The organism is Methanomicrobium antiquum (genome assembly GCF_029633915.1).
Lineage (GTDB): Archaea > Halobacteriota > Methanomicrobia > Methanomicrobiales > Methanomicrobiaceae > Methanomicrobium > Methanomicrobium antiquum.
This window is the reverse complement of the sequence record NZ_CP091092.1, coordinates 978,416-1,036,086: the sequence shown is the minus strand read 5'-3', so window position 1 is coordinate 1,036,086 and position 57,671 is coordinate 978,416. Positions and strand designations below refer to the sequence as shown.

At 35.8% G+C, this 57,671-nt stretch carries 58 protein-coding genes and 1 tRNA gene (1 of these 59 cut by a window edge); 22 read left to right on the top strand and 37 right to left on the bottom strand.

What is annotated here, in order from left to right; genetic code table 11:
• Both L1994_RS05165 and L1994_RS05160 read left to right on the top strand, forming a co-directional pair.
• Positions 1-203, top strand: partial view of a hydantoinase/oxoprolinase family protein gene (locus tag L1994_RS05165; RefSeq protein ID WP_278100616.1) — the 3' end only. 1,258 nt of this gene lie to the left of the window's left edge; only the last 203 of its 1,461 coding nucleotides appear in the window; its start codon lies beyond the left edge, outside the window; it ends in the stop codon at positions 201-203.
• Complete coding sequence (locus tag L1994_RS05160) at positions 200-1,276, top strand: histone deacetylase family protein (RefSeq protein ID WP_278100615.1); 1,077 nt, start codon at positions 200-202, stop codon at positions 1,274-1,276. Before L1994_RS05165 ends, L1994_RS05160 begins: the two co-directional genes overlap by 4 nt.
• A gap of 328 nt (positions 1,277-1,604) precedes the next feature.
• Here the strand turns inward: L1994_RS05160 and L1994_RS05155 are convergent, their stop codons facing one another.
• Positions 1,605-2,048 carry a hypothetical protein gene (locus L1994_RS05155; RefSeq protein ID WP_278100614.1) on the bottom strand — a complete coding sequence of 148 codons (444 nt, stop codon included), beginning with the start codon at positions 2,046-2,048 and terminating at the stop codon, positions 1,605-1,607.
• Positions 2,049-2,202: 154 nt separating this feature from the next.
• Here L1994_RS05155 and L1994_RS05150 point away from each other — a divergent pair, with 154 nt between their 5' ends.
• Positions 2,203-2,946, top strand: coding sequence for a hypothetical protein (locus L1994_RS05150; protein ID WP_278100613.1), 744 nt, complete (start codon positions 2,203-2,205; stop codon positions 2,944-2,946).
• 382 nt (positions 2,947-3,328) lie between these two features.
• On the opposite strand, the gene L1994_RS05145 is transcribed toward L1994_RS05150, so the two are convergent.
• The 10 genes from L1994_RS05145 to L1994_RS05100 all read right to left on the bottom strand — a co-directional run bounded on the left by L1994_RS05145 (position 3,329) and on the right by L1994_RS05100 (position 12,368).
• Positions 3,329-3,949 (bottom strand): hypothetical protein, encoded by a 621-nt coding sequence (locus L1994_RS05145; RefSeq protein ID WP_278100612.1) that lies wholly within the window; start codon positions 3,947-3,949, stop codon positions 3,329-3,331.
• Positions 3,950-4,096: 147 nt separating this feature from the next.
• Complete coding sequence (locus L1994_RS05140; protein WP_278100611.1) at positions 4,097-4,312, bottom strand: hypothetical protein; 216 nt, start codon at positions 4,310-4,312, stop codon at positions 4,097-4,099.
• A 57-nt stretch (positions 4,313-4,369) separates the two neighbouring features.
• Complete coding sequence (locus L1994_RS05135) at positions 4,370-4,624, bottom strand: DUF7123 family protein (protein ID WP_278100610.1); 255 nt, start codon at positions 4,622-4,624, stop codon at positions 4,370-4,372.
• Positions 4,625-4,808: 184 nt separating this feature from the next.
• Positions 4,809-6,647, bottom strand: a complete 1,839-nt coding sequence (locus tag L1994_RS05130; RefSeq protein ID WP_278100609.1) for a DHH family phosphoesterase — start codon at positions 6,645-6,647, stop codon at positions 4,809-4,811.
• Between the two features lie 43 nt (positions 6,648-6,690).
• Positions 6,691-7,881: a potassium channel family protein gene (locus tag L1994_RS05125; protein ID WP_278100608.1), complete on the bottom strand. Its 1,191-nt coding sequence runs from the start codon at positions 7,879-7,881 to the stop codon at positions 6,691-6,693.
• Positions 7,882-7,937: 56 nt separating this feature from the next.
• A complete protein-coding gene (locus tag L1994_RS05120) occupies positions 7,938-9,140 on the bottom strand; it encodes a magnesium transporter (RefSeq protein ID WP_278100607.1) in 1,203 nt (400 codons plus the stop codon).
• Between the two features lie 19 nt (positions 9,141-9,159).
• Positions 9,160-10,098, bottom strand: a complete 939-nt coding sequence (gene rnz, locus L1994_RS05115) for a ribonuclease Z (protein WP_278100606.1) — start codon at positions 10,096-10,098, stop codon at positions 9,160-9,162.
• On the bottom strand, positions 10,095-10,868 hold the full coding sequence (locus L1994_RS05110; RefSeq protein ID WP_278100605.1) for a sugar phosphate isomerase/epimerase family protein: 774 nt from the start codon (positions 10,866-10,868) through the stop codon (positions 10,095-10,097). Before L1994_RS05110 ends, rnz begins: the two co-directional genes overlap by 4 nt.
• The gene (locus L1994_RS05105; protein WP_278100604.1) at positions 10,865-11,413 is read right to left on the bottom strand and encodes an AAA family ATPase; all 549 of its coding nucleotides are present in this window, start codon (positions 11,411-11,413) and stop codon (positions 10,865-10,867) included. The genes L1994_RS05110 and L1994_RS05105 overlap by 4 nt, the downstream gene beginning before the upstream one ends.
• 193 nt (positions 11,414-11,606) lie before the next feature.
• Entirely contained in the window at positions 11,607-12,368 is a 762-nt protein-coding gene (locus L1994_RS05100) for an anaerobic ribonucleoside-triphosphate reductase activating protein (protein ID WP_278100603.1), read from the bottom strand.
• 239 nt (positions 12,369-12,607) lie between these two features.
• Between L1994_RS05100 and L1994_RS05095 the strand changes: the two genes are divergently transcribed.
• From L1994_RS05095 to L1994_RS05085, 3 genes are all read left to right on the top strand, one after another.
• Entirely contained in the window at positions 12,608-13,261 is a 654-nt protein-coding gene (locus L1994_RS05095) for a type I 3-dehydroquinate dehydratase (protein WP_278100602.1), read from the top strand.
• 341 nt (positions 13,262-13,602) lie between these two features.
• Positions 13,603-15,324, top strand: a complete 1,722-nt coding sequence (locus L1994_RS05090) for a sensor histidine kinase (protein WP_278100601.1) — start codon at positions 13,603-13,605, stop codon at positions 15,322-15,324.
• Between the two features lie 97 nt (positions 15,325-15,421).
• Positions 15,422-16,315, top strand: coding sequence for a class 1 fructose-bisphosphatase (locus L1994_RS05085; protein WP_278100600.1), 894 nt, complete (start codon positions 15,422-15,424; stop codon positions 16,313-16,315).
• Between the two features lie 6 nt (positions 16,316-16,321).
• Here L1994_RS05085 and L1994_RS05080 read toward each other — a convergent pair whose 3' ends face one another.
• Entirely contained in the window at positions 16,322-17,143 is an 822-nt protein-coding gene (locus L1994_RS05080; protein ID WP_278100599.1) for a pyrroline-5-carboxylate reductase family protein, read from the bottom strand.
• Positions 17,144-17,263: 120 nt separating this feature from the next.
• The gene (locus tag L1994_RS05075; RefSeq protein ID WP_278100598.1) at positions 17,264-18,082 is read right to left on the bottom strand and encodes a sulfite exporter TauE/SafE family protein; all 819 of its coding nucleotides are present in this window, start codon (positions 18,080-18,082) and stop codon (positions 17,264-17,266) included.
• 110 nt (positions 18,083-18,192) lie between these two features.
• Here L1994_RS05075 and L1994_RS05070 point away from each other — a divergent pair, with 110 nt between their 5' ends.
• The 3 genes from L1994_RS05070 (at position 18,193) to L1994_RS05060 (ending at position 20,345) form a co-directional block, all read left to right on the top strand.
• Positions 18,193-18,591, top strand: coding sequence for a DUF6508 domain-containing protein (locus L1994_RS05070; protein WP_278100597.1), 399 nt, complete (start codon positions 18,193-18,195; stop codon positions 18,589-18,591).
• A gap of 71 nt (positions 18,592-18,662) precedes the next feature.
• Entirely contained in the window at positions 18,663-20,030 is a 1,368-nt protein-coding gene (locus L1994_RS05065; protein WP_278100596.1) for a deoxyribodipyrimidine photo-lyase, read from the top strand.
• 36 nt (positions 20,031-20,066) lie between these two features.
• A complete protein-coding gene (locus L1994_RS05060) occupies positions 20,067-20,345 on the top strand; it encodes a hypothetical protein (RefSeq protein WP_278100595.1) in 279 nt (92 codons plus the stop codon).
• Between the two features lie 44 nt (positions 20,346-20,389).
• On the opposite strand, the gene L1994_RS05055 is transcribed toward L1994_RS05060, so the two are convergent.
• The 15 genes from L1994_RS05055 to L1994_RS04985 form a co-directional block, all read right to left on the bottom strand.
• Entirely contained in the window at positions 20,390-20,779 is a 390-nt protein-coding gene (locus L1994_RS05055) for a 4Fe-4S binding protein (RefSeq protein ID WP_278100594.1), read from the bottom strand.
• Positions 20,779-21,858, bottom strand: coding sequence for a hydrogenase large subunit (locus L1994_RS05050; RefSeq protein ID WP_278100593.1), 1,080 nt, complete (start codon positions 21,856-21,858; stop codon positions 20,779-20,781). Before L1994_RS05050 ends, L1994_RS05055 begins: the two co-directional genes overlap by 1 nt.
• Positions 21,858-22,310, bottom strand: a complete 453-nt coding sequence (locus L1994_RS05045; RefSeq protein WP_278100592.1) for an NADH-quinone oxidoreductase subunit C — start codon at positions 22,308-22,310, stop codon at positions 21,858-21,860. The genes L1994_RS05050 and L1994_RS05045 overlap by 1 nt, the downstream gene beginning before the upstream one ends.
• Positions 22,300-22,767, bottom strand: a complete 468-nt coding sequence (locus tag L1994_RS05040) for an NADH-quinone oxidoreductase subunit B family protein (protein WP_278100591.1) — start codon at positions 22,765-22,767, stop codon at positions 22,300-22,302. Before L1994_RS05040 ends, L1994_RS05045 begins: the two co-directional genes overlap by 11 nt.
• Positions 22,768-22,779: 12 nt before the next feature.
• Positions 22,780-23,652, bottom strand: a complete 873-nt coding sequence (locus L1994_RS05035) for a complex I subunit 1 family protein (protein WP_278100590.1) — start codon at positions 23,650-23,652, stop codon at positions 22,780-22,782.
• Position 23,653: 1 nt separating this feature from the next.
• The gene (locus tag L1994_RS05030) at positions 23,654-25,582 is read right to left on the bottom strand and encodes an NADH-quinone oxidoreductase subunit 5 family protein (protein WP_278100589.1); all 1,929 of its coding nucleotides are present in this window, start codon (positions 25,580-25,582) and stop codon (positions 23,654-23,656) included.
• Positions 25,583-26,108: 526 nt separating this feature from the next.
• Positions 26,109-26,558 carry a NusA-like transcription termination signal-binding factor gene (locus L1994_RS05025; RefSeq protein ID WP_278100588.1) on the bottom strand — a complete coding sequence of 150 codons (450 nt, stop codon included), beginning with the start codon at positions 26,556-26,558 and terminating at the stop codon, positions 26,109-26,111.
• A gap of 4 nt (positions 26,559-26,562) precedes the next feature.
• On the bottom strand, positions 26,563-26,850 hold the full coding sequence (locus L1994_RS05020; RefSeq protein ID WP_278100587.1) for a 50S ribosomal protein L30e: 288 nt from the start codon (positions 26,848-26,850) through the stop codon (positions 26,563-26,565).
• A gap of 45 nt (positions 26,851-26,895) precedes the next feature.
• Positions 26,896-28,062 carry a DNA-directed RNA polymerase subunit A'' gene (gene rpoA2 / locus L1994_RS05015; RefSeq protein WP_278100586.1) on the bottom strand — a complete coding sequence of 389 codons (1,167 nt, stop codon included), beginning with the start codon at positions 28,060-28,062 and terminating at the stop codon, positions 26,896-26,898.
• Positions 28,059-30,710, bottom strand: a complete 2,652-nt coding sequence (locus L1994_RS05010) for a DNA-directed RNA polymerase subunit A' (RefSeq protein WP_278100585.1) — start codon at positions 30,708-30,710, stop codon at positions 28,059-28,061. Before L1994_RS05010 ends, rpoA2 begins: the two co-directional genes overlap by 4 nt.
• A gap of 15 nt (positions 30,711-30,725) precedes the next feature.
• Positions 30,726-32,552 (bottom strand): DNA-directed RNA polymerase subunit B, encoded by a 1,827-nt coding sequence (gene rpoB, locus L1994_RS05005; RefSeq protein WP_278100584.1) that lies wholly within the window; start codon positions 32,550-32,552, stop codon positions 30,726-30,728.
• Positions 32,549-34,108 (bottom strand): DNA-directed RNA polymerase subunit B'', encoded by a 1,560-nt coding sequence (locus L1994_RS05000; RefSeq protein WP_278100583.1) that lies wholly within the window; start codon positions 34,106-34,108, stop codon positions 32,549-32,551. The genes rpoB and L1994_RS05000 overlap by 4 nt, the downstream gene beginning before the upstream one ends.
• Positions 34,109-34,136: 28 nt before the next feature.
• Positions 34,137-34,388 (bottom strand): DNA-directed RNA polymerase subunit H, encoded by a 252-nt coding sequence (locus tag L1994_RS04995; RefSeq protein WP_278100582.1) that lies wholly within the window; start codon positions 34,386-34,388, stop codon positions 34,137-34,139.
• Between the two features lie 96 nt (positions 34,389-34,484).
• Positions 34,485-34,558, bottom strand: a tRNA-Lys gene (locus tag L1994_RS04990).
• 526 nt (positions 34,559-35,084) lie between these two features.
• On the bottom strand, positions 35,085-35,882 hold the full coding sequence (locus L1994_RS04985; protein WP_278100581.1) for a CheR family methyltransferase: 798 nt from the start codon (positions 35,880-35,882) through the stop codon (positions 35,085-35,087).
• 222 nt (positions 35,883-36,104) lie between these two features.
• Between L1994_RS04985 and L1994_RS04980 the strand changes: the two genes are divergently transcribed.
• The 5 genes from L1994_RS04980 (at position 36,105) to fhcD (ending at position 39,420) form a co-directional block, all read left to right on the top strand.
• A complete protein-coding gene (locus tag L1994_RS04980; RefSeq protein WP_278100580.1) occupies positions 36,105-36,440 on the top strand; it encodes a hypothetical protein in 336 nt (111 codons plus the stop codon).
• Positions 36,441-36,522: 82 nt separating this feature from the next.
• The gene (locus L1994_RS04975; protein WP_278100579.1) at positions 36,523-37,476 is read left to right on the top strand and encodes an ROK family protein; all 954 of its coding nucleotides are present in this window, start codon (positions 36,523-36,525) and stop codon (positions 37,474-37,476) included.
• Positions 37,469-37,825, top strand: coding sequence for a hypothetical protein (locus L1994_RS04970; protein ID WP_278100578.1), 357 nt, complete (start codon positions 37,469-37,471; stop codon positions 37,823-37,825). Before L1994_RS04975 ends, L1994_RS04970 begins: the two co-directional genes overlap by 8 nt.
• A gap of 82 nt (positions 37,826-37,907) precedes the next feature.
• Entirely contained in the window at positions 37,908-38,474 is a 567-nt protein-coding gene (locus tag L1994_RS04965) for a 5-formyltetrahydrofolate cyclo-ligase (RefSeq protein ID WP_278100577.1), read from the top strand.
• Between the two features lie 46 nt (positions 38,475-38,520).
• The gene (gene fhcD / locus L1994_RS04960) at positions 38,521-39,420 is read left to right on the top strand and encodes a formylmethanofuran--tetrahydromethanopterin N-formyltransferase (protein WP_278100576.1); all 900 of its coding nucleotides are present in this window, start codon (positions 38,521-38,523) and stop codon (positions 39,418-39,420) included.
• A gap of 256 nt (positions 39,421-39,676) precedes the next feature.
• Here fhcD and cobA read toward each other — a convergent pair whose 3' ends face one another.
• The 6 genes from cobA to L1994_RS04930 are packed head-to-tail and all read right to left on the bottom strand — an operon-like array spanning position 39,677 to position 45,418.
• Entirely contained in the window at positions 39,677-40,405 is a 729-nt protein-coding gene (gene cobA, locus L1994_RS04955) for a uroporphyrinogen-III C-methyltransferase (RefSeq protein ID WP_278100575.1), read from the bottom strand.
• 11 nt (positions 40,406-40,416) lie between these two features.
• Positions 40,417-41,319 (bottom strand): hydroxymethylbilane synthase, encoded by a 903-nt coding sequence (gene hemC, locus L1994_RS04950; RefSeq protein ID WP_278100574.1) that lies wholly within the window; start codon positions 41,317-41,319, stop codon positions 40,417-40,419.
• Positions 41,310-42,560, bottom strand: a complete 1,251-nt coding sequence (gene hemL, locus L1994_RS04945) for a glutamate-1-semialdehyde 2,1-aminomutase (protein WP_278100573.1) — start codon at positions 42,558-42,560, stop codon at positions 41,310-41,312. Before hemL ends, hemC begins: the two co-directional genes overlap by 10 nt.
• On the bottom strand, positions 42,547-43,545 hold the full coding sequence (hemB, locus tag L1994_RS04940; RefSeq protein ID WP_278100572.1) for a porphobilinogen synthase: 999 nt from the start codon (positions 43,543-43,545) through the stop codon (positions 42,547-42,549). Before hemB ends, hemL begins: the two co-directional genes overlap by 14 nt.
• The gene (gene hemA, locus L1994_RS04935; RefSeq protein ID WP_278100571.1) at positions 43,515-44,798 is read right to left on the bottom strand and encodes a glutamyl-tRNA reductase; all 1,284 of its coding nucleotides are present in this window, start codon (positions 44,796-44,798) and stop codon (positions 43,515-43,517) included. Before hemA ends, hemB begins: the two co-directional genes overlap by 31 nt.
• Positions 44,795-45,418: a precorrin-2 dehydrogenase/sirohydrochlorin ferrochelatase family protein gene (locus L1994_RS04930; RefSeq protein WP_278100570.1), complete on the bottom strand. Its 624-nt coding sequence runs from the start codon at positions 45,416-45,418 to the stop codon at positions 44,795-44,797. The genes hemA and L1994_RS04930 overlap by 4 nt, the downstream gene beginning before the upstream one ends.
• Positions 45,419-45,851: 433 nt before the next feature.
• On the opposite strand from L1994_RS04930, the gene L1994_RS04925 reads away from it, so the two are divergent.
• The 4 genes from L1994_RS04925 to L1994_RS04910 all read left to right on the top strand — a co-directional run bounded on the left by L1994_RS04925 (position 45,852) and on the right by L1994_RS04910 (position 50,616).
• Positions 45,852-47,639, top strand: coding sequence for an SLC13 family permease (locus L1994_RS04925; protein ID WP_278100569.1), 1,788 nt, complete (start codon positions 45,852-45,854; stop codon positions 47,637-47,639).
• Positions 47,640-47,672: 33 nt separating this feature from the next.
• Entirely contained in the window at positions 47,673-49,043 is a 1,371-nt protein-coding gene (locus L1994_RS04920; protein WP_278100568.1) for a rhodanese-like domain-containing protein, read from the top strand.
• A gap of 36 nt (positions 49,044-49,079) precedes the next feature.
• A complete protein-coding gene (locus tag L1994_RS04915; RefSeq protein WP_278100567.1) occupies positions 49,080-49,421 on the top strand; it encodes a DUF1622 domain-containing protein in 342 nt (113 codons plus the stop codon).
• 175 nt (positions 49,422-49,596) lie between these two features.
• Positions 49,597-50,616 (top strand): ketopantoate reductase family protein, encoded by a 1,020-nt coding sequence (locus L1994_RS04910; protein ID WP_278100566.1) that lies wholly within the window; start codon positions 49,597-49,599, stop codon positions 50,614-50,616.
• Between the two features lie 714 nt (positions 50,617-51,330).
• Here L1994_RS04910 and L1994_RS04905 read toward each other — a convergent pair.
• Positions 51,331-52,404: an AI-2E family transporter gene (locus L1994_RS04905; RefSeq protein WP_278100565.1), complete on the bottom strand. Its 1,074-nt coding sequence runs from the start codon at positions 52,402-52,404 to the stop codon at positions 51,331-51,333.
• A 260-nt stretch (positions 52,405-52,664) separates the two neighbouring features.
• Between L1994_RS04905 and L1994_RS04900 the strand changes: the two genes are divergently transcribed.
• Positions 52,665-53,582, top strand: a complete 918-nt coding sequence (locus L1994_RS04900) for a beta/alpha barrel domain-containing protein (RefSeq protein WP_278100564.1) — start codon at positions 52,665-52,667, stop codon at positions 53,580-53,582.
• Between the two features lie 167 nt (positions 53,583-53,749).
• On the opposite strand, the gene xth is transcribed toward L1994_RS04900, so the two are convergent.
• Positions 53,750-54,523 carry an exodeoxyribonuclease III gene (xth, locus tag L1994_RS04895; RefSeq protein WP_278100563.1) on the bottom strand — a complete coding sequence of 258 codons (774 nt, stop codon included), beginning with the start codon at positions 54,521-54,523 and terminating at the stop codon, positions 53,750-53,752.
• 147 nt (positions 54,524-54,670) lie between these two features.
• Between xth and L1994_RS04890 the strand changes: the two genes are divergently transcribed.
• Positions 54,671-55,279, top strand: coding sequence for a phosphoribosylanthranilate isomerase (locus L1994_RS04890; protein WP_278100562.1), 609 nt, complete (start codon positions 54,671-54,673; stop codon positions 55,277-55,279).
• Positions 55,280-55,333: 54 nt separating this feature from the next.
• Here L1994_RS04890 and L1994_RS04885 read toward each other — a convergent pair whose 3' ends face one another.
• On the bottom strand, positions 55,334-55,777 hold the full coding sequence (locus L1994_RS04885) for a hypothetical protein (RefSeq protein ID WP_278100561.1): 444 nt from the start codon (positions 55,775-55,777) through the stop codon (positions 55,334-55,336).
• Positions 55,778-55,891: 114 nt separating this feature from the next.
• Between L1994_RS04885 and L1994_RS04880 the strand changes: the two genes are divergently transcribed.
• A complete protein-coding gene (locus L1994_RS04880; protein WP_278100560.1) occupies positions 55,892-56,197 on the top strand; it encodes a ferritin family protein in 306 nt (101 codons plus the stop codon).
• A gap of 282 nt (positions 56,198-56,479) precedes the next feature.
• The gene (locus tag L1994_RS04875) at positions 56,480-57,310 is read left to right on the top strand and encodes a PAS domain-containing protein (protein ID WP_278100559.1); all 831 of its coding nucleotides are present in this window, start codon (positions 56,480-56,482) and stop codon (positions 57,308-57,310) included.
• The last annotated feature ends 361 nt before the right edge of the window (positions 57,311-57,671 follow it).

Sequence of the window (57,671 nt, the reverse complement as noted above, 5' to 3'; positions counted from 1 at the left end):
TTGATGATGATGAATTAATTGAAGACTGCATCTTAAAATTGAGGAAAACTGCAATGGATGCAGGTTCTCCAGAGGATGATTGCGAAAATGTAATTGTGAAGAGTTTTCGCTCATATGACGTTGTAAAAGATAAAAAAATAGAAGGCCGGATTGTTGATTTATGTGTCTCAATTCCGCCGGGAATTTCCTCAGAGGTATCATGAAAACAGGAATTGTCTCTCATTTTAATTATCTGCTTCATGAACAAAATCCTGTTCATTCTGAGAGAAAAGAGAGAATTGCATATACTCTGGATATGTTTGATGAAGAAGAAATATGGATGGAATCAGGCATAAAAAAAATCGATCCTAAAATAGCAAATCAAGAAGATATTTTAGCTGTTCATACAGAAAATTATATTGAAATTCTCAAAGAAGCGGATAAATCCGGCAGAAATTTTGATGTAAATACTTATGCTCCACCCGGATTTTTGGATAAGGCTTTTCTCTCTGCAGGAGGTGCTATATGTGCGGCTGAGTCTGTACTTTCAGGAGATGTGAGAAATTCTTTTGCTCTTGTCCGACCGCCCGGCCATCATGCAGGACGAAATTTTGCAGGAGGTTTTTGCTATATCAATAATGTGGCAGTAATGACACGGTTCGTACAAAAATGCGGGTGCAGGCGTGTTGTAATAATTGACTGGGATGCTCATCACGGAAACGGGACTCAGGATATTTTTTATGATGATCCTGATGTTTTATATATTTCAATTCATCAGGATAACTGTTTTCCGGGAACCGGAAAGATAAAAGAAACAGGAGAAGGTGAGGGTAAAGGTAAAACAATTAATATGCCGGTTCCTCCGGGAAGCAGTGATGATGTATACAGATACCTGATGAAAGAGATTATTATTCCTGCTTCATTGGAATTTAAACCTGATTTTATTGCAGTTTCGGCAGGTCAGGACAACCATTTCACAGATAATCATTCATCACTTGCACTGACTGCAAAAGGATATGCAGATTTAATGGCAGAAACAGTATATCTTTCAGAATTAACATGCAGTGGAAGGGTTACAGGTGTCCTTGAGGGCGGATATAGTGTTGAAGGTGGACTACCCTATGTGAATCTTGCAATAATTGCCGCTTTGGCAGGATTGGATCTGTCAGGAATCAGAGAACCTTCACTATATGAACCTTTATTAAAGGAATCTCTAAATGATATTTCATTCAGGGTCACAGAAAAGATGGCGAAAAAATTAAAAAAAATTCAATCCAAATGGTGGAACTGCTTCTAAAAATTAATTTTTTCAGCATTTATAAGACATATTTCTAAAACAGATTTTTTTGTAATCATTCATATAAAAAAAAATTATTTTCGTATGAACAACCTGATTTCCATATAATACTTTTATAACAGGCGATTGTCATAACAAAATATTTATGAAAGATGAATTTATACAAACTAATCAAATTCCGGAGATTCTATCCAAAATAAACGGTTTAGACAAGGAAAAATCAATCAAAAAAAAAGATAAATTATCAAATATCCAAAAATGAACAGGTATAAAAAGGATTTTAAAAATCCTGATATTAATTTTATTGCAACCAAATAAAATTTTTAATCTATTTTCTGTAATCTAAGACATCATCATAAATCTTATATGACTCGCCATTTTGCAGAGATACAACTACAACAACCCGGTCTTCTCCTTTTGTTCCTTCATCACATACAAATTCAGAGTTTACATCCGGCGATATGTTTTCTTCAACAATTTTTCCTGTTGAAAGATAAACCTTGATATTTAGGTTTTCTGCAAGGTTTTGACCTGCGCCACCGCGTGAGATAACTGTTATTGCACCGGATATTGGATCTTTTGAAGCATCGACACTAAAAATAAGATTCGAGGGCATACTGTCAGTTGCTGTTGGAATCAATGAAAAAACAGTTTGAGAACTCTCCTGTACCTGAGAGGGCTGAGCCACATCTCCAGTTTGTGTTCCAGAATAAGTTTTATCTGTACTTTCTGTGCATCCGGATGAAATTAGTACCAGACCAAATATAGCCAAAGTTAAAAAAAATAAAAATTTTCCCATATGAAATAAAAGTTATCATCTGATATATTATTTATGATAATTTCATTTTTTTATTAATCGTAATCTTATTCCTGAAAATCCATTTACTCACATCTTTTTTATCAGATAATAACTTAATAATTGGAATATGATAAAAATAAACTGGGAAATGAAACTTGCGGTTTTACTTATATGTTTTACAATTTTCATATATTCTGTAAAATATCTTCTTTTGCAAAATGCCGGAGATACAGTTAATTATATATTCAACTCTCTTGGTTTTTTACCAATAAATGTCCTGCTTGTGACAATTGTCCTTAACAAAATGCTGGCCCACCGTGCAAAACGCGAAAAACTTGAGAAATTAAATATGGTTATTGGAGCTTTTTTTACAGAAGTTGGAAGCCATCTTATTACCTGTATCACAAAAGGTGATCCTGATTATAAAAAAATAAGTGATAAACTGATTGTAAAACCTGATTTTGGGGATGAAGATTTCAAAACACTCAAAAATGTTATTATAGAACACAAAGGTTCTCTTGAGATTGATGAAATTGATATTTTTTCATTAAATGAATTTTTGGTTTCAAAGCGTGAATTTATGCTAAGACTTCTTGAAAATCCAATTCTTCTGGAACATGAATCTTTTACAGAATCATTGCGGGCAGTATTTCATCTGGCAGAAGAGTTAAAATGCAGGGGTGATTTCAGCTGTCTTCCAAAGACAGATTTTGCACATTTATCAATAGATGTAAAAAGGGTCTATAAAAGTTTAATTCTTGAATGGGTTGACTATATGAATTACCTGAGTAAGAATTATCCATATCTCTTTTCCCTTGAGATGAGGATGAATCCGTTTGACAAAGACGCATCACCAATAGTCATTCAGTAAAGTATGTAAGTGAAAAATAAATATCAATAAAATATGAGTGAAAAATTCCGAATGTCATTAAGAATTGCCAGTATAATTGAATAATCCAAATATCATAAAAAAATTTTAAAAAATCACTTTTATGCTCAAATACTATATTCAAAATCATATGAATTGAATATAGCGTGTGATTTGAGTTATACACAACTAAATCAAAAAAGTCTCAGAAATTGAAAAAAAGGTCCATTATATCAAACAGATTTTTGAAAATTCAGATAATTCAATTGGTAATTTAAAAATTTTAACAACATTGCTTAAAAATAATAAGACTGTATTGTAAATTAGATGCTTTAAAAACAGAAAAAAAATAAAGTTATATTTAAAATTTCAAATTAACCATAATTTAGCTAAGTGCCTCTTCAAATTCAGAAGCAAGATTGTCCAGAATTTTTTCCATTTCATCTATCCTGACTTTGAAGGATGTAATATCTCCCTGAAGGTCTAATGGGACCATATTCATATTAACACCGGATATTCTGTAATTTGCCGAATACAAATTGTTTCTTGCAGATGCAAGAGCATCATCAGCAGTCCTCAATTCAATTTCCCAGTTATAATATTCATAAAGTGCTGAATAATCATTGGCACTGTTATAATGCTCAAAAACATTTGCAAGATCCATCATAGCCGCTATCATATCAATATATGAACACGACAATGCACGAAGTGAGTAAAGTCTCTCAGATTCTTCCTGTGTAGATGGCTGTTTTGCAGAAAGACTGTCAAATACATTTTTAAAATCTTTTTCTGAGGCCATAAGTTCCGCACGGATATTGCCGGGATTATCTAAATTCCAGTTGATAGAAAAGAGCCTTTCTTCAGCTTTTGTCATCGTCTGTTCCAGTTCTCCAATATCTGCATCAATTCCTGATTTTTTTTCTGTACATCCTGCTGTTCCTAAAACAGATATTAAAGCAAATAAAAGCAACCCTATAAGAAATATCTGCACTGTATGCTTTTTCATCAACTGACTCCGTTAAAATATGAATTTGTAAAAAATTTAATTAAACTGTTGTATATTTTAATCGTTGATTTTACCATATAAATATTTATTATTGCTTTATTCATGACCTGCAATATATATTTCCTGTAAAAAAAGACAAATAAATTTCTAATCTGTTTTTTCAATAATAATCCGAATTTTTTCACCCTGTTTCAAACCATGATTTTTGGGAACATCAATATTAAACCAGAGTCCGTTTGGATTATCAATATTCGTCTCTGCCGCATCCTGGTGAGTACTCTGATTCATTATACAGTCTTTATTTTCATCAATATTTGCAATGAATTCAATATCTGAAATAAATTCTATAACCTTTTTTGACATATCCTACAATTGTCCTGAAAAATATATTTATTTAACGAAATTCACAAAAGAGTTTTTTTAAAGGATTGAACGCGGAGATACTTTCCAAGTAGTACTATTGGAATAACTCCAGCGTGAAATCTCTAATTCTTCACAGACTTCCGCAAGTATTGCAAGATTTGTGCCAACTTCTTTAGGAGAAAGCCCAAGATCCTTTGCAATATACTTTGACTTAAAATAACGCTTACCCTTCTCAAGACCGGATTTTAAGTAGAACAAAATCTTATGCTGAGTAGAGGTGTATTCGTTATTCATTTCATCTTCTACGCTCATATTCCCCTCGATAAATCAAATCTTTATTAGTCAAACCAACATATAAATTTTTCGTGAATAAATCCTTTTTTTTAAATTTCTGGTTAGAAAAAGTGTCTGAAAAGAATCTGGCAAAAGAATTGCTAAAATTCAGCTCATATATATTAATGATTTAGAATAAAGATTTAAATGTCTTATATTCTATTTATTCTGTTGTAAAATTACCTATTTTTTCAACAAGACTCTTAATAACGATATCTCTCATACCTTCTACAAATTTTATAGATCCAACAACAAGATGTCCGCCGCCATTGACACCGCCACCTTCAATCTCATCTCTTAATTCACGTACCATCTGAGGAATATTCATTAAAACACCTCTGGAACGAATAACTGCAAAATCTGGACCTATACCTAATGTAACAACCGGTTTTCCTTCATTTTTTCTACACAGAAGATCGTGTATTTCGCCGGAAGTTTTACCGGGCGGAGGAAATGTAAAACGATGTGCAAATATTTCAACATCGATTGTGAACAGATGTGAGCCGTTTTTCAAGACGCTGTCTTTCACATGTGGAAGAGAAGTCTTCAACTGCTCATCAATTGCAGAATTTGCTTCCTGAACCAATAGATTCACAAGGTTTTTGTGTCTGTCCGGATTATTATTGACATTTAAAATATCTTTTACAATCTCTTTTCCATCATTAAACCTTAACCAGAACTGTTCATAGTCTAATGCAAGAGCGATATCCTTGCAGTCATCTTCAGAGTATTTATCAGAGATTAGTGACAGGTACTTCTCTCTTTCAGGGGCTTCACTTCTGTCCCCAACTGCTGCCACTGCAGGGAAATGTTTAATCTCATCTTCAATATCCGGATAAATCATCCTTGCAAGTTCAGCACCAAGCATTCCGGCTGTTACTCCAAAATCTCCATCAACATGGTAAGGGTTGACATGTGCCTCAAGATATTTGTCAATTGACTCATCAGGGTGATGGTGATCTACGACAACAATGGGCAGATCATAAACTTTTGCAACCTTATAAGATGGTTCATCTTCTTCCGTTGAGCCATTATCCATCATAAGAATAAGAGGCATCTTCTGACCAAAACGGACGTTATCTCTTAATGCAAAATCCAAATCTCTTGTAACATCCTCTATCTCATAGAAAGGCGCTTTTGAAGGTGCACGTTTAAACAGATGGTTTTCAGTATCCTGATCTCCTCCTTCAGCACGAATAAGTCCTATTATTGCCTTTTCAACTGAAACTGCGGCAACAATTCCATCTGCATCTGCATGATGTCTTAAGATTACAGGCTGATTTGTAAAAATTGCTTTTCTTAATATCTGGGCAACCTTTTGCATTTCAGGCTTAAGCTTTTGAAGGACTTCACTTTCAATTAAAAAAGGAATATCTTTTGGTCTGGCTCTTTCTTCGGTTGCTTTTACAATACGTTCTTTCACCTGCTCCTTTTCTTCATCGGTAAGAGCCTCCATATAACTTACTTCAATCTGAAGCTGACCGTTTCTCATCATCACTTCACCTGATAATGAGACCATATCTCCAAGCTCTACTTCAGGATATGCACGTTTTCCGGCTTCTATGAATGCAGCTGCATTTTCCGAGCCGGTTTCATCAACCAGAGTAAATATTGTAGGTCCGGAAGTTTGTTTTATCTGAGCAACCTCGGCCTGAAGATTTACATTTCTTCCAACTTTGTTTTTAAGATCAGAAAGACGAATTGAAATTTTCTGGCATTGAACTGTTTTAATTTCATAGCCTTCTTTTAAAGCAACTTCTTCAAGGTCAATATTCCCGTTATCCCGAATATTATTGACATGTACATAGAGAGTTTCTCCTTCCTTGTGATCCGATTTTACATTGCTTATATGAATCAGGCCTTTTACATGATTGTTAAGATAAACAAATGTTCCAAATTTGGCAAAACCCTGAACTTTTACCTCATATGTATTTCCAACAACAATATCATCTAGTTCACAGCCTGAACCCAGACGATACACTATATTTTTTGAGTTATCCATTAAGATGCTCCTTTTTTAATCAAATTTTATGTTTTGGTTTTTTTTATGTTTCGATTTTTCCGGAGAGATTATGTAGTCTGCACTCTCCATCGCGTCTGCCTTTGGCAATTATCACATCATCGGCATGAATAATATCATTTTTACCAGGCTGGTATTTCCAGCGGTTTTTACTGTTTATTGCAAGAACGACCATGCCTGTTACAGTCTCAAGAGATGCTTCTTTTAGAGTCTTGCCCTGAAGAGAGGAATCTTTGCCAACAGAAACCTTTGTAATGATTTCGTCAGATTCACGGACAATTTTTCTAAATACCGGCGGAATTTCGATATCTCTTCTGATGACATCAACAATTGAAGATGCAGCATTACTGATATTTTCTGCAAAAGAAGACATGTATAAAAGCCCTCTTAAATATTCCACATTTGAAATTCTTTTTGCGGCTTCAAGTATCCAGAGATCAAGCTTGTATCTCATGTCATCCATTTGGGAATCAAGTGCTACAACCTCATCAGCAACCTCTCTGCTGTCAAAAAGAAGAGAACTATACGCAAGCCCTACTGCAAGCTCACTTTGATCTTTCATTTCAATTATCAAAGAAACTGCTCTGTCCAGGTCAGATACTATTGCATCTTCTGATTCTTCTTCAACCTTTCTGGGGGTAATTCCTGCTTTTTCATAAAAAAGAGGTAAACCGCCCTCAAGACCTTTTGCAATAAGGATATCTCCGTCAAGAATTCTCGTATCTCTTCCAGGATCATATATCCAGGAAACTCCTCTCCGGATAGCAATTACCCTCATGCCGGTTGTACTCTGGAGTTTTTCTTCACCCAGTGTTTTACCGTCAATCTGACTGTTTTCCTGAACTTTAACTCTGATAGTCACTTCCTCTGCTTCAGGAAGTGCCTGCCTTAGTTTTGCAGGGAATTTTACATTTTTAAGAATAATTGTCGCAATCTCTGAAGCAGAATTTGAAATTTTTTCAGTAGCTTCTGCTACCTGCAACATTCCACTCATGGACTCTGCTTCATCCACTCTTCTTGCACCAAGAATACTCTGAATTCTCGCCTGATATACAAGCTGATTCATACTCTCTTCAAGGTTCAAAACTTCATGTGCAATATCCTTATTCTCAAAAAGGATTGCAGAATAGGCCAGATCAACCATCAATTCAGCGATGTCTTTCATTTCAATTAAAACATCTTTGAAACTGACTGGCTGATATTCTAATTCTGTCATATGTTTATAGTCTAGTATTTATTGTTCTGCTAAATAGATATTTGTAAGTATTGCGGTTATATGAAAAGAATAATTATTGACACAAGAACTGATGCACCGATAAGGTCAATAAAACTTGTTATGACAGGAATTCCAAAATTATCCGGATCAAATCCTTTCATAAAAGATAAACCTGCTGTAATATAGCCAACAAAATTTACAAATGTGATTACAATAATTCCGGAAACAACGCTTATTATAAGCATTGTAGCAACTCCCGGTGACTCAGAACCTGTCAGCAATGCAAAGTAATCTGAAATTACTGCCAAAAACGGCATTAATGCGCAGACATAAAGATATGTCATCAAAAAATGCCATAAAACCTCTTTTTGAGGAATTAATTTTGGCTGTATTTCTCCCATATGAATACCTGTTGCAAGCCTTGAACATAAAATTCCGCCAATTGATCCACATCCTCCCGTAAACGGCGTAATTAAAATTAAAAGTGCAGGAAAAGCAATCAGTTTTTCAAGATTTTCCGCATAAATGATTCCTGCAAAAATACAGATTACTGAGAGTGGCACCAGTAACGTAAGCATCTCTTTTGATATTGATTTTATTTCTTCTCCGGAGAAAAATGCAAGGATTATACTTATTATAAAAAAAATCAGGACAGGAATCATGAAGATATTTCTAACATCTGCAGGAAAACCAAGAATGAATAATGCTGTCAATACCAAAACCGGAATTGTAACAAGATCAGCGGCTGTTGTAACAGAAGGCGATCCAACCATATCCAAATCAATGCCTTTTTTATAGCTCAAAAGAATGATAAGAATAGCAAAACCCATTACAATAAGGCTTGAAACTACTCCGGATAAAACGGAGATAATTACATAGTCTGTAGCGGAAATATCTGTAAATCCAAAGGAATATGAAATAATATATGCAAAAAAACCAAGAATGAACGCTGTCAGTATAGAAATTGCCAGCGAAACTCTTGAATTTGAGCCTAAAACACTTCTTTTTGAAAAATTTATTTCAAATTCACCAAGATGCATCGATGAAGAAAGCCTGGATGCTAAAACGCCTGATATACTTCCACGCATGTTTATTGATGGCGGAACAAGAATTAATAAACCCGGCAGGAATGCTAAAATTTCAGAAACAGATCCAAGATATGTTCCGGCAACCAGTGCCGCAATTGCACTGGCAAAAAGAGCCAGTAAACCTATTAAAAACAGGTGAAGCTGATATTCGTCTACTACCGGAAACTTCATCACCATCACCCATAATTAATCATCCCCTGAAAGGTATCTCGATCATATCGAGATCTTCCGGTGCAATTATCTCACTCCTATACTGTTTCCCTGCATCGCGTATATGGTTTGTCATATTTGTATATCTTGAACTGATGTGTACAAGAGCAAGACGCTGAGCATTTATCTTAAAGGCTATTTCACCGGCTTCCCCTGCTGTTGAGTGAAAAACTTCTATTGCCCGTTCTTTCTCCGAATCATCATATGTAGAATCATGGATTAAAAGATCTGCACCTTCTCCGTATTTTATCCAATCATCACAATCAGGGCGCGTGTCTCCGGTATAAACAATTTTTCTTCCAGGACGCGGGGGACCCATTACATCTGAAGGATGGATGGCTATCTCCTTTCCATCTCTTTCTATCTTAATTGAATCTCCACGCTGAAGTTTTCCAAATAAGGGGCCGGGTCTTATACCAAGTGATATTGCCTGTTCGCGATCAAAGCGGCCGGGCCTCTCATCCTCAGCTAAAATATAACCCAGGCAGGGCATTGCATGTTTTGAAGAAAAAGCACGAACTGTATAACCATCAAAGGGAATTACTGAGTTCTCGCGTATTTCGTTTGGAATAATTTTAAATCCAAGCTTGGTTTTAGATATTCCTTCAAGATTTTCAGTAAATTCGTCTATCCATTTTGGTCCGTAAAGCATAAGCGGTTCTTTTCTCCCCATAAATGACATTGTCTGAACAAGTCCGGGAAGACCAAGGTAATGATCGGCATGCCAGTGAGTGATAAAAACAGCATCTACTGTAAATCCTGTTCTTGCCCTCATCATCTGCTGTTGTGAGCCTTCACCGCAGTCGAATAAAATTGTATCAGAGCCTCGTCTAATTAAAAAGCAGGATGGATTTTTATTTGGTGTAGGAAGGGCACCCGCAGTTCCCAAAAAATATACCTGAAGTGTTTCTCCGCTCATGAAAAGCACCTTTTTATTACCTGATTACTGATTTTTGCCTCTTCTATACTTCTTCCTTCAACAACACATATCCCTGAATAATTTTTTTTAATTATATCTCCCGCTTTTTCCCAGTTTATATTTCCTCCGCCAAGCGGGCTATGTTCGTCTTTTTTTCCATAATTATCATGTATATGAATATGTTTTGCGAAATTTATCTTTTTAAGAAATAAATCACTTTTTCCAACAGTATTTGCATGACCAAGATCAATTGTAACACCAAATCCTTCTACATTATCAACCATTCCAAAAATCTCATCAGGATCTTTGCACAAAAAATCAGGTATATCAGGCATATTTTCAAGGCATGCAACCACACCTGAATCTTCAGCTATTTTTCCAATCTCTTTTAAGGCATCTTTATGGAGTGACCAAACCTTTTCAGGAACAAGTTTTGCAGAAGGAGAAAGATAACCAGGATGAATTGTAACGCGGTCGGTTATATCAGCCGCAAGTGAGACACATTCACTAAGCTGTCGTACAGACTCTTTATATATCGGATAATTAAGCGATCCAAGATTTAAATCAGCAAAAGGAGCATGAACGCTGGCTTTAAGAGAAGTTGTTTCAAGAACTTCTTTTATTTTTGAATATAGCAACGGATTGTCAAGACGGTAATTCCCATCGGCTGATATTTCCCATCCGGAATAACCTGCCCCTTCAATCTCATAGACCCACTCAATAGATGACCAGACCTTTGATGAAGATGCAAAATAAAAATCAAGAGTCATTTTTTAATCCTTATTTCCTCAAGCAGTTTTTTTGCTTTTTCTTCGAATTCTTCAATTGTTCCTTCATTTTCAATAATATAATCAGCCATCTCCACGGCTGTTAAAAGACCCCATCCGGCTTCTCTTTCATCGCGCTTGTGTAAAGCGTTTTCATCAGCCTGATCATCACTTCTGTTTCTGTCAGAGATACGTTTCAAACGAGTTTCAAATGATGATTCTACTGCAATAAGACTGAAGTTTTTAAAATGTTTTGTGAATGTTGTAACTTCAGCATCACCTCTTATTCCGTCAACCAAAACAATTTTTGAATTATTTTGTTCAATCAATGGAATTGTAAGCTGTGCGAGTGCATCCATCCCCATCCCCTGCCTTAAACAGCGTGACATTTCACCCATGTTTTTGTCATTTAATGCCAGACCTGCATCAACCACAGCCTTTCTTATGACATCTCCCATAACCACTACAGGAATATTCAATTTTTTTGCAATGTTTGAAAATTCTCCCTTTCCGCTTGCAGGAAGACCAACGACACCTATTATCTGCATTTTATTTCTCCATGAAAGTTACATTTCCGGATTCTTCTGTCTATTTTTTAGTTTAATTTTGAAATTTCACATAAAATGTTTATGAAATAAATATCCAACTGACATTTATCATGAAAACCAGATTCTGATCTTCACAGCGAATGAAGATGAAATATTAGTTTCATAAACATCCTTTCAATAATAAACATCCTTTTCAATAATTTCTTCTTGCCTGACTGATATCTGTTAAAACAATTGAATCAGCTATAATTATCTGATTATTTTCATATGTTACTTCCCCGTCTTCACGTGTTCTGATTCTGACTTTTCTGTGAATTTTATCTGCAATTTTCTTAAGATCATCAAATTTTAAAGGTATAATACTATTTTCAACACCCTGCTGAAGAATTAAATCTAAACCTTCTGTTTCTTTAGAGATATAAAAAACGTCATCCTCTCTTCCTGGAAACAGAGTACAGACAACCTGAAACTCATTTAATTTTCCTGAAAAATGTGCTTTTTTACAGATTTCCAGGGATTTTTTTATATTTTCTATAGTTTCCGGTCTGACTTTTAAAAGCTTTGGATAATGTTCCCATCTTGTTTTAATATCCAGATGTACTAAATCCAAAAGACCCTGATTTATCAGGCTTTCAAGAGTATCGGGAAATGCGCCATTTGTCTGAACACCTGTTAAAAGACCTGTTTCTTTGCATTTTTTAGCCATTTCAATAAGAGCATCCTTTTGCATGGTAGGCTCACCTCCTGAAAATATAACTCCTGATATTACCATCCTGGACTCCTTTATCATTTCAAGAATTTCATCAGTATCTCTAAAATCCTGGCCGGACTGGAGTATTAGATTATGACAGTAATGACATCTCACAGGACATCCACGCAAAAAAACCGTACAGACTGCCTTACCGCGCCAGTCAACAGTACTTAATGGAACAAAACCTCCAAAATTAACCTTCAAAAAATCACCGGATGTTATTTATTTGTATTATTCAGACTTGAAGGTTTACAATATGATATATGGAAATGCTAATTCTTTTGTTAAGGGTTTTGATTCACATAAAAAATGCATAAATTGCTCAAATAACATTTAATCTGATTGATCTCCAACAACCGTGACTTTGAAATTTCATTTTATATCTCATGTTTTTTATTGATTAGTGGAAAACAATTTAGAGAAATATGACAAATTAAGTTATTGTGAAAATTTTGAAAACCGCCCTTTCTTTATCAACACCAGATGAATGGAAAGATGCTTTATTGTATAATGCTGATTTTAGGGAAATCAGAATCGATATGATAAAATCCCCTCCTTTAGAGGATGAACTTTTAAATCTGTGCAAAAAAAATGATGATGATATTTTATCAATTGCAACAATACGGAGTGAAAAGGAAGGGGGATGTTTCTTAAAAAATCGTGAAGACTGGAGAGAAAAAATTGATCCCTGGTTAAATTATGTTGATTATGTTGATATTGAAAGAGATTTTTCAGGATATGCACCGGAAATAAGAAAAGGAAAAACCAAAGTTATCTCATCTGTTCATCTTAATTATATGCCAGGATATGATGAACTAAAGCAGATTGAAAAAGAGCTTAGGCAATATGGGGATATTCCTAAAATTGTTGTAACACCTGAAAACGAAATTGACATAGCTTCTTTTATAGAATTTACAGTAAAAGCAGAAAAACCCGTTATAACAAGTGTAATGGGAGAAAAGTTTAAAAGAGCAAGAATTCCTCTTTTGATTCTGGGCTCTATGTTAATATATTGCCATTGTGGAACACAGGCATCAAAAGGGCAGTACCATATCCGCGATGTTAAAACTATCATAAATATACTTGAACAAAAATGAAAAATGATTTCCCATGAAAATCACTTTGTGATTTACATGAAACTGTTGCATGAAACCTTGGTTTCATGAACGTTTTATGAACATTTTTTTAAATATTCTCAGATATTCTCATTATCTTAGAATTTGATTTGTTTCCTATAAAATTTGCAAACAAAATTGTATTCCTGAGATAGTCTTTCTCAATTCCAATGACATTTTTCATTGAATACAGATTATAATTTTTAGATAAGTTCTGTCGGATAAAAAGCGGCATCTATTTATTAAATAGAATAAAGGTTTTATTAATCAAAAATTTCCAGATTTTAAAACCTGAATCGATAAATAAAAAGGAGTTTTATTAAATGATTTATGATTCTAAATCAGAAAATAACATTCTGACAAAAATCCTTGAACAATCATACGATTCTGCCTCTTTTTTATTTGATATTTCCAAAGGAGCAAATGTAATCCTTAAGGAATCAGGACAGATTTTTATTGCAAACTCCATTTTTTTTAAAATGTTTGAACTAGAATTCAATGTTTTTCAAAAAGATTTATTCCTAAAAGATCTCTTTGAAGATAATGAAAATGAAACTTTGGAAAAATTCTTAAAAAACAGAATAAGTGATCCGTATAATTCTCCAAAAACATCTATATTTCAGACAATTCTTGAATCAGGAAAATCAATGATAGTCATTCTTACTGCAATAAGAATACCGGGAACAAATAATATTCTTGTCTCTGCAACCGAGCCAAAAAAACCTCTGGAAGATATTTTGGAAGCACCTGAAAATAATGCATATAAAAGCGGTTTTAAAAAAACTTTTTCAAAATACCTGGACGATGAAGACGAAAGCAGGGATTATGCCTTTGAAAAAGAGGATTCAAAAAATTATCCTGTAAAAAGAAATGATCTTAGAAATTATCAGCTTGAAATACTTAATGAAATATTAATCTCTGCAAATTCATCATTTACTTTAAACAGGATGCTTGACAATGTTCTTGACATTATTTCAACTCACCTTGGTTTTGAAATAAATTACATATATCTTAAAAATAGTGATGGTAAAACAGCAAATATTATCTCAGCTTTTGGTGCCCCTCATTTTTTCATTGAGAGCCAGAAAAATCTTGATGTCAGAAGCTGGCCTTACAACCTTATTTTCTATGCCGGCCAGGCAAAATATATAGAGAATCTTCCGGATGTTACAATCTCAAGACATGACTTAAACATACTTGAAAATTTAGGTGCTCTTTCATATGCGGCAATACCTCTTATATCTGACAATACCGTAATTGGTGCATTGTATACAGCAAAAGCATATGAAGGAACTTTCACATCATTTGAAAAAGAAACCCTGGAGATAATAGGAAAGGAAATAAGCAATATAATTCTTCGTGGAATGCTTCAGGATAAACTTGAAAAAGAGTGCATTGAGGCAAGACAATGTTTTGGCCTGATTTTGGATGACATAAATGATTTGAATGAAAATTTAATGCGCTCTGTTGAAAGTATAAAAGATCCAAAAAAATCCTTAAACGAGCTTGCTAAACTGATGAGCAAAGATATTCATGAAAACCGGCTTATTATAAATAATTTAAAGATTATCCGTGAAATTGGAGACAGTTCTAACATCCAGTTAAAAAAAGTCATTCTTGATGAGTCAATAAGAAAAATTATTCCAAGATATCCTACTATAAAAATTAAATATACAGATTCATTATACTGCGTTTATTCTGATGAGTACTTACCCGAAGTTTTTGCCAATCTGATAAATTTCATGCTGGATTTAGGAACAGACAGTTCTGACATTATCATTGAAGCAGAAGCAGTTTCAGACAGTGTCATATTATCTGTTGAGTCAACAGGACCTGGTCTTTCTGATGAAGAAAAACTCCTTTTATTTTCAGACTTTGATGAGGAAAATATTCATCTTGATGCTAAATCACTTGGGCTTTATACCGCATTTATACTTTTAAAACATTATAATGGAAGAATAACTGTTGCTGACAGAGTTGCAGGCAACAGGGGAAAAGGTCTCTCATTTAAAATAGGTCTTATAAGATATTATGATGAATCATAAGACATTACATCAAAATAATTATAGGTTGTATTTTTGCAAATACATTTACTGATTAAATTTAATATATACTTTGAACACACGTTTGGATGATTTTATCATGACGACTTTAAGGGAATATCTGGATACAACAGAATGCAAAGACAGTCTTAAAGAATTAATTGAATTAATTGCAATGCAGGCTGTACCAATACGAGAAGCTTTTATTGAAAACCAGTCTTATGCCGGAACAGAAAATGCTTCAGGAGAAGAACAGGCGGCACTTGATGTATGGTCAGATGACCACATAACAAAAATTCTTTTAGAGTCAAATCTTGTCAGAGAAATTGCCTCTGAAGAAAAAGATGATATTGTAAAAAATCCTGATGCCAAAGAAAACTATGCAGTTGTAATGGATCCTCTGGACGGCTCATCACTCATTCAGGTAAATCTCTGTGTTGGAACAATAATTGGGATATATGACAATGGAAATGCTTTAAGTTTAGGAGATGAACTGCGGACTGCAATGTATATGCTATATGGTCCAATGACAGTCCTGACACTGACAGTTGGAGATGGTGTGTACATATTCGCTTTAAAAGACGGTGTTTATCAGATGATGCAGGGGCCTGTCAGTATGCCTCAGGGAAAAATATATGGAAGCGGCGGGCTTAGAAAGGACTGGACTAATGAACATGGCGATTTTATCTCTATAATTGAAAAAGACGGAGGAAAACTGCGCTATTCCGGATCATTTGTTGCTGATTTTCACCAGATATTAAAATACGGCGGAATATACTGTTATCCTGCAACAATAAACAACAGTATTGGAAAACTAAGACTTGTATATGAAGCAAATCCTATTGGTTTCATTGCAAAACAGGCAGGAGGTAGAATATCTGATGGCAAAACTGATCTGCTAAAAAAAGTTCCTGAAAAGCCAAGCGAAAAAACTCCGATTTATGTTGGAAGTAAAAATTTAATAGAACAGCTTGAAAATATAAAAATTAGATAAATAATCTTATTCTTCATTTTTATTCAGATTGATTTTCTGAATGTTATTGTGTTTTTCAGACATTTTTAAAAGAACTTCTTCAAACAAGGCAGGTGACTTCTCTTCAATTATATTAACACCTTCTGCTGTTATACCTCCCTTTGTAGAAACCTTATCTATCAAAGAATCAAGACTGAACTTTTTTTCTGAAAGAAGAAGTGCAGTACCAGTTAAGGTTTCGGTTAGTAATAATTCTGCATCTGATTCTGATACATGACCTCTTCTTACAGAAGAACGGACATATTCACGAATTATTGCCGCAATTATTGCCGGTGAACTGCTTGTAATATCTGATAAAAACGACATGTTTTCTTCATCTGTAACATAAGGGACGCTGATTGAATTAAAAAGAAGGGTTATTTGTTTTTGGATGGAATGTGATATGCTTTTTCCAAAACTTATTACAGAAATTCCACATCTGCATTCTGAAGTAACGGATGGAATAACTCTCACTGCATCATGACCTGACCATTCTTTGATTTTTTGAATTGAAATATCAGATACAAAAGAAATTATTGTTTTTTCTTCGGTTAAAAACTGTTTAATCTCTAAAATCAAAGGCAGAAAATCATCAGGTCTTACACAGATGAAAATTAAATCAGATTCTTCAACAAGAGCACAATTGGATTTTGCAAAACGAACTCCAGTTGATTTGACAAGAAAATTCATTTTCTCAGGTGTGTGGTTATATACCAAAACCATATCAGCAGATACAATTTCTGCCTCAAGCAATTTCCTGGCAAGCATACTACCCATATTTCCAGTACCGATTATTCCTATTCTTACCATTTGCTTCTTTTTTGATTCTAAAAGTTATAATAAAACCGGAAACTTTGAAAGGTTTTTATCACAATAATATTCATCAATTGTAAAAATATATACTTTCCAGATCTTCAAAGAAAATTGTTTTCAGATGATTCCAAGAAGATTTAATGAAAGGTACATAAGCAGTAAAATGAATAAATATCTGACATATTTCGTATTAAACCGGTATAGAATTAATACTCCGACACGGGCAAAAATAACTGATGAAACAGCTATAATTATCCACCACGTGACATTAAGATATCCAATAGTTATAAATTGATTTAAAAGACGGTTTCCTCCCATTAAAGTATAAGGCAACAATCCCCCAATCGAAACGCCGATTACAAAAAGCGATGTTATTGCAGATGATATTTTCAGAGGAATTTTACAAAAGATTATTAGAAGTGGAGCAAGAATTACACCTCCTCCTATTCCAATCATGGCTGACAAAATTCCTACAGAAAAACCTATTAATGCATATAGATAAATTTCTGTTCGGGATTGGTTTGAATCTATAGGCGGCCCGGATTTAATCATAATAACTGCCATTGCAAACATAACAAATGCAAAGAGTGGAGCAAGTATTGAAAAGGCCAGATGCGATGATATAATTCCTCCAAAAACACCCCCTGCAAACCCGCAGATACTTGTTACAATACCAATTTTTGGAACTTTTATCCCATGCCTGAAGTGACCATATGTACTTGAGATGGCTGTTGGAAGAGTTACAGCAAGACTTGTTGCAATAGCTGTTCTCATAGCAATATCAGGATGTACTGAATATATATTGAAAAGAAGATTGTACTGAACAGGAACTAAAATTGTTCCGCCACCCATTCCAATTACTCCGGAAAATATGCCTGCAGTAACACCACTTATTAGAAGAATAATATAAGACAAAATTTCCGTATCAGATATCATTTAATCACTTTTTTAATTGTATTTTTGATTTTTTTTATGTATATAATATCGGCATACATTATTTAAGCCTAAAGGATATTTACAATAAAGCCAAAAGTTTAGGGTTGTCAATGAATAAAGAAGGAGAAATCCCAACAAGGGAAAATTTTGAAGCTGTAATTAAATTTTCAGAGGATATTAAAAACAAAACAATAATTGAAAGAAACAAAGATGAAATTGAAAAATCAGGTTCATGCAAAGAAATAGTAGAATTTACAAAAGTTTTGTACTTTAATAACTGGCTTATAAATGCCAGATGGCAGGGATGGACAGGCGAGGCAGAAACATATTTTGGCCATCCGGAACTTATTGCCTCTGCTGATATCGAAACAATAAGAAAAATTTTAACTGTCCATGTGAGAATAGACAGACTTTTTCCGGGAGACATTGCTGATTTAATAAACAGAGGCTATCTCATAGCAATAATTGAAAGGATAAATGATATTTATACCGAAAATTTTTCTGAATAAAATTTTCAAATAACCCCTTTTAGAAAATTACCGGATAATTATATCTGGCACAGAAATAAATTAGCCTCTCAATGAATAGTGTCATTGATGAAAGACGAATCCGAACTTTAAATGATAAAACTGTTCAAAACGGCAGTTATGTCCTTTACTGGATGCAGTCCTCAGTCAGAACAAAATACAATTTTGCACTGGATTATGCAAAAAAGATGTCACTATTATACGACAAACCACTTGTAGTCTGCTTTGGAATTGATACGAATTATCCTGAATCAAACAAACGTCACTTTGTTTTTTTGCTTGAGGGCTTAAAAGAAGTACAATCAGATTTAAACGACCAGAATATCACAACTGCATTTAAACACGAATCACCGGATTCCTTTGTTCTCAAAGTCGGAAAATCAGCATCTGTTGTAGTGACTGACTGTGGTTACTTAAAACTACACAAAAAGTGGAGAATCAATGTTGCAAAAGGCTTAAGGTGCCCTTTAATTCAGGTTGAATCAGATGTGGTTGTTCCGGTCTATGAAGCATCAGATAAAGAGGAATGGTCAGCCGCGACACTGAGAAAAAAAATCAATCGAAAAATACCGCTTTTTCTTCATGAATACAATGATTGTAAAGATGAAGTAAAACAATATAATTCCGGAAATTTGACAGACTGTATTGACATTTCAGATATTGAAAAATTATTAATTACCTCTGATGTAAAAAATGATGTAAAACCCTCAAAATATTACAAAGGCGGATATTCAAATGCAAATTCTCATTTAAACAATTTCATAACAAAAAAATTGGATAAATATTCAGAAGAGAGAAACGATCCTCATAAAAACATACAGTCAGATATGAGTCCGTATCTTCATTTTGGTCAGATATCACCGATTGAAATTGCAATAAAAATAATTCATTCAGGCTTTTTCAATCCTGATGACTATCTCGAACAGCTAATTGTAAGACGTGAACTTGCGATCAATTTTGCAGTATTTAATAAAAATTATGACTCATACAAAGGTCTTCCAAAATGGTGTACTGATACATTAAATGAGCATAGATTTGATAAAAGAGAATATATTTATTCGATAAATGAGCTTGAATCAGCAAACACACATGATGATTACTGGAATGCTTCACAAAATGAGATGGAAATTACAGGCAAAATGCATGGTTATATGAGAATGTACTGGGGAAAAAAGATAATTGAATGGTCTGAATCTCCAGAATCTGCGTTTGAAACTGCTGTTTATCTAAATAACAAATACTCCCTTGACGGGCGTGACCCAAACAGCTATGCAGGAATTTCATGGTGTTTTGGAAAGCATGACCGTGCATGGAAAGAACGTGAAATATTTGGAAAAATCCGATACATGAATGCCAAAGGGCTGGAAAGAAAATTTGAAATTGGAAAATATGTCAAAAGAATTCGCAATTTGAAATCGTAGAAACTTTTATGCTGTCTTAACGATGAAAGAAAAATTATGTCCATGTGTGTCAACTATGATCAATGTCCGTTTCTGAAAAAATATAATCCGGAATTTGACAAAAGTGTAGCACTTAAAAAAAGGGTAATGATCTACTGTAATGGAGACCTTGAGGACAAATGCATAAGGAAAAAAATCTCACGGGCACTTGGTGACTCTTCCTATATCCCTGTAAATATGATGCCGGAAGGAAAACCTGTTCCCGGTACACGGGATACTGAATGGTCAGCACAGGTAATAAGTCTTCTTGAAAAATTCAGTGTTCCGGCAAATTAAAACGAAAAAAGGATTTTAATTGTTAATTTTTCTTTTTACTTTTTTTAATTTTCAGCAATATTTTCAGCAGAACTTTTCTGCTCTTCTGCAGGACCTGTAAAACTTTCAGGTAATGGTCCGTTTAATACAGGTTCATGATAGATATTGTTTAGCTTAAGACAGTTTTTTGGGCAGGCTTCTGCACAGGAATTGCATGAAATACATCTGAATCTGTCGATAGTCCATGTCCTTGAAGGTTTGTCAACCAAAATTGCATCTGAAGGGCAGTGACGACTACAAAGACCGCAGTAGATACAATCTTCAATAACAATTTCAATCTGTCCTCTTGATCCTTCATATCTTTTTGCAGGCTCTGCAGGATAACGAATTGTGGAGGGTCCTTTTCCAAGTCTTTTAAAAATTGTCTTAGTCATTGCAAATAATTTCACTGCCATCACCTCTCCGCACACCCGATACACGGGTCAATTGAAAGAACAATAACCGGCACATCAGCCATTTCACATCCGGCAAGCATCTTTACAAGCGGTGGAATATTTGTAAGTGTAGGTGTTCTTACACGTTCACGAAGAATATTTTTCTTTCCATTGGCTTTTATGTAATGAATACATTCACCACGTGGCTGTTCTACTCTTGAGAAATATTCTCCATCAGGATTGCCTTTTACCTTCACATCAATATCGCCGGAAGGAATTGCATCTGCGGCCTGTTTAATAATATCTATGGATTGTAATAGCTCTCTTGCTCTCACAACACATCTTGAGTAGCAGTCACCGCCAGTTTCAACAACAGGAGAAAAGTCAAGTTCACCATATGCAATGTATCCTGTATCTCTCATATCAATCGGAATCCCACTTCCCCTGCCTGTCGGACCAACAGCACCAAGCAAATATGCTTCATCCTTAGGTAATACGCCAACTCCTTTTGTCCTATGTATAACAGTTTTATCATCAAAGAAAACATGGCAGAGGTCTTCAATATCTGATGACAATATCTCAAGATCTCTTGCCATCTCTTTTAATTTTAAATCAGTTATGTCTCTTCTGACACCGCCCACTTTGCATGAACCCTGAATAACACGACCGCCGGTAGTCTCCTCCATTGCATCAAGAATCTTTTCCCGAATCCTCCATGAGTTCATAAACAGGTTTTCAAAGCCAAGTGAATCAGCATAAAGTCCAAGCCACAACAGATGACTGTGCAGTCTTGAATACTCTGACCAGATTGTCCTTAAATACTGAGCTCTTTTTGGAATTTCAATATCCATAATGTTCTCTATACCCTGACAATAGCCAACACTATGAATAAAACTGCAAATACCGCAAATACGCTCTGCAATATATACATAATCCTTATAGTCTCTCTTCTCAACAAGTTTTTCAAGACCACGATGAATATAACCAATTGATGGTATTGCTTCAACAACATGCTCGTCTTCAAGCACCAAATCAAGATGAATTGGTTCTGGCAGTACCGGATGCTGAGGACCAAAAGGAACAACTGTTTTTCCTGACATTAATTAACCTCCTCATTTTTCTCTTTATCGCCGGCAGACTCATCATTTTCATTTTTTTGAGCATCTTTTGCTTCAACAGATTTTTCAGACTTTACCTTTGTAACATTTTTAACATTAAATGGGGATTTTATTGAGGTTTTTATTAAATTTCCTTTAAAATCCAGATTCATTCCGGTGACTTCTATTCCAAAAAGATCATGCATCTCGTTTTCATATATGAAAGAGCCCCAGTACGATTTGGATATGCTTGGTACTTTTTCTCCTTCGGAAACTGTAATACGGAGATTTTCAAACGAATAATCTTTTTCAAATGAATAGTTTATCTCAAAAATATCTCCGTATTTACCGCATCCAATCTGAACAAGACGGTAGCCTTTATCACACATTGCCTGAGCTTCGGCTTCTAAATCCTCAACTGCCACACCAGTATTTTTCTGCTCTTCAATTGTCACTTTCTGTCACCTCCGTTTTGTTGTTTTTGTTTTTTTTGCTATTTTTGTACTTTTCATCCAGAATTGAAATTCCTTTTACAATACCGTCAATTATTTGCTCAGGACGTGCCGCACAGCCTGGAACATAAACATCAACCGGAATTAATTCTCCAACACCACCAGCTACATTGTAGCATTCACGGAAAACTCCGCCTGAACAGGCACATATTCCAACTGCGACTACAACATTTGGTTTTGGCATCTGGTTATAAATATTTTTTATAACTTCTCTGTTTTGCTCATTGACACTTCCTGTCACTACAAATATATCAGCATGCTTTGGATTACCAGTGTTTAAGATACCAAATCTTTCAACATCATAAAGAGGTGTAAGACATGCTAAGACTTCAATGTCACATCCGTTACAGCTTGATGCATCGTAGTGTATTATCCAGGGAGATTTAGTTAAGTATGACATATTTCTTTCACCTCATATCAGATATAATGCAAAAAGATTCAAAACTCCAAGTACTGCTGTAAATGCCCAGCAGCTTTTCAATACAAACTGCCACTTTACCCTGGATGTTGCATTGTCCACATATATCTCAAAGAAATAGATTATAATCAGCACTAAAATTCCAATTAAAGGTGCCGCCATTCCAAAGAATAAAAACAAAAATCCAAGCAGAAATACAAGCTCATATAAATGGGCAATTTCTGTCATTCCAAGTGTTGAGCCTGAAAATTCAGTTGTAAGACCTTTTACAAGCTCCTGGTGTGCATGATGTGACGTTGAAAGATCAAATGGGGATTTTCTTAATTTTACAGTCAGTATATATACCATTCCCAAAAAGACTCCAGGAAGAAGAATTACCGGGGCAAATGCATTTTGAACTATTGCAAGTGTATCAAACGAATTTGTAACCTCATAAAGACCAACAGCGGCGATAATAATCATTGGTTCAACAGCCATGAGCTGAATCAGTTCCCTTTCTGCACCAATATGAGCATATGGAGATCCTGCCGAATATGCACCAAGAATTAAAAATACATGAGCAAGAGTAAGAGCAAATATGACCAGAAGTATGTCACTGCCTGCAAAGAATAAAACTCCTGTTACAAGTATAAAAACGAGATAACTAAATATCCAGAAGTTTTGTGAACGGTGCACAACCAGATTTTCTTTTTCAAAAAGCTTGAAGATATCATATAATGGCTGAAGAACAGGAGGTCCTACTCTCCCCTGCATCCTTGCAGTAAGCTTTCTGTCAAGACCTGTAATTATCGCACCAACAAACGGGGCAAATATTACAAAAAGAACTGCACTTATGAAAGGTAAACCGGTTATAATCTCTAAAACCATCTTAAATCACCATCCCTGAAATAATAAGAGCAATAATTCCTGCAAGAACAAACAAAAGAAGGATTGTTAAAATATTCCCTGTTTTTGAAAGTTTTTCTTCTCCAAAATATTCTTCCATATAATAATTGGAAAGAGTTACATTTCTTGTAATTCCCATGCTTCCTGAAAAACTCTCGCCCAATACAGCAGGTCTTGCACCCATATACTGAGAAGAGAGTGTTTTATTTTTGCTCAAAAATCCAATAGTCAAAGGAAGAATCAGGATTAAGACAAGCATCATAAGCATTATCAAAATATTGTTAAGGCTTAATAGTCCTGAAACTGTACCATAAACTTCCTTTAAATATGGCTCAATCATAAATCCTGATATTAACGGGAATAAAAGACATACAATTACTGTAAGTCCGGAAAGGCTGTATAAAGTAAACATCTCAGGAGATGTTGCCTCTTTTTTAAGAGCCGAATCTTTGCCTTTGACTTCTATTAATTTTCCCATCCATTTTGCCCAGAAGAAAACTGTAATTCCACTTCCATAGGCAATTAATCCAATAAGAAGCATTCCAAAGGGCGGCAGTGCATTTACAAAAGCATGAATTGTTGCCCATTTGGATATAAGCATTCCAAATGGTGCCAAAAACATTCCTGCAATTCCTATAAGCATCATTACTGCTATTTTTGGCATTGTTGAGATAAGACCAGACATGTCTTCAATATCACGTGAATGCTTTTGATGTTCAACTGAACCTACTGCAAGGAATAAAAGCGACTTTGCAACTGCATGGAATATTATCAAAAGAATTGCAGCCCACACGGCTTCCTGCGTTCCTATTCCTGCACATGCAACAACAAGACCTAAGTTTGCAATTGTTGAATATGCAAGCACTTTTTTAGCATTACTCTGCCCTATTGCAATTGCAGAGGCCAAAAGGAAAGTCACTCCACCAACAAGAGAAATTATTACTCCAACCATACTCATCTCAAAAACCGGTGCAAATCTTACAATAACATAAACACCGGCCTTTACCATTGTACTGGAATGAAGAAGTGCCGAGACAGGAGTTGGTGCAACCATTGCACCGACAAGCCATGATGAAAACGGCAGTTGTGCCGATTTTGTAAGACCGGCGAATGCGATTAACGCAGCCGGAATCATTGCAAAGACAGGTCCTGCGGCTATTAAATTATTTAAATATATGAACTCCCCATTTCCTGAATAGACAAGTATGAAAAGGATTGCGCCTGAAAAACCAACTCCTCCGACAGTGTTTAACAAAAGAGCCCAAAATGCATTTTTCCAGGCAATTTCATCTCTGGCATAGCCGATTAACAGGAATGAACAAAGTGTTGTAATCTCCCAGAAAAAGAACATCCAGACGATATGGTTTGAAAACACAACGCCAAACATCGCTGAAAGGAACAAAAACATCAAAAAGAAAAATAATTTTCTGTGATCTTTTACATCAGTATGGTTTTCATGATATCCTCTCATATACCCGACAGAGTAAATGCAAATTAAACTTCCAATAATACCTATTATAAGAGCCATTATTACTGAAAATTCATCCACAAAAAGCTCATTTGAAAGGATGGTCTCAACTGATGCAAATTTTTCAGCATACACCAAAATTACAGTCTGAATAACAGCCAGTAATGCAATGATATAATGCTTAAACTTCAGACTTATCGCGATAATAAACAGCGCAATAGCAAATTCAGCCAGAAGAATTACATTTCCAACCAGTTCTGAACCAATAGTAAGATATGATATACCTTTGTCAAAAGTCTGGATGAAAAGATATATTGACGCAGCTGCCGTAATAAGGGCCGCTATTTTTATAACTGCATCCCTAAATCCGCCATTTGGTAAAACCAGCATCAAAGCTGCAGCAATAAGCGGAAAGAGAATTAAGAAAACCAATAAATCTAACATATACCCCTCTTTTCTAATTGTTTATATTAACACTATTTATCATTTACAATTATACATAATCATTTATTAAGTGAGCAAGAACTCTGGTTTTGGATAAAACGGAAATATTAGAAGTTTTTAAAAAATGAATAAGTGAAAACCATTAAATTTTGATAAGAATTCACGAACAATTTTTTTACTACAATAGCGCGATAGCGCGAATATGACTCTTAAATAAATACATCACCTATAATTTTCTCCAAATAATATATTTTCTCACTAATTACAAATATAATTAAATGAAAATTTTCCTGACATATAATTTAATGAAATTTTTATAATGAAAAACATACCACAAATAATGATAACAGATTTTTGTATTTCGATGCAAATCATCTAATAGAAATCAAAATTTTATCAAATCAAACCCTGATTTTATTTAAGAATCCAAAAACATAACAAAGACAAATCTGCTGACTATTTTAAAAACAAAAAAATGCACATTTGCAATAATGCAGAATAACAATAGAAGTAATATTAAAAATAATTACAGATTTTCATCTGTAATAATCTGAACGCTTACAATATCATGCTGACGTTCTGCTAATTTATTGGCTTTGAAAATATTTTTCCCGCCTTTTCCAATTGCAATGCCTCTGTCTTCTTCCTCAACATCAACATTTGCAACATATTCTCCTTCATCATTCTCTTCAATCTGAACAGAAACGACACGTGCAGGGAGGAAACAGTTTTTGATAAACTGTTCGGCATCGTTTGAAAACTCAACAACCTCAATCTTTTTACCAAGATCTTCTGATGCCTTCTTTATGCTTGTTCCCTGCTTTCCGATTGCACGGCCCATATCTCCCGGGTTGATTACAAAAATGAGTCTCTCATTTCTCTCATCAACGATACAGTCACGGCTTCCTGCACCGGTTATGTCTTCAAACTGTTTCATCAGCTGAAGACTCTGTTCATTCAAGACAATCTCTCCCATATAATTAAACCCTCTTTAAGGAAAGAATGTCGGAATCACCTGCATCTATAACTGCCAGGGCACTTACAAAATGAGGTCTGCCGCAGGATATACCCAGTGCTTTGCTTGAATCATCATACGTATATGAAAATATATCCTGTTCCTTGAGATATGAGACAAAATCACCAGGACAGTTGCTTGCAACAACAACCATCTGTGCTTTTCCCTCTGAGATACAATCTTTTGTTTCTTTCTGGCCAATTACCACGTTGCCAGTTTTAATTGCGCGTCTTAAAGACGTTTCGAAATCCATTGAAATTCTCCTAAATTTTAATTGGTTTAGTTTAAATTTGTTTAATTAATCGACTCTGGGTTTAGCAATGAGTCTTACATCACCAGTACCAAGCTGAATGGGCTGTCCGACAATAACATTTTCAGTGACACCTTCAAGGATATCAGTTTCATTTGCAACTGCCGCGTCCAGAAGATGATTTACAGTAACTTCAAAAGATGCACGTGAAAGAACACTTTCCTTTTCACCTGCAATACCATGACGTCCAATCTGTTTTACTTCACCTTCAATGCACATCATATCAGCAACCAGCATAATGTGACGGACATCAACTGCGATACCCTGCTCACGAAGTGTGCTTAATGCTTCATCTATGATTGCGTTTCTACCTGCTTCAATACCCAAGACTTCAGATATTTCAGCAATGTTGTTTGTTCGGGTTCTGGTGGTATCAACACCATCTACCTCAAATACACCTTTAAGATTAGAGCCTTCAGTATAAAGAATATACTCTCCGTTCTCCTTTCGGACAACCACACGCTCTATGTCATCGATACCCTGAACAATCACTTTTCTTACGTGTTCAGCAAGTGTAAAGAGGTTCTGATAACTTTCTCTGTCTTTTGGTAAGAATGAAATTTTGGCATTTGCCGCATCGTCCTCAAATTCAAAATCGCGATAATGGTTTTTATCTTTAATTTTTTGAGGAGCACGCTCAATTATTTCCTGAATAGTAATTTTTCTCTTTTTACAGACATCCCGGTTTAACTGAACATTGACTTTCATATCCAGCATATCTGTAGTAATATCACCAAATTCATGAAGCGGTGCCGCCTCAATTTGCCAGCTCACCTCACGCGCAAGATCTCTGTTTGTTGAATAATCATCGGCAAGATAAATTGTCATTGTAGGTGTACTTGGACTTTTTCTGGCATCCATTATCTCAATAAGACGGGGAAGACCAAGTGTTACGTTAATTTCAGCAACACCGGCATAGTGAAATGTACGCATTGTCATCTGAGTGCCAGGCTCACCAATAGACTGGGCAGCGATAACACCTACTGCCTCACAAGACTCAATACGGGTATTTGCATACTCTTCCTGAATACGGGAAATGATTGTATCAAACATCTCGTCTGAAAAATCTTTTTCAGAAAGATATTTTTTCAAATCATTTTTGGTTTTTTCAGGAAGATTTGCTTCATCTATTATTTTAATATGTGAATCTTTCATTTCCGGCCCACCTCTTCTTTTAACACACTCTCAACAATTCCCTTCACATCCACAGGATCTCCAAAACAGCTTCGTGCCGGATCTGTTGAATCCTCACCATATTGGAATTGAATGATTTTTCCACCGGATGTTCTGACAGTTCCGTCATATCCGACTTTCAGATCCTGCAAAGCATTGATCATACGTCTCTGCAGATAACCACTCTGGGATGTACGAACCGCAGTATCTACAAGACCTTCACGACCACCGATAGCATGGAAGAAAAATTCTGTTGGTGTAAGACCACTCTTATAGCTGTTCCTTACAAAACCATGTGCAGGAGCACCTCTGTCGCCTTTCTTGAAGTGTGGAAGTGTTCTTCCATCATAACCACGTGTAATACGCTCTCCACGAACAGCCTGCTGTCCGATACAACCTGCCATCTGAGTCAGGTTAAGCATTGAACCACGTGCACCACTTACAGCCATTACCACAGCACTGTTTGAAAGACCAAGGTGTCGTCCTGCAATATCTCCAGTACGGTCACGGGCCTTTCCTAGAACCTGCATAATCTGCATTTCAAGTGTTTCTTCAAGAGTTCGGCCGGGCATTGGCTCAAGCTGACCTTCTTCATATATTCTGATACGGCGCGCAACATCATCTTCTGCTGTATTTAAAACCTCATCAATCTGACCATATTCAATCTTTGTCAGATCCTCATCATCAATTCCAAATGAGAACCCATCAAACATGATAGCACGAATTGAAAGTTTGGTTACGTCATCGACAAACTGGCGTCCGCGATCAAGACTATGAGTGCGTATGATTCTCTGAAGAATTGTTCCGTCAAATGCACCAATTGATTTCTTATCAATTGTACCACAGATGAGTTCTCCGTCAATAATTCTTACGTAAGCATCACGTTCACAGTCTTCGCACTTGCAGGAATCACAATTTATGCAGGAACTTGCCCTGTATACCATATTGAGGTTTTTTGGCAAAATTACAGAAAATACCTGTTTGTTGGACCAGTACTCTTTTCCATCCTCAACTTTGCCCGGTTCAGGCAGATTCTCAGGAAGACTTGATTTCAAAAGATAAAGTGCTCCTGATTTATCAAACCAGCGAAGAGTATGTGTTAAGATAAAAATACCTGAAATGTGGTCATGAATACCGCCAATAATCGGACCACCGAAACGTGGTGACATAATGTTTTCTGTAACACTGCACAACATTTCTGCCTCTGCACGTGCTTCTTCTGTCTGAGGAACGTGCAGATTCATTTCATCGCCATCAAAGTCAGCATTATATGGTGGACAAACTGCAGGATTTAAACGGAAAGTCTTCCCGTCCATCAGCACAATGCGATGAGCCATAATACTCATTCTGTGAAGTGAAGGCTGACGGTTGAAAAGTACAACATCGTCATTTTTAAGCTGTCTGTCAACAGTCCATCCGGGCTCAAGCATCTCTGCGATGTTTTCCTTTGTCTGATCAGTTAAACGCACACGCCTGCCGTCAGGTCTGATTGCGTAATTTGCACCACAGGGTGAATTTAATGTCGGACGAACAGGTCCGTTTAAAACCATTGCACGGACTTCATCTATATTAAACGGAGTGACACGAATTGGAAAACTCATCTCATTTGCAATTGCAAGCGGAATTCCTACCTGTGCAATTGAAAGGTTTGGGTCAGGAGAAATTACAGTACGTGCTGAGAAATTGACACGCTTACCTGAAAGTGAACCACGGAATCGACCATCTTTTCCTTTAAGACGTTGAGAAATAGTCTTTAACGGCCTTCCGCTTCTATGACGTGCAGGAGGACATCCGGCAACCTCATTGTCCATATAGGTTGTAACGTGATATTGTAAAAGTTCCCATAAATCTTCGATAATTAACTGAGGTGCGCCTGCATCCTGATTTTCCTTAAAGCGCTGATTAATTCTTATAATGTCAACAAGTTTATGAGTTAAATCATCCTCGGATCTCTGACCATTCTCAAGGATAATAGATGGGCGCATTGTAACCGGAGGCACAGGTAAAACTGTTAAACAGGTCCATTCAGGTCTTGAAACATCAGGATTAATACCTAAAAGCCTTAAGTCGTCATCCGGTATTTTTTCCAGACGTGCACGAATATCAGCAGGAGTTAATTTATGTTCGGCTTTCCTTCCGTTTTCATCCATCATCACCTCTGAAAATGTTGTAGGCTTTTCAAAGTTGATTTTTAACTGTTGTTCCCCGCAATATGGGCATATACGCTCTTTTTTGATATCTTTTTCTGAGATGATGTCTTCGTTTCTTTCCTCTTCAGGTCCGAGAACTTTTGAAACCTCATCAGCGCTCAGTAAAAGACGACCGCATCCACGGCATGATACACGCAGGAGTTTTCTGATTAATCTTGTATATCCCACATGGATTACAGGCTTTGCAAGCTCAATATGACCAAAATGGCCGGGACATTCACTTGCTTTGTTACCACAGGTCTTACAGCGGAGACCAGGATCGATTACACCAAGATGAAGATCCATCAGACCCTGGGGATATGGAAATCCGTCATCATCATATGTATCTGCCCAGATGATCTTTCTGACACTCATCTTGCGAATATCTTTTGGAGATAAAAGCCCGAACTCTATCTTTCCAACTCGTTTAGGACTTGTCATTTTTTTAAAACCTCCTTATACCTGATCCTCTAAGTGCATTCTTGGAGCAATGCCCATACTTTTCATCTCATCAAGCAGGAGTTTGAATGCATAACTCATTTCAACAGAATAAATGTCTGTTTCATTACCGCAGGCAAGACAGCGTGTTACATTTCTGTTTCTGTCAAGGAATGCAATCATACCGCACTTTGCACATACATACTGCTCAACTTTGTCAGATTCGTCCAAAAGACGCTCTTTTAGAGCCATTGCAGCACCGTGTCCTATTAAGACATCACGTTCCATTTCACCAAATCTTAAACCTCCCTCACGGGCACGTCCTTCTGTAGGCTGACGTGTTAAGACCTGAACAGGTCCGCGTGAACGTGCATGCATCTTGGATGATACCATGTGATACAGTTTTTGATAGTAGATTACGCCAATATAGATATCTGCATGGAACTGGCGTCCGGTAATACCATCGTACATTACTTCACGACCATTGTGTGAAAAACCAAGAGCCTTTAGTGATGCACGTATATTCTCTTCCGGCTCACCACTGAATGCTGTTGCATTGATTCGTCTTCCTTCCAAAGAACCAACTTTTCCTCCAATCATCTCAAGCATATGACCAACAGTCATACGTGACGGGATTGCATGTGGATTTATGACAAGATCGGGTGCTATTCCAGCTTCGGTAAAAGGCATATTTTCCTGGGGTGTGATAATTCCAACAACACCCTTCTGTCCGTGACGTGATGCAAATTTGTCACCAACTTCAGGGACACGAAGATCACGTGTTCTTACCTTTACCAGACGTGAAGAGTTTTCACCCTCTGTTACAATGACTGTATCAACTATACCATGCTCATTGCTTCTCATGGTAACTGATGTGTCGCGGCGTTTTTCTACGGCGATAAGTTCTCCGGAAGGTTCTTCAAGGAATCTTGGCGGAGATGTCTTTCCAATTAAAACATCTTTTTCCCGTACAATTGTTTCAGGGTTTATGATACCATCGCTGTCGAGATTTTGGTATGAGTCAACACCATGTGCACCTGATACTTCCTCATCAGGCACCTGAATCTTGTCAACCTGACCTCCCGGATAGCGTCTTTCTTCTCCATCATAGGTTCTGAAGAAATGAGAACGGCCAACTCCGCGTTCTATTGAAGCTTTGTTGAAAATCAGTGAATCCTCAATATTAAATCCTTCATATGAAAGAATTGCAACAACAAGGTTTTGTCCTGCGGCCCTGTCATCAGAACCAATGATTCTTGATGTCTGTGTGTGAACAAGAGGTTTTTGGACGTAATGAAGCTGGTGACCACGTGTATCGGGTCTTAACTTCATATTTGAAGCACCAAATCCCAGTGCCTGCTTAATCATACCTGCACCCATTGTTACACGCGGAGATGCATTATGCTCAGGGAATGGAACGTGTGCCGCACCAATACCCAAAATCAGAGATGGATCAATTTCAATATGAGTGTGCTCAAGGGTAAGATCGCTTTCTTTTATTGCAATAAACAGATCTTCTTCCTCTTCAGCGTCAATGAATTCAATAAGGCCTTTTGTTACAAAGTCCATGAAATCAGCTTCGCCTGTTTTTAATTTTTCAATATCCTCATTTGTCAAAACAGGTCTTCCTGCTTCAACAATTACTAAAGGACGACGTGCTCTGCCTCTGTCTGTATGGATAATGATGTCGCCATTGTATTCTTTGTGTGAGATGTTAATCTCAGTAGAGATTTCTCCGCGTCTTCTCATTCTGCGGACGTTAGCTGCGAGATTAACAGGATCATCACTAAGACCAATTAAAGCGCCGTCAACAAATACTCTGGATTTTTTGTGAGTCTGACTCATAAGATCTCCCTTTTTAGCTCTTCAACACCCAGGTTGTAGAGCATCCTGTTCATCACCTGATCGTCTTTTACACCTTTTGATATCTCAACCATCTGTGCAAAATTTTTAACAAGACCACAATTTGGACCTTCTGGTGTTTCTGACGGACAGATTCTTCCCCACTGTGTCGGATGAAGATCACGGGCTTCGAAATGAGGCTGTGAACGTGACAAAGGAGAGATTACACGGCGAAGGTGAGATACAACAGCCATATGATCAACTCTGTCTAAAAGCTGGGACACACCTGTTCTGCCACCAACCCAGTTTCCTGTTGCAAGAGGATGTAAAAGTCTCTCCGTTAGTACATCAGCACGAACAGCTGTTGATATAGACAAATCTCGATGTCTCATGCTTGCACGTTCAAGCTGATACTTCACATCTCTTGTAAGTCTGTTTAAGGAGATACGGAATAGATCTTCCATCAGGTCACCTGCAAGTTTTAAACGCTTGTTTGAGTAGTGATCCTTATCATCGATTCTTCTTCTGTCAAGAACAAGATCAAAACATGCCTCTGCCATCCTTCCAAGGAAGTGAGCTTTTGCAAGACGCACTCCTTCACAGGCTTCCTGATATCCGGGATCATCTTCCTTCATTCCAGGCGGCATGAGTTCATTTAAGTGAGGAAGGAGATAGCTGTCAAGAACAAATTCAGCACGCTTTTTCTGATAGTCGCGTGTCTGGTTTGGAGCAAGTTTCTTTCCGACATACATTATGCCCTCTTCAGTATTGTCGCATTCACTCTCTTCGAGATTCTGGAGCATAAAAGTAAGAACATCCTCATCTGTTGATACAGCGTTTACAATGTCATGGTCACCATTTAAACCAAGTGCACGCATAAGATCAACAAATTTCAGATGACCTGCAACCGACGGGAAGGAAACTTCTAAAAGGTTTTTCTTGTTTCTCTCAACAATTACGAGAGCACGATATCCGCGATACTGTGAGAATACTTTGGCAACATAGATACGCTCATTGTATCTTTCAGTAAACTCTGTCATAATCTTGTTTGAGGCAAGATCTTCAAGAGTCATTAAAACGCGCTCAGAACCGTTTACTATAAAGTATCCACCAGGATCGTGTGAATCCTCACCATGTTCTATTCTCTCATCGTCTGACAATCCGCAAAGATTGCATGCTGTTGAGCCAATCATGACAGGAAGCTGACCTATTGTTGTGGTCACAGGGTCCTGCCTGTCTTCACCCTGAACAAGAATCATGTCAAGCTGAATTGGTGCGGCATAGGTAAGATTTCTAAGACGCGCTTCACTTGGATAAAGGCCGGATTGGGAACCGTCAGCTTCTCTTACAACTGGTTTTTCAACACGGATTTCTCCAAGTTCAACCCAGACAGGATCATTATCTTTACCTCTCTGTGCGATGTCAGTTTCAATTACTCTTTGTTCATCAACAACTTTCTGAAGATTATATTCCAAAAAAAAGTTGTATGAATCGAGCTGGTGTCGCGCCACATGTGCGCGTGAAAAATATGCTTCGGATAATGTTTTACGATCTAACAAATAAGACCACCCTTGAATTGGAAAGAATTTATTTCTTTGGCCGTTTTACGACCATGCGGTATGCTTCAGCCCGACCTGCAGTCTGGCTTATACGAACAATCCTGATAACATCATTGATCTTTGCGCCAACTTCTTTTACCGCCGGATCATCGTGGTAAATTTTGGGAAGCTGATCACGGGTGATCTGGTAAGAAGAGAATAGTTCATCTATCTCTTCCACACTCATTATTTGATGGTCAGGTACCATCACATGACTAATTACAGAAAAATTGGTGCTCATCTTTTGCCCCGGTTTAAAGTTAATATTTTAATCAGATGCATCACCGTCGAAAAAATACCAAAATACGCCACATTTTGGTTGAAATTTAGTGGCAAACGGGCCCAAGGGGATTTGAACCCCCGACCACCTGGTTAAAAGCCAGGCGCTCTGCCTAACTGAGCTATAGGCCCTCTCTTCTAAATCTATTCAGCATTATTACAATGAATGCATAACATTTAAACATATCTGTTACTTGATAAATTCAAATCAGTTTTATCAAAAAAACTATGCAGGGCCGCGCAAAATCAAAATAAAAAAGTTTATATTCTCTTTTTAGAACTTAACCAATTTTAGACGCTTCAAAGTGTTAACAGAAATAACACTTATGAAACAATTTTAAAAATATCATAAAACCAGTTTTTCATACGTCAGTTCTCAAGAAGATATTATTATGAAAATGTTATCATTAAGACCTGGTTATCAGGGTAAAATAATATACTTTTGATAATAAATTTTAAAATTCAGAAATAATTAGCAGAAATCATTAGAATAACAACTGATTCCAACAGCTGATAAAACGTTTTCTGCTATAATTATTACTGACTCAAAATGGATTGGATTAATGACTATAAAATCAAATTATTTATCAGATTTTTCATTAATCAACAGATATTTTATCATTCAGCAAAATCAAAGAAAAAAATATTAATTTTAGTGTTAATTTTTTGTATAAATTTTTTGAAGAGCATTATAAGGCTCATATAATTGTTCTACTTCGCGACCCATGAACTCAGTTTTTCCCATCACATAAAAACCCTTAGAGATCAATGCCGGATGAAACATTCTTGCAAGATCGTTTTTCTGCTCTTCAGTGAAATAGATAGTTACATTTCTGCATAAAATCATATCAAGATAATTTGTAGCAGGTTTTCCACTCATTAGATCATGATGTGAAAATCTTATCATCTCTTTTAAATGGTTTTTAACCTCAAATTTACCATCACCTGTTTCATTAAAATGTCTTCTTATCTGACTTTCAGACAAATTTTCAAGTGACCTTTTTTCATATATTCCATCTTTGGCTTTTTTCAAAACTTCCCTGTCGATATCAGTTGCAAATATAGTAACCTGAACATCAGGCTTTAAGCGGGTTAAATCATTTATTATTAAAGCAAGTGTATATGGCTCTTCTCCGGTTGCACAGCCTGCACTCCAGATTCTCATTCGCCCTTTACTTCTGATTATATCGGGGAAAATTTCTGTTCTTAAAAGATCAAAAACCTCTTTGTCTCTGTAAAATTTGGTGACATTGATTGTAAGAGCATTTCTTAAAAGCTCCTGTTCATTTTTATCGGAGATCAGCAGAGTATTATAATCCTTATATCTCTCTTTTCCGGTAATACGCATCCTTGAAAGTAAACGCCTTTTAATATAATCTTCCTTATAACAGCGACATTGAATTCCAAGGATTTTTTCTATTGACCTCTTCAGTGTCTCAAAATCCGCATCTGTCATTGTAAAATTACTCTTTAAACTATTACTCTTTATATGTGATAATTAAATATAATCCTTAGTGTCAGTTGAATTTTTTAAATTCTGACCATTAATTCAGAAAATTTTCAGTTTTTGCTAATTATAAACATTATAGTACTCACATAAATATACTTCTAAGATTAAAATATTACTAAATTTTCAATATTGCAAATTCAATATACTAATAATTACTAAATTAGTTATATGAAAAAAGTAACAATCGAAGTTGTTGGATTTCAGGACTCTCCATGCGGACCTTTTCCATGTGATGGTGACAGGACATGCGAACTTGAAAAATGTGCACCTTCTGAAGAACTAATAAAAGCATTTGATGCATTAAAAGAGCGTCTTACACATATATACGGCAATAATGTTGAATGTATTCTGACATTGATTGACGATGAAGTGCCAAAACATGTAATTGAAATTATTGAAAAAGATCACCCTCCAATCCCCCTGATTATCATTAACGGAAATAAAACTCCAATCGGAAGAATATCTCTGCCTATGATTAGGGAAGAGATACAAAAATATCTGTAAAATTAATCATAAAACAATAAAATTAATAAAATTAATAAAATTAAACAAATTAAATTTATGGGGAAAATCAGAGATAAAACAGATGAATGATACAAATTCCAATGTGATAGCTATTGATATAGGCGCGTCACACACCAGAGTTTCTCTTTTTTCTAAAAAAAGGATCTTAAAATATAAAGTTTCAAAAACTCCAAATACCGGTAATTCCGGAGATGTTATCTCAGATTTGATAATATCCCTTATCCGCTCGGAATTGTCAGCGAGTGAAATAACCTCCGTTAAAAGTATTGGGGTTTCATCTGCAGGCTCCCTCAATACAAAAAGTGGAGAGATAATAAATTCTCCAAACATGAATTTTCCAAAAATAAAAATCAAACAACCACTTGAAGAGGAATTTTCAAAAGATGTTTTTCTGATTAATGACTGCCGTTCAGGAGTCCTGGGCGAAATTTTTGCTGATAGAAATCTTTTAAAAAAAGATGTTGTATATATCACATTTTCAACAGGAATTGGTGCAGGAGCATATATTGATGGAAATCACCTTTCCGGAAAAAAAGGAAATGCCGGAGAAGCAGGACATTTTTTTGTTGACAGCAAATACTCTCTTCACTGCAGATGCGGGGGTTTTGGCCACTGGGAAGCATATTCTTCAGGAACTGGTATCCCTGCATTTTTCAAAGCGTTCTGCAGCGACATGAGATACAATCCAAAAATTCCTGAAGAAATAACCCCCGAATTCATTCTTAGAAATGCTTCTCAAAATACAGAGATTTTTTATGAATTCGCTGACGAACTGTCAAAAATTAACGGCCACGGAATATCAACAATTATTGCGGCCTACTCTCCGGATATAATAATCCTTGACGGGCCGGTTGTCCAAAACAACAGTGATGTTATTATTAATGGAATAAACAGATATACTGACAGATACCTGGACATGCCGGATATTAAATTAAGTAGTCTTGAAGGATTTGCACCACTTTATGGTGCGGCATATTTTGCAATGACACATACTGGTAATAAAGAAAATGACTGAAATTCTCTATATTAGCGTAATCTCGTCTGCAAAAGTATCTGCTGTAATCTCTTTTATAGCAGGTGTCATTTTTTCAGTTATATTTACGGTTCCGGCCGCAATATATAGTCAAAATACATATTTTACAGATTATTCCATCATCTCAGGAACTGATATTTTAATTTCACTTTTAACAGAGATGTTAATTTTTACCCTTTTCATATCTTTTTTTGGATGCATAATATGTACGGCTTTTTCTTTTATCTATAACCAGATTGCGCCTGTAATTGGCGGATTTGAAATTGATCTGATTGATGAGGAGATCTATATTGAGGAGATTGCTGAAGAAGATCCGATAGGATATGAATGATTAATACCTTTTTTTCCTTAGAACTCTTATAGTATAGCCGCTACAATTAAAACTAAATATTAAAACAGGAGAGAGAATCAACATGCGCGAACAGAAAAATAAGCTTAGAAACATCATGCGGGAAAGAAGAGAACTGCTTAAACCAGAAGAACGTGCCTTAAAAAGTGAGATTATTTGCAAAAATGTTTTTTCAATTATAAGGCCGGGACAGACTGTTATGGGCTTTGCTTCCAAGGATATCGAAGTTGACACAAAACCCCTTTTAAAAATGCTTCTTGAAAACAATAACCCTCTTGTAGTTCCAATTATCGTTAAAGAAGACGTCAGTTTAAGACTTTCTTATGTAAAAGATTTAGCAGATCTTGTTCCAAGTACTTTTGGTGTTCCTGAACCAATCGGAAATGAAATTCCTGTTCCAGATGGAGCTGTAGATATTGTAATTCTTCCAATGCTTGCATTCGACAAAAAAGGCGGTCGTCTCGGATATGGATCAGGATATTACGACAGATTCCTTGAAAAATATCCTGATGTCATAAAAATTGCCCTGGCTTTCGCATGTCAGGAGGCTGATGAAGTGCCTCTGGAAGATAATGATGTGCCAATGGATTTTGTTATCACAGAAAATGGTGTTGCATTTAAAAAAGATTAGATTTGAAAAATAAAAATATTAGATCGTATGTCAGGAGAATGAAAATATGCAGATAAACGGAGTCGAAATAATAGATACATATGCAGAAGCATTTCCGATATGGTTTTCAAGAATAATCATTACGGCAGATGATTATGAACTGGCAAAAATTGCCGCAACAGAAGCAACAGGATTTGCAACTTCAGCCATAGCATGTCCCTGTGAGGCGGGAATTGAAAGAATGTATTCTCCTGAGGAAACTCCTGACAATAGACCGGGAATTTCAATTTTTATTTGTACAGCACGAAAAAATATGCGGGAGAATGTAGCTTCGAGAATCGGGCAGTGTATACTTACTGCCGCAACTGCATCTGTATTTGACGGATTTCCCAAAGCTACAACCAGATTTTCTACAAGAATGCATTATTTTGGCGATTCTTATGAATCACGCTGTATAATTGGAGGCAGAAAATGCTGGAAAATTCCTGTTATGCAGGGAGGATTCATTGGTGAGGAAAATTTTGGTGCTGTTAAAGGAATTGCAGGCGGAAATTTTTTTATCATGGGTAATTCACAAAAAGCAGCACTTGCCGGTGCAAAGGCCGCTGTAAGGGCGTTCGAAAACAGTGAAGGAATTATTGCAGGATTCCCCGGAGGAATCGTCTCTTCAGGTTCTAAGGTTGCAAGCAAAAATTACAAATTTCCAATGTCTGCAAGCACAAATCACAGATTCTGCCCGACTTTAAGGGATAAAATTCCAGATACACTTGTACCAAAAGATGTAAATTCAATATATGAAATTGTAATTAACGGCCTTAATGAAGATTTTATTGAAAAAGCAATGAAAAATGGAATTTTAGCGGCTGTAAAAGAAAAAGGTGTTTTGTATATTGGTGCCGGTAACTATGATGGAAAACTTGGAACAAACAACTTCTATCTTCATGATATCCTAAAAGATTTTGCCTGAATATAAAAACAATTAAAAAGATTAGAAGAAACAATTTTTTTAATCATTCTGTTAAATTCTGTTAATTTCACTCATATATGCAGTGTTTTTTAAAAAAACGTTCATGAAACTAATTTTTCATGCAATGTTTCATGAAAATCAGATTTGGTTTTCATGGTAAATGCACTTATACCGGAAAAATAGATTTTTGATGAAATAATTCATGAAACACAAATTTTATGATATCTGGATTTCATGATACCTGGATTATAAAAATTCATTCTTCATCAAAGAGTGTTACAACCTCACCGATTACAATAATTGCCGGAGGTTTTACGCCTTTTTCTCCGGCTATGAGAGATATCGTATCAAGATTACCTATAGTGACTCTCTGGTCAGGACGTAGGCCTCGTTCTATAATTGCAACAGGCTTTTTCTCATCCATACCATTTTCAATCAAAGTCTTTGTAATATCAGGCAGGTTTTTTACACCCATTAAAATTACAATTGTACCAGGAGAATCTGCAAGCCACTTCCAGTTAATAGCCGACTCCTCTTTTTTTGGATCCTCATGACCGGTTAAAAAAGTAACCTGTGATGCAAATTTTCTGTGCGTAACAGGAATTCCTACACATTCCGGAACTGCAATTGCGCTTGTAACACCAGGCACCATCTCTACACGGATGCCATATTTGCGAAGAGTTTCCATCTCTTCTCCGCCGCGGCCAAACAGGAAAGGATCTCCGCCTTTCAAACGCACAACAGTTTTCTCCTCCTGTGCAAATTTAACCATCAGTTTCTCAATCTCATCCTGCTCTTTTGTATGTTTCCCGCCGTATTTTCCAACATCAATTTTTTCAACATCAGGAAGTGAGGCTAAAACCTCTTCTCCGGGCAATTGATCATATAAAATTACATCAGCACTGTCAATAACTTCCCTTGCGCGAAAGGTCATGAGTCCAAGACCTCCCGGACCTGAACCAACAAGATAAACTTTGCCTGTCATCTAACTATTCCTTAATTATTATTGTAATAATGGTCTTCAATCCCAAGACTCTGACGTGCCTCTTCTATTAAATCAAATGCAATTTCGTGAAGTTTTCTCCCGATTAGCCTGCCTTCCTCAACAGTTTCGCCATTGTCTTCTATTCTTTCATATCTTTTCCCGTCAAGTGATAAAACTTCGGCAATCAAAAAGCCATCTTCGCAGTAGACACCCTGGGGTGTAAAACAGCCTCCGCCAATCTCTTCCATCACAGACCTCTCTACCTCTGAATCACGCCTTGTTTTAGGATCATCCAGAACTGAGAGTGTAGAGTACAAATCAGAATCGTCTCTGCATACAACTGCTATTATGCCCTGATTTGGAGAAGGAACATACCACTGGGGAATCAGTCTTGTTCCAGGAAGATTAAGACCAAGGCGCTCCATTCCGGCTTCTGCCAAAACTATTGCATCATATTCTCCATTTTCAAGCTTCCGAAGCCTTGTATCAACATTGCCGCGAAGCTCTTTTATCTCTGGATTCAGATTGCCCCTTAAAAGCTGGGCTTTTCTTCTTGTACTTGAAGTTCCAACAACTTTTATCTCTTCAAGAGGGCAGTTGTGCACCAGAAAGTCGCATGGTGAATCTCTTTTTAGAACAGCACAGGTTTTTACCCCATCAGGCCTTTTTGCCGGAATATCTTTCATACTGTGAACTGCGAAATCAATTTCACCATTAATAATTGCATCATCAAGGGCTCTGACAAATATTCCCTGTCCTCCCACCTTATGAAGAGGAACATTTGTCTTGTCATCACCTACTGTTTTTATCACTACTATTTCAGTTTCAATCCCCTTTTTTTCAAGCATATCGCAGACACGATTTGTCTGAGCCATTGCGAGGCGTGAACCACGTGTTCCAACCTTCAAAGACATCTGCTATATGCTCCGGCAATTTTTTCTATATCTTCATCGGTATGGGCAGATGAGATAAAATTGGTCTCAAACTGAGAAGGCGGAAGAAAAATTCCTTCTTTTAACATCTTCTTCCAAAACTCTCCAAATTTTTGTGTATCGCTTTGTTTTGCCTCAATATAATTTCTCGGAGGAGAATCTCTGAAAAACAGCTTAAACATCGAACCAAGCCTTACAAATGAACAGGAATGTCCCTTAGGAATTGATTCATGGATAATCCTTGTATTCTCATCTAATTTCTGATAAATCAATGAGTTTTTATGGATATATTCAAGCATTGCAATTCCGGCACTCATCGAAAGAGGATTGCCGCTGAATGTTCCTGCCTGATATACAGGCCCTGCCGGTGCAACCATCTCCATAATATCCCTTCTTCCGCCAAAAACACCAATTGGAAGACCACCTCCGACAATCTTTCCAAGGGTTGTAAGATCAGGTGATATATTGTATTTTACCTGTGCACCGCCTATTCCTACCCTATATCCGCATATTACTTCATCGCAGATTAAAAGAACATCATTCTCTTTTGTTATTTTCCGGACTTCCTGAAGATAATCATCCCCCGGAAGAATCGGGCCGACATTTCCCATTACAGGCTCTATTATAAATGCCGCAATATCATCACTTTTAGAGATGATGCTTTCTAAAGATTCCAAATCATTATAAGGCACCTGAGCAGTATGGGATACTATATCCGGAATAACTCCTGCAGAATCAGGAACGCCCATTGTTGTTGCACCTGAACCGGCCTGTATCAAAACTCCGTCATGTGCACCATGAAAACCGCCTTCAATCTTTATAATATCCTTCTTTTTAGTAAAACCACGGGCCAGCCTTATTGCCGCCATTGTTGCTTCAGAACCACTTGAAACAAACCTGCACATATCAATTGAAGGATAATCCCGGATTATTATTTTTGCAAGTTTTATCTCAGTCTCAGAAGGTGTTCCATATATCCAGCCTTTTTCGACCTGATTTCTAATTGCCTCTTTTACACACTGCGGGCTGTGTCCTAAAAGAAGAGGACCATAAGCCATACAGCAATCTGTTAAAATCTCATCGTCTTCTGTTATTATCTTTGAGCCACCAGCTTTTTTTGTATAAAACGGGTACGGCTTTATCGCACGCACAGGACTGCTGACACCACCGGGCATCAGATTCTTTGCTGTATCAAATAATTCACTGCTTTTACTTTTTTTCATCAATCCACCTCGCTGCATCTTCTGCATAATATGTAATAATCAAATCTGCACCTGCACGTTTGATTGCAATCAGACTTTCCATTACAATTTTTTTCTCATCAATCCATCCTTTTTCAGAAGCAGCTTTTATCATCGAATATTCACCGCTCACCTGATATGCAGCAACAGGTAATCCAAGAGATGATACCTTATTAATTATATCATGATAAAATCCGGCCGGTTTGACCATCAGGATATCAGCACCTTCCATTAAATCAAGTTTAGACTCTAAAAAAGCTTCTCTTGGATTTTCATACGCCATCTGATATGTTGAGCGATCTCCAAACGACATCTTTGAGTCAGCGGCATCCCTGAATGGTCCGTATAATGCACTTGAAAACTTTGTTGAATAAGACATTATTGGAATTTCCTCAAATCCTTCATCATCCAAAGCATCTCTTATAGTCATAACCATACCATCAAGCATGCATGACGGTGCTACAATATCACAGCCGGCTTTTGCATGGGATACTGCAATCTGTGCCATAATATCCAGTGATTCATCATTTAAAAGATCAAGACTGTCTCCTTTTAAGCCGCCACAGGATTCACCGATTATTCCACAGTGGCCGTGATCTGTATATTCACATGCACAAACATCAGTTATCACAACCATTTCAGGCACTTTTGATTTAATTTCAAATACTGCTTTTTGTATTACCCCGTCTTCTATCCATGCCGAGGTTCCAGCAGCATCCTTTTCTTTGGGAATTCCAAACAAAAGCATAGCTCTGACTCCTTGCTTTTTTAATTTTTCAGCAATATTACCTGCCTGATAAACAGGATATCTGTATTGCCCGGGCATTGAATCAATAGGCTTTTTTTGGGTTATTGTCTCGTCAAAAAAATAAGGCGCTATCAGGTCATCTTTTGTCAGCACTGTCTCTTTGAACAATGGCTGAAGGTTTCTTTTTCTTAATCTTCTAAGTCTTCTCTCGGGGAACATGGTCTTTTTCCTCTTGTAATCGCAAGAACAAGTTTATCTGCTGTCTCCAGATCGCCGTATTCTGCACAGCTTCTCACTGCAAATGTGGCATCGGCAAGAAGTTTTTTCATTAAAACTTTTGAGAAGTCATCAAAAATATCCTTTATTCTTTCATCAGCGTTGTTTACCCGTGCAAGTGCTTTGTCTCTTTCCCGAATACGGATGGACTCTGCCCATGTATGAAGATCTCCTAGAGTTTCATTGGCACACGCTCTGTTCAGAAGAGTTATGAAATGCTTTGATTCTTCAATTAAAAACGCTTCTGCCATCAAAGCCTCCTGCCGGCGGGATTTCATGTTTTTTTCACTTACACTTCTGAGATCATCAATTGTGAATAATTTTATTCCCTCAATCACTGAAACATTCTCCTCAATGTCACGCGGCTGGGCAATATCTATGAGGATTAAGGGTTTTTTTACTTCTTCTATAGGCCATCTCTGTCTGTTTATTATCTCACGTAAAGGCTCACAGTGGATGACAGGGTGTGGTGCGGCAGTGCATGAGATAACAACATCGGATAATGATATGTAATGATATAATTCATCCATCATTACGGCTTTTCCGCCAATTTCTTCTGCCAGGCGCTTTGCAGTCTCAAAAGTTCTGTTGGTCACATAAATTGCAGTTAAATTTTTAGCCGCAAGAGCCTGTGCAACAAGTTTTCCCATCTCACCGCCGCCGACTACAAGGATGTGCCGCCCTTCAAGGCTTCCTAATAATTCTTCTGCAAGTTTTACAGCTGCTGAGCCTATCGATACAGCACCGTTATTTATATGAGTTCTTTTCCTGACCTCTATTCCTGTATGAACTGCCTTATTTATGCACAAATCAAGAACCTGACTGCAGACGCCTACCTCATGTGCGAATGTCAAAGCCTTTTTCAACTGACCTATAATTTGATCTTCTCCGACAATCATTGAGTCCATTCCGCAAGCAAGTCTGAGAAGGTGTGTCAGCGCTTTACAGCCTTCCAGAGTCCAAAACCCACTTCTTCCTTTAGACTCGAGAAAATTCTCAAGAGCCATGGATTCACCCTGAACAAATATCTCAACCCTGTTACAGGTCTGTAGCAGGACAACACCTTTGAAATGCTCTCTTGCATCCTGTAAAAACTGCTCTTCATCAGAAAAACGAAATTCCTCTAATTTTTCTATATTTGCTTCATGATGTGTCAGGCCTGCACAGGCAACTGATGTGAGAAGTTTGCTGTTCATCGAAAATATTTCTCCTGTATGTAAATTAACGCTGAATTCCAGTCTCTTTTTAATTCTTCCCAGACTTTTTCATCATATATTATATTGCGCAGAATTTCATTCCTTCTCTTTTGCACGGGTTCTTTTTTCTTTAATAATTCCCGGACTTCACTTTGAAGAGATATCATTTCATCAAGGTCTGGAAATCTCTCCTCAAGACTTTTTCTTATATATCTTGACATTCCGGGACTTTTACCGCAGGTTGATATTGCAATCATATAATTTTTGCCTGAAATAACAGAAGGAATCATTACATCTCCTGTATTACCATCAGCATTGTTAAACAAAATACCTGCTTTTTTTGATAACCTGCCTATATGGTTATTTAAATTTTGATCAGAAGTTGCCGCAACAACTAAAAAACTTTCGTTGATTATATCCAAAAAAAAATTGTCCTCTGCGTCATTTAGTTCTTTTTCTATTGCTGTAATATTTATGCTGTTGAATTTTTTATAGAATGTTCTGCTTACAACATAGATGTCAGATTCGGGATAAAAAAATGATGCTTTTCGAAATCCTACCTCTCCTCCGCCAAAAATCACGACTTTTTTTCCATTCATATCATGGATCAGAGGAATCATTGAAATATGATTTGAAGTTCATAAAATAAAACTTTGTCTGAATAATTAAATAAAATCGTATTACTAAAAATCTGACAGATATCTGTCTGGAAAAATATAATTTAGAAATTGCATCATCTGTAATTATAATTTAATTATTGTGAATTACGGCAATTATATTTTTGTAAACTATTATTAATCTTGAAGACTTTACCTGAATATAAATACCTTATAAAGATTACAGGAATCATATTGGTAAATATCTGAATGAAATACATTCGTGAAATAAATTTTTCAGGAATAATTTCATTATCAGTTATACATAATTTAAGAAAAAGAAAAAATTCTGATTATGGAACAACAATCTGACTGGAAACTTTCATAAATTCAACATTTTATCTGCAGTCCAATAAAAAAATAAAAAAATTACAAAGAATTCAATCTGTGATTTGACATGACTCCGGAGATAATCATCATATGTTTAATCCTTCTCATAATGGTAATTCTGTTTGTAACTGAGGCATTAAGAGTCGACGTTGTTGCAATAATTGTAATGCTTACACTGGGGTGGCTTGGACTTATAACACCTGCCGAGACATTTTCAGGGTTTGCAAGCAATGCTGTAATATCTATTATTTCTGTAATGATTCTTGGATATGGAATTGACAGAACAGGTTTAATGATAAAATTATCACGAAAGATTGTTAACATTGGCGGAGATGATGAACGCAGAATTACAGGAATAATTTCCGGATTTGTTGGTATAATTTCGGGATTTATACAAAATATTGGTTCAGCGGCACTTTTCCTTCCGGCAATTCTTAGAATATCCAAAAAAACAAAGATATCTAAAAAAAGGCTTTTACTGCCGATGGGATATTCTGCGATTATTGGTGGAACACTTACAATGATCGGCTCATCTCCCTTAATTTTGCTAAATGATCTTTTAGAACAGGGAAACCTTGAACCTTTCAATTTTTTTTCAGTAACTCCAATAGGCTTATGCCTTCTTTTATCAGGAATCACATATTTTACTCTTTTAGGCAAATACGTACTTCCAAATACTGATTCTGAAAAGAGCCAGCAATCAGAAAAAGATAAATTTTTTGAACTCTGGAATCTTCCAAAACAAAAATATCATTTTTACATTCCTGAAAAGTCACCATTGATCGGCCTTAAACGCGAAGATTTGGGCCTTAACAATTATTCACTTGTATTACTTGCTTTAAAGGATGGAAAAAATATTACATATGCGCCATGGAGACATACTGTTTTTTCAGAGGGGCAAATTCTGACACTCCTTGGAACTTCTGAAAATGTAGAAAATTTCAAAAATGTATTTGGACTTGAAACTGCCATAACAACATCTTATCTGGACGAGTTGACAGGAGAAGAAAATGCAGGTTTTGCCGAGATAATCTTAAAACCACGTTCAAAGCTTATCGGAAAAACAATAAGAGAACTTGCATTCAGAAATACGTATGGACTGGAGATTATCGTTTTTTCAGGAAAAAATCAGGACCTTAAATATGACTTTTCAGAAACAAAATTAAATGCCGGCGATTCCTTTCTTGTATACGGATCATGGGGAAGCATCAGAAAAGCCGGTAGCAACGGTGATTTCCTCCTTTTGCATGATTTGGAAGAAAAGGAACTTAAGCAGTCCAAATCACTTGTTGCTGTTCTTTGTTTTGCTGGAGGTATAGGACTTTCCTTTGCAGGAGTTTCTCTCTCACTTTCTCTTCTTACCGGTGCAATAGCAATGGTGCTTTTTGGAGTTCTAAACATTGATGAGGCTTACAGAGCAGTAGACTGGAGAACTGTTTTTTTGATTGCCGGACTGATCCCTTTTGGAATAGCAATGGAAAATACAGGTACAGCGTCATTTATTGCTGAAAATATTACAAATTTTGCCACAGGAGGAAATCCCTTACTGATTCTTATTGCTATTGGAGCTCTTGCAACCTTTTTCAGCCTTTTTATGTCAAATGTTGCGGCAACAGTAATTCTGGTTCCTCTTGTAATATTAATCGGAGTTGATTCAGGAATTGATCCCCGCGGACTTGCACTTTTGACAGCTGTATGTGCTTCAAATTCATTTATTCTGCCAACACACCAGGTAAATGCATTTCTAATGGGTCAGGGAGGATACAATAATTCTGATTTTATCAGGGCAGGAAGCGTCATGACAATGTTATTTATTGCAATCTCTGTAGGATTGATTTATATATTATTTGTATAAATTACTGGTCTGTAAGAGACAGAGGTAATAACAATGCTGTTAAAACAATTTTTCATTGACAAAATTGCTCACAGTTCCTATCTTATTGGGGGAAATCAAACATGTGCAATTGTTGATCCAAGCAGGGATATTGACTGGTATCTAGAGGCTGCCGAGGAAGAAGGACTCAGAATTACACACATTATTGAAACTCACCTCCATGCCGATTTCGTATCAGGACATCTTGATCTTGCAGATGCAACAGGAGCAGAAATTTATGCTCCGAAGGCAGGAAACTGCACTTTTAAGCATGTTGCAGTAGAACAGGGAGACGAATTCATAATTGAGGATATGAAATTCCATGTCCTTGAAACTCCGGGTCATACTCCTGACTGTCTTGTTTATGCAGTCTCAGATCTTTCAAGAGGAGAAGAGCCGGTTTTGGCATTCACCGGCGATACGCTTTTTGTAAATGATGTAGGAAGACCAGATCTTTTTCCGGGCAGGGCCAAAGAGCTTGCAGAAAAACTATACCATAATCTCCATGATAAAGTGATGAAACTCCCCGATAGTTGCTTTGTTCTTCCCGCACACGGTGCAGGTTCATTGTGCGGGAAGGCAATGGGTTCTATGAGGTTTTCAACAATTGGATATGAAAAACAACACAATCCTGCTCTTTTAATAAAAGACATTAATGAGTTTGTAAAATCACTTACAGAAGATATGCCCCCTGCACCAGATCATTTTGCAAGATGCAGTGACATAAACAGAAAAGGGCCTGTACTTGTAAAGACTCTTTCCAGTCCAAAACCCATGAGTCCGAAAGATTTCAGAGAAAAATCGCAGGAGGGCAATACAATTATTGTGAGCCTTAGGGATTACGCTACTTTTGGTGGTCAGCATATCCCCGGCAGTTATCATATTGATGTAAGTGGAAATTTCTCAACTTTTGCAGGCTGGATATTACCGCCTGACAAGGATATTTTATTAGTGACAAATGATCCCAAAAAGGCTGATAAAGCTACAGTAATGCTTAGAAGAGTTGGTCTTGACAGAGCATTTGGATATTTAAGAGGCGGTACTCACGCATGGGTAATGTCTGGATATGAAACGGAGCATATTTATCAGCTTTCACCTGCGGAAGTACATGAAAAAATTACAAAAGAGGGGTATACCCTCTTAGATGTTCGTTCAAAGGATGAATTTGATGCAGGCCACGTCAAAGGCGCAATAAATATTTTGGGAATGGATCTTAGAACAGAATATACAAAACTTGAATCGGAAAAACCTGTAATTGCAATGTGCGGTTCTGGACACCGTTCAAGCATTGCATGTTCTATACTAAAACAAAAGGGCTTTAAATATGTCTATAACGCAGCAGGTGGAATTACAGGCTATAGAAATGCAGGATTTTTAAAGTCCTGAAAAAACCTAATTTATCTACAAACCGGATTTTATTTTATGACTGCTGATCTTATACCCGTTTCTAATGCGATACAACTTGTTGTTCTTTTTTTTGAAATAGCAGGCGCCGCAATTATTGTATATGGAGGAGGAATTGCTACATTCAGAATTGTTCTGCGTGAACTTAACAAAACAAATTTGACATATGGAAAGATAAGGATAGATTTAACAACAAAAATCGTTCTTGGCCTTGAATTTCTGATTATTTCAGATATATTAATGACTGTTATATCTCCAACACAGGATGAACTGATAATTCTTGCAGTAACAGTGCTAATAAGAACGATTCTCGGATATTTCCTTGAAAGAGAAGCAGTGATGTTTAATATAGATTCTTAATTGGATAAAAATTTCAGATTATTGTCTAAAAAAATACTATTCACGTACCCGATAATCTGAATTTAAACAAATTTTATAGAAATTGTTAATACAAAAATCTTTATTTTGTAATTTTTACAACAATTGCGGATTATACAAAAAATAATCTTCATTAAACAGAATAACTATTCACAAAATGATATCCAAAGAACCAAAAATAATGATTCTCGGCGCTGGTGCAGTGGGACTCTCAATTGCAGGAATGCTGTCAAAAAATTGTTATGTCTCTGCTGTATGCAGAAAAAGACATGCAGATGCAATTTCACAAAAAGGCCTGTATAAATCAGGAATCTGGGGTGAGGAAATTATTCATGATATCAGATGCTATACAAAGTCAGATGAGCTTTTTGAAGAATTAATCCCCTCCGATAACAAAAAATTTGACTTCATTATTATAACTTCAAAGAGCAGTGACACTGAAAAAATCTGTGAGGAATATCAGAATTTATTTAAGAACAATATAATTGTAAGCATCCAGAACGGAATCGGAAACGAGGAGATAATCGAAAAATATGCAGAGAATATAATAGGCGCCACAATTACAACAAATTTCAGCTCACCAAAAGATGGTTTTGTAAAAGTAATGAGTGAAAGTGAACCTCTAAAACTTGGAATTTATCCTTGTGAATTCCGGAAAAACTCTCATAATAATTCTATCCCGGATTATAATTCTGAACTGGAACAATTGATTGAAATTTTTAAAAAATCCGGAATAAATGCTAAAAGATCAAAAAATATACGCAGTGCAATCTGGGAAAAATCTCTACTAAATATTGCTGTAAATCCTTTAACGGCTCTTTTATCAATTCCTGTAGGCGATGTTCTTGATGAAAATTTAAAATCCTTAATTACCGGACTAATAAAAGAGACGTTTTTGGTAATGTCTGCCAAAAAAATAACGACAAAGTGGGCGGGTCCGGAAGATTACCTTAATTATCTCTTTGACATTTTGATTCCTTCCTTTTCAAATGCATACACTTCAATGTATCAGGATATCCAATTGAATAGAAAAACAGAGATAGATTTTATCAATGGTGCAGTAGTCAGATTTGGAAAAGAACAAAAAATTGAGACCCCTTTTAATTCCTGCATATGCAGTCTTATAAAATATCAGGAGAATAAAGTCTCACTTTCACAGTGCACGCAGGATCAATAAATACCGGAAAATGCTATTTTTTATTGTGTCAGTATAAGGGAAGCCATAATACCCTGTTAAATAAAAACGTGTCCGACACGTAAAAAATTAAGGTTACCCCGATACAGGCACAGCTATATCATCCAATCAAAAAAAAAGACCTCCACAAATTAAAACTTTTTTAGAAAATGCTTATTGAAAAAATTGGTGCCGAATAAAATGCTATTTGCTGTAAAAATCAGATTCAGACGGTTTTAGTTATATATTATACTTTTATTTGAAGCATTCAAAAAAAATTACTACCTAAGTTTGCCACATCACTCAAATTCATTATATTGTGCAAGAATTAAATTTGACAGTTCCAGGAATTTTTGAAAATGTTACCAAAAATAGCATCATTCTGGGCTTAAATTCTAAATGACTTTGGCATTATAAAAATAAAATTGATGTTTTGCATGCAAATATGTCCCAACTGTCAAATTCAATAACGATTATTTTTGACATTTTTGGGAATAATGCACTTCAAAAGACCAAGTGGCAAAGTCAGGTTACTAATGAATTTGTTATGAAAGTCTAAAATCCCTGATAAACTTATCAGGATTTTTGTGTGATGAAAAAAAGCTCATCATGCGGGTTTTACATGAAAGTTACTCTGTAACTTACATGAAACCGGTGCATGAAATATAATTTCATGAAAGTTTTCTATGAATCTTTCAGGATTATTTCACAGAAAAACTATACAGATTCTTTATCAGAATTTGCTTTTTCATCCTCATACGGTCTTTTTTCATCCATTCCAAGAATAACAGGTATCCATTTTGTGCATTCAATGTATCTAAACGCAATTAAAATCATAATTGTAAAAGGAACAGATATCAGCATCCCTATTGGTCCTAAAACCCATGTCCAGAGAATTAGTGACAAAATTACAACAAGAGGTGGCATATTCATATCTTTTTCAGCAAATTTTGAAAATACGATGTTTTCAACAATAGCGTTGATTATACAGATTCCTACAACAACAATTACTGCACCAATAAGACCAAGCTGTAGCCATGCAAGGATTACTGCCGGCACTGCAACAATTAAAAGCCCTATGTATGGAATATAACTTAAGACAACAGCTAAAACTCCTAAGAATAATGCCAAATCTATCCCCATTGCATAAAGCATCGCCCCAAAAGCTCCTCCAAGAACAAGATTGGTTTTGGTTTTGGCAACAATCCATCCAATCATACTGTTGCACATTTCCTGATACTGGCCTGTTAATTTATCATCGCCTCCGGTTATTTTTATAATTCTTCCGGGAAGTGCAGGTATTTCAAGCAAAAGAAAACACGTAATTACAACAATAAAAAAACCATCCATCAACAACGCCGAAACACTACCGGCAATCATAAGCGTTAATTTTGAAATTAAACTCCAGTCAGGAGTCAAACTAAACAGTGATTCAGTTGTAAATCCAAAATTTTTTAAAATATCAAGCAGGTCGTTAATACGGTATGTAAAAAGCTCTTCATATTTTGGAAGATTTACAATCAGCATATTAAATGATTCAAAGATTAATATTACAAAACCCAGAACTATTAAAGCGTAAATAACCATTATCACCGCAACAGAAACAATATCAGAAAATCCTCTTTTCTTTAGAATATAAAATACAGGTGTTCCAAGCATTGCAAGAATTAAAGATATCACAATCATATTGATGAGATATGATGTAATATTCATTCCAACAAGTATTACCATTATTAATGCGCCAATTAAAAGATACCTCAAAAAAGCATCACTCTTATCAAAAAAAAACATTTCATCACCCAATAGGATGTGTATATTTTTATTACTTTTCTCTTTTTTTAAAACCTAATCAGATTTTTTGATTTTAGATTTTAATCACTAAAATTAAAAAGAATAAATCAAATGAAAAAAATGGATTAAAACTTAATTTTATGAACCTTCAATCTTACAAACTGGTGACTGTCTAAAAAATTATCTCAGACAAAAGAAATATATCTCCTTAATAAAACAAATCCAACAAACTTTATTATTTGGTAAATCCAGGAATATATATGTCTGATACGTTTAGTGTTGATGTTCCGGCCGATGTTCCGGAAAGTGCCAAAGCAACATATATCGAAAATTACAGAGCAATAACACACGGGACTAAAAGACTCATGCTTTTTGCAGGGGATCAAAAAATTGAACATTTAAATGACGATTTTTACGGAGATAATATTCACATTGATGATGCCTGTCCCGAACATCTCTTCAAAATTGCAAACAGCAGTAAAATAGGTGTTTTTGCCGCACAGCCAGGTCTGGTAGCAAGGTATGGAAAAAAATATAGTGATATAAACTATCTTCTAAAAATGAACTCCAAGACTCATCTTGTAAAAACAAATCAGAAAGATCCTCACAGCCGAATGCTTTACAGCGTTGAAAAGGCCGTTAAACTGCGTGATCAAAGCGGACTTAAAATAAGAGGCATAGGCTATACAATTTATCTTGGAAGCGAATATGAAGATCAGATGCTTGCTGAGGCAGCACAACTTATCTGGGATGCCCATCAGAACGGACTTTTAGTAGTGTTATGGATTTACCCGCGCGGAACTGCTGTAAAAGATGAAAAAGACCCACATCTTATTGCCGGTGCTGCAGGTGCCGCAGCTACACTTGGATCTGATTTTGTTAAAGTAAATGCACCTAAAAAAGAGGGTTTTAACTCTGCCGAACTTTTAAAGGAAGCATCACTTGCGGCCGGAAACACAGGTCTTGTGTGCGCCGGAGGTTCCAGTACTTCTGCTGAGAAATTCTTAACCCAGCTTTATGATCAGATACACACAGGTGGTGCATCAGGAAATGCAACCGGAAGAAATATCCATCAAAAATCACTTTCTGAGGCAATAAGGATGTGCAATGCAATTTCAGCAATTACAATTGATAATGCTGATGTTAAAACTGCACTTAAAATATATGAAGGCGAATAATAATATCAGGGAATTATAATCAAAAAATATATAAAACTTTTATTCATAAATAATTTTTTTAAAACCGATTTTTTATCTGCAAACTTTTAAAAAATATATTTTAGTTTATGATACAAATGTAAATTTCTCGTGTAATTTTATCAGAACTACATAATTTAATTAAATATTCAGATATCTATCTCAAGAAGCACAGGGGAGTGATCAGAACCATAGATGTGAGACATTATTGAAGCATCTTTGATTTTTTCTTTTACCTCTTTGTTTGCAAAGAAATAGTCTATTCTCCATCCTACGTTTCTGTCGCGGGCTTTTGATTTCAGATCCCACCATGAATAATATCCCGGCTCTTTTGTAAAAATCCTGAAAGTATCCAAAAAGCCGGAATCCAAAAGCCTGTCAATCCAATCTCTCTCCTGCGGCAAAAACCCTGAAATTTTGGAATTTTCAGCCGGTCTTGCCAGGTCAATTTCTTTATGTGCAGTGTTCACATCACCGCAAATAATTACATTATTACCGCTTTTATGAAGTTTTTCGACTTCTAAGAGGCATTCATCATAAAACTTCATCTTATAATCAAGACGCTCTTTTGACATCTTGCCGTTTGGAAAATAGATATTAAATAAATAAAATTCTGAATACTCTAAAATTAAAATTCTTCCTTCATTATTAAATTCAGGATTTTCAAATCCTTTTCTGATACTAATTGGTTCATCTTTTGTATAGACTGCAACTCCGCTGTATCCTTTTTTTTCTGCAGAAGAAAAATATGAGTAATATCCTTTTGGATGTCTGATTGCAGATGTCAGCTGATCTTCTTGTGCTTTTGTTTCCTGTATGCACAAAATATCAGGTGATTCTGAAGATATAAAATCCAAAAACCCTTTTTTTGCAACAGCTCTTATTCCATTAACATTCCATGAAATAATTTTTTTACTTGTCATTTACTCAATCCTTTGTTTTCTTTGCTATTGAAATTATCACTGTCCGATTTTATTTCCTTGTTATTTTCACTTCATTTTTTATCCCATTAATAACTATCATAATTAACAAAAATAAATAGATATCAGGCTATATTGGAAGATGATAAAATGCGGATAAAAATATGTGGCGTTACAAATGTGGAAGATGCTTTATTCATTGAAGAAGCAGGGGCAGATGCAATAGGTGTTGTTATATCCAAAGAGTCAAAGCGTAATATTTCAATTGATAAAGCAGATGAAATTTTTTCAGCTCTTGGCCCTTTTATAATAAAAGTCGTTGTAACACACACGACTTCATATGAAAAACTAAATGAGATAATTTCTCTAAATCCTGATGCAATCCAAATTTCAACGAATTGTAAAATTCCGGATACTTTTAGAGGGCGGCTTATCAGAGTAATTGGGAGCGAATCTGAAATTCCTGATGACTGTGATGCTTTAATTGTTGATGAATCGCACGGCAATGGAAAAGCCTATAATGCAGAATATGCTAAAAAAATAGTAAAAAAGTCGCATATGCCCGTAATTTTGGCAGGCGGGCTTAATTCATCAAATGTGTCTGAAGCAATAACATCTGTAAGACCTTATGCTGTGGATGTGTGTTCGGGAGTTGAAGACAAAGTTGGTATAAAAAACAGATTTGAGGTTTTGGAATTCATAAGAGCCTGTGGAAGACTTCCAGGTATTAAAATAAAAAAGGGTTATTTTAAAGATTAACAATCGGGAATAATACTATTTTGTCTAAATCAGTTTTTATTTTTTAAATTGTTTTTAACTGCTGTCGCCAATAACCGGTCCAGGCTCTTTATCAACATCAAATTCATCTAAAAACGGCATCAGACCTTTAATATAGTTCTTTTTACTGCCATCATCATTAATTCTCTCTCCAAATTCAGCAATTGTTATCATAAGAGGAAATTCAGTCAGGCGGTTTTCAAAAGTAGGATCATTTTCCTGACCAAACTTTAGAAATCTCTCAGCGCTGATAAATGGTCTTCCAAATTCATCTTCATACTTAAAGTCAATAAGATCTTTTTCATAAGTGGAATTAATTGCCAGATCTTTTTCAAAATAAAGGATTATCTCAAGACCATATTTTTTACCAAGTTTATCAAGTTCCAATACGTCTGATTCTTCTCCTTTAATTATTCCAATAGTTTTTAACTTATCTTCAAGGTTTTCTCCCTTTAAGGCATCAAGACTTCTTTTCTTCATAAACTTAAAAATCTCCTGCAAAAGAATATATTTTGCACCTTATTAAATCAGTTTGATCTCAATCGTAAAATATATACGTTGTAGAGATACAAGAAATATTCGAGGTTAAAAAAAATGCCAGAATTCGGAAATCCATTTTCAGGATTAAAAAATGACCGTAAATTAACCGATGAAGAGTTAATCAGAGCAATCAGATTTATGGTTTCTGCTGAATATGAGGCAATTCAACTCTATATGCAGCTTGCAGAGTCAATCGACAATGAACTTGCAAAGGAAGTTCTGATTGATATTGCCGATGAAGAACGTGTACACGCCGGCGAATTTTTAAGACTTCTTCATGAACTCGCTCCTGATGAAGAGAAATTTTACAAAGAAGGAGCAGATGAAGTCGAAGAAGAAATCGAAAAGATGAAAAAATAAAAAGATGAAAAAATAAAACTCTGTATTCTAAAAATCTTTTTTTTTAAAAAAATTTTTGATAAAACATTTGTTTTACACAAATTTTCATACATCCTATAATTTAAATCATAACGTGATTCTCATGTTAAATCCATATGATGTGCATTTTCATCACACAGTAACTGAGGATTATCTCTTTTTGGAATTTTGATTTTAATGGCAAATCACTTCAGACAGGATCATAAGTATTTGAATGCACTCCAATAGTAAACTTCTTTTTAATGAAACGATATAAAGATTATCATGGTTGATGATCATAAGGAATTTTCAAAGATACTTGAAGTCCTTAAAGAAAATCCCAGAGGCATGTCTGTCAAACAGATATCTGAAGCAATCGGAATAAATAGAATATCAGTTGGACATTATCTGGAATTAATGCTGCTTTTGGGTCAGGTGGATATGGAATCTTATGGTCAGGCAAAAGTTTTTTACCAGTCCAAAAGAGTCCCAATGTTTACGATGATGGATTTTACGTCAGATTCAGTACTGCTTGTATCTGACAAATGCAATGTTGTAAGTGCAAATAAAAAATTATTAGAGCTTATTGACTCAAAAGTAAAGAAACCTGAAGGGATGAACTGCCATGATCTTTTTAATGACTTTAATTTAAATATAGAGAATTATGTCAAAAAAGCGGCAGAAACTGGTGAGATCAATGAAGAGATAACTATTATTAAAAATAATTCACCACTTTACTTTAAAATTAAAATTATTCCCACTGTATTTACAGATGGTACACCAGGATTTACAATAATTATGGAAGACATCACAGATTACAAAAAATCTGTTGAAGCTTTAAAAGAAAGTGAGCAAAACCTAAAGGAGCTTGTTAAAAATCTTGGTGTTTTCATGGGAAATATAAAAGAATTTGAAAAATTAAACGCAGATATCAGAAATCCTCTTCAGACAATTGTTGGTGTAACTGATTTGGAAGGTGGAGAAACAGCAGGAATTGTATACAATCAGGCAATAGAAATTGACAGGAAATTAAAAGAGATTGATATTGGCTGGAAAGAAGCAGAAAATATCAGAGAATTTATAAAAAAATATGCTGAACTGAAAAAGGAAGAATAAAATTAATCATAATCAATTTATCATAAAAACATCCATGAAATTATATTTCATGAAAACAGTTTCATTTAAGTTACAAAGTGACTTTCATGTAAAACACACATGATGAGCTTTTTTCATCACACAAAAACTGATGAAAGTCTATCAGGGATTTTAGACTTTCATAACAAACGCACATGATGAGCTTTTTTCATCACACAAAAAACGATGAAAATCTTTTTTTAAATTTTGACATTTAGATCAAAAATTTAAGATTTTCGTGACAAATCTACTCCAAATTGATTTTAGTTAAAAGAATTATTTTTAAATTCTGCTAATAAAAACGATCAAGCTATTCGTTTTGAATATCTTGACCATTTTAAAT

Excerpts from the sequence above, each read along its gene's own strand:
- L1994_RS04985 (WP_278100581.1), bottom strand. The coding sequence starts at position 35,882 with ATGACAGATGCGGATTTTGAGACACTGAAGAGGTCAATAGAAAAAATC.
- L1994_RS05125 (WP_278100608.1), bottom strand. The coding sequence starts at position 7,881 with ATGACAGAATTAGAATATCAGCCAGTCAGTTTCAAAGATGTTTTAATT.
- L1994_RS05025 (WP_278100588.1), bottom strand. The coding sequence starts at position 26,558 with ATGGGAGAGATTGTCTTGAATGAACAGAGTCTTCAGCTGATGAAACAG.
- L1994_RS05140 (WP_278100611.1), bottom strand. The coding sequence starts at position 4,312 with ATGTCAAAAAAGGTTATAGAATTTATTTCAGATATTGAATTCATTGCA.
- L1994_RS04995 (WP_278100582.1), bottom strand. The coding sequence starts at position 34,388 with ATGAGCACCAATTTTTCTGTAATTAGTCATGTGATGGTACCTGACCAT.
- L1994_RS05160 (WP_278100615.1), top strand. The coding sequence starts at position 200 with ATGAAAACAGGAATTGTCTCTCATTTTAATTATCTGCTTCATGAACAA.
- L1994_RS05080 (WP_278100599.1), bottom strand. The coding sequence starts at position 17,143 with ATGGTAAGAATAGGAATAATCGGTACTGGAAATATGGGTAGTATGCTT.
- L1994_RS05075 (WP_278100598.1), bottom strand. The coding sequence starts at position 18,082 with ATGATATCTGATACGGAAATTTTGTCTTATATTATTCTTCTAATAAGT.
- L1994_RS05010 (WP_278100585.1), bottom strand. The coding sequence starts at position 30,710 with ATGACAAGTCCTAAACGAGTTGGAAAGATAGAGTTCGGGCTTTTATCT.
- L1994_RS05040 (WP_278100591.1), bottom strand. The coding sequence starts at position 22,767 with ATGTCATACTTAACTAAATCTCCCTGGATAATACACTACGATGCATCA.
- L1994_RS04920 (WP_278100568.1), top strand. The coding sequence starts at position 47,673 with ATGCTGTTAAAACAATTTTTCATTGACAAAATTGCTCACAGTTCCTAT.
- rpoB (WP_278100584.1), bottom strand. The coding sequence starts at position 32,552 with ATGAGTCAGACTCACAAAAAATCCAGAGTATTTGTTGACGGCGCTTTA.
- L1994_RS04875 (WP_278100559.1), top strand. The coding sequence starts at position 56,480 with ATGGTTGATGATCATAAGGAATTTTCAAAGATACTTGAAGTCCTTAAA.
- hemC (WP_278100574.1), bottom strand. The coding sequence starts at position 41,319 with ATGTCTTTGAAGGTTGGAACACGTGGTTCACGCCTCGCAATGGCTCAG.
- L1994_RS05035 (WP_278100590.1), bottom strand. The coding sequence starts at position 23,652 with ATGGTTTTAGAGATTATAACCGGTTTACCTTTCATAAGTGCAGTTCTT.
- hemA (WP_278100571.1), bottom strand. The coding sequence starts at position 44,798 with ATGAACAGCAAACTTCTCACATCAGTTGCCTGTGCAGGCCTGACACAT.
- fhcD (WP_278100576.1), top strand. The coding sequence starts at position 38,521 with ATGCAGATAAACGGAGTCGAAATAATAGATACATATGCAGAAGCATTT.
- L1994_RS05020 (WP_278100587.1), bottom strand. The coding sequence starts at position 26,850 with ATGGATTTCGAAACGTCTTTAAGACGCGCAATTAAAACTGGCAACGTG.
- L1994_RS05070 (WP_278100597.1), top strand. The coding sequence starts at position 18,193 with ATGAATAAAGAAGGAGAAATCCCAACAAGGGAAAATTTTGAAGCTGTA.
- L1994_RS05055 (WP_278100594.1), bottom strand. The coding sequence starts at position 20,779 with ATGGCAGTGAAATTATTTGCAATGACTAAGACAATTTTTAAAAGACTT.
- L1994_RS04925 (WP_278100569.1), top strand. The coding sequence starts at position 45,852 with ATGACTCCGGAGATAATCATCATATGTTTAATCCTTCTCATAATGGTA.
- L1994_RS04900 (WP_278100564.1), top strand. The coding sequence starts at position 52,665 with ATGTCTGATACGTTTAGTGTTGATGTTCCGGCCGATGTTCCGGAAAGT.
- L1994_RS04905 (WP_278100565.1), bottom strand. The coding sequence starts at position 52,404 with ATGTTTTTTTTTGATAAGAGTGATGCTTTTTTGAGGTATCTTTTAATT.
- L1994_RS04980 (WP_278100580.1), top strand. The coding sequence starts at position 36,105 with ATGAAAAAAGTAACAATCGAAGTTGTTGGATTTCAGGACTCTCCATGC.
- L1994_RS05105 (WP_278100604.1), bottom strand. The coding sequence starts at position 11,413 with ATGCAGATAATAGGTGTCGTTGGTCTTCCTGCAAGCGGAAAGGGAGAA.
- L1994_RS04930 (WP_278100570.1), bottom strand. The coding sequence starts at position 45,418 with ATGATTCCTCTGATCCATGATATGAATGGAAAAAAAGTCGTGATTTTT.
- L1994_RS04970 (WP_278100578.1), top strand. The coding sequence starts at position 37,469 with ATGACTGAAATTCTCTATATTAGCGTAATCTCGTCTGCAAAAGTATCT.
- L1994_RS05030 (WP_278100589.1), bottom strand. The coding sequence starts at position 25,582 with ATGTTAGATTTATTGGTTTTCTTAATTCTCTTTCCGCTTATTGCTGCA.
- xth (WP_278100563.1), bottom strand. The coding sequence starts at position 54,523 with ATGACAAGTAAAAAAATTATTTCATGGAATGTTAATGGAATAAGAGCT.
- L1994_RS05130 (WP_278100609.1), bottom strand. The coding sequence starts at position 6,647 with ATGGATAACTCAAAAAATATAGTGTATCGTCTGGGTTCAGGCTGTGAA.
- L1994_RS04885 (WP_278100561.1), bottom strand. The coding sequence starts at position 55,777 with ATGAAGAAAAGAAGTCTTGATGCCTTAAAGGGAGAAAACCTTGAAGAT.
- L1994_RS04915 (WP_278100567.1), top strand. The coding sequence starts at position 49,080 with ATGACTGCTGATCTTATACCCGTTTCTAATGCGATACAACTTGTTGTT.
- L1994_RS05050 (WP_278100593.1), bottom strand. The coding sequence starts at position 21,858 with ATGTCAGGAAAAACAGTTGTTCCTTTTGGTCCTCAGCATCCGGTACTG.
- hemB (WP_278100572.1), bottom strand. The coding sequence starts at position 43,545 with ATGTTCCCCGAGAGAAGACTTAGAAGATTAAGAAAAAGAAACCTTCAG.
- rnz (WP_278100606.1), bottom strand. The coding sequence starts at position 10,098 with ATGAGCGGAGAAACACTTCAGGTATATTTTTTGGGAACTGCGGGTGCC.
- L1994_RS05060 (WP_278100595.1), top strand. The coding sequence starts at position 20,067 with ATGTCCATGTGTGTCAACTATGATCAATGTCCGTTTCTGAAAAAATAT.
- L1994_RS04890 (WP_278100562.1), top strand. The coding sequence starts at position 54,671 with ATGCGGATAAAAATATGTGGCGTTACAAATGTGGAAGATGCTTTATTC.
- rpoA2 (WP_278100586.1), bottom strand. The coding sequence starts at position 28,062 with ATGAAAGATTCACATATTAAAATAATAGATGAAGCAAATCTTCCTGAA.
- L1994_RS05090 (WP_278100601.1), top strand. The coding sequence starts at position 13,603 with ATGATTTATGATTCTAAATCAGAAAATAACATTCTGACAAAAATCCTT.
- hemL (WP_278100573.1), bottom strand. The coding sequence starts at position 42,560 with ATGAAAAAAAGTAAAAGCAGTGAATTATTTGATACAGCAAAGAATCTG.
- L1994_RS04965 (WP_278100577.1), top strand. The coding sequence starts at position 37,908 with ATGCGCGAACAGAAAAATAAGCTTAGAAACATCATGCGGGAAAGAAGA.
- L1994_RS05065 (WP_278100596.1), top strand. The coding sequence starts at position 18,663 with ATGAATAGTGTCATTGATGAAAGACGAATCCGAACTTTAAATGATAAA.
- L1994_RS05135 (WP_278100610.1), bottom strand. The coding sequence starts at position 4,624 with ATGAGCGTAGAAGATGAAATGAATAACGAATACACCTCTACTCAGCAT.
- L1994_RS04910 (WP_278100566.1), top strand. The coding sequence starts at position 49,597 with ATGATATCCAAAGAACCAAAAATAATGATTCTCGGCGCTGGTGCAGTG.
- L1994_RS04975 (WP_278100579.1), top strand. The coding sequence starts at position 36,523 with ATGAATGATACAAATTCCAATGTGATAGCTATTGATATAGGCGCGTCA.
- L1994_RS05120 (WP_278100607.1), bottom strand. The coding sequence starts at position 9,140 with ATGAAGTTTCCGGTAGTAGACGAATATCAGCTTCACCTGTTTTTAATA.
- L1994_RS05085 (WP_278100600.1), top strand. The coding sequence starts at position 15,422 with ATGACGACTTTAAGGGAATATCTGGATACAACAGAATGCAAAGACAGT.
- L1994_RS05145 (WP_278100612.1), bottom strand. The coding sequence starts at position 3,949 with ATGAAAAAGCATACAGTGCAGATATTTCTTATAGGGTTGCTTTTATTT.
- L1994_RS04880 (WP_278100560.1), top strand. The coding sequence starts at position 55,892 with ATGCCAGAATTCGGAAATCCATTTTCAGGATTAAAAAATGACCGTAAA.
- L1994_RS05150 (WP_278100613.1), top strand. The coding sequence starts at position 2,203 with ATGATAAAAATAAACTGGGAAATGAAACTTGCGGTTTTACTTATATGT.
- cobA (WP_278100575.1), bottom strand. The coding sequence starts at position 40,405 with ATGACAGGCAAAGTTTATCTTGTTGGTTCAGGTCCGGGAGGTCTTGGA.
- L1994_RS05110 (WP_278100605.1), bottom strand. The coding sequence starts at position 10,868 with ATGACTCTTGATTTTTATTTTGCATCTTCATCAAAGGTCTGGTCATCT.